Origin of the sequence: Nocardia acidivorans NBRC 108247, assembly GCF_001625085.1 — a bacterium.
Taxonomy (GTDB): Bacteria; Actinomycetota; Actinomycetes; order Mycobacteriales; family Mycobacteriaceae; genus Nocardia; species Nocardia acidivorans.
The window spans coordinates 1-57,671 of the sequence record NZ_BDAW01000042.1; the positions used below are offsets into that span (position 1 = coordinate 1).

Genomic DNA, 57,671 nt, shown 5'->3' on the forward strand with positions numbered 1-57,671 from the left:
GGACAGGAGCCGCGGCGGCCGGAGCGGGGGTAGCCGGTCGGCCGCTGTTGCCGGTTTCGCCGGAGGCTTCCGGCGTGTAATCGGCGAGGAACTCGTGCCAGCTCTCATCGACCGACGACGGGTCTTGCTTGTACTTCTGATACATCTCGTCGACAAGCCACTGGTTCTGTCCGAACTGGTCTGTTGAGCTGCTCACAGCAGGTGTTCGCCTCATTTCGTTCTTCGCGCTGCGACGTTTGTGACGTGCCCGGCACGGGTAATCGGCGGATGCGCGCCGACGCGCCCCCTCTGAGGATATGCCCACCCCGGTTCGCCCATGGGCATGGACTACCACCGGGCGGACACATTCCTCAGTGACGACTCGTCCTCCGCTGAGAATATTCCTTCGGTGGCCTGTGCCGCAGCCCAGAGATGGGAGTACGCGCCGTGTCTCGCGAGCAGTTCGTCATGCGCGCCGATTTCGATGATCCGGCCCTGATCGACCACGGCGATCAGATCGGCCTGCGCGGCGGTGGCGAGCCGGTGCGCGACAATCACCGCGGTCCGGCCGCGCGTCACCGATTCGCTCGCTACCAGCACCGATGCCTCGGCGGCCGGATCGAGTACGGCGGTCGCCTCATCGAGCAGGAGGAGATCCGGACCGACCAGTTCGGCGCGGGCGAGGGCGATCAGCTGTCGTTGCCCGGCCGAGAGTCCGCGTCCGCGCTCACCGACCGGCTGCCCCATTCGCAGCGGTAGCGCGTTGATGGTGTCGAGCGCGCCGACCGCCGCGGCGGCCGCCTCGATCTCCGCGGCATTCGCAAGAGGTTTGCCGAATGCGATGTTGCCGGCAATGTCCCCGGTGAATAGGTGCGCTTCCTGTGGAACGACTCCCAACCGTGATCGGTAGTCGGTGAGCCGGTAGTCGCGGATATCGATGCCATCCACGCTGATCGCGCCGTTTTCACCGGTAATCCGCTGCCGTTCATGGGAATCGGCTATCGAATCGGGTGATTCATCGCGTTCGAGATCGTGATTTCCGTCATAGGGCATGTCGTACAGCCGGGCCAGCAGTTTCACGATGGTCGATTTACCCGCGCCGGTCGCACCCACGAGGGCGAGACTGGTGCCCGCCGGAATGCGCAGGCTCACCCCGTCGAGGGCGAGGGTGTCGGTGCCCGGATAGCTGAAGCGCACATTATCGAAGACCACCTCACCGCGCAGCCGGCCGTCGATCACGGCCGGGTCGGCGGGGTCCGGGGCGATCGAGGACGGCGTCTTCAGCAGTTCCCGAATGCGGCGCAGGCCGACCCTGGCCTGCTGATAGCCGTCGAAGAGTTGTGAGAGTTGATAGATCGGGCCGAACAGCAACTCCAGGTACAGCACGAAGGCCACCAGGGTGCCCGCCGTTGCCGCGCCGTCGGCGACCGCCCGCGCGCCCATGAAAACGACCGCGGCCAGCGCCAGATCGGCCCAGGCGCCGACGAAGGCGAAGAACAGCGAGATGGCCCGCTGCGCCCGCATCCGGCTGATCCGATACCGGTGCGAGTAGACGGTGAAGCGTTCCGAGGCACTGCGCTCGTGCCGATTCGCCTGCACCACACGCAATCCCGCGACATTCTCGGCGAAATCCGCGTTCACCGTCGCCGAGTGCTCCCGCGATTCGGTGTACGCCGCATCGGAGGCGCGCCGGAACAGCCAGGTGGCCAGCAGCAGCGCGGGCACCGAGACGAAGACCACCAGCGCCAGGTGCGCGTCGATGAGCAGCAGCGCGATCGCGATGCCGAGCACCATGAGCAGGCTCACCAGCGCATCGGGCAGACCGGTTTGCAGGAAGGTCGACAGGGCGTCGATATCGGTGGTCATGCGGGTGAGGATGCGGCCGGAGAGCTCGCGCTCGTAGTAGTCCAGTCCGAGTCGCTGCAAATGCGCGTAACTGCGCACGCGCAGGCCGTAGAGCACCCGCTCACCCGCGCGCGAACCCCACAGCAGCGCGGTGGAGGCGGCCAACCAGCCGATCACCGCGAGCACCGCGCCCAGGAACACCGCGCGGGTCAGTGCGGCACCGTCGTGATCGGTCACCCCGGAGTCGATGGCATAGCGCACGATCGACGGAAAGCCCACGCTGACAAGGGCATCCAGTGCCAGTAGCAGCATTGCCGCCAGGACCAGCCACCGCACGGTCCGCATGGCCTTGACCAATCGGAAGTCGGTATCGGGGGCGCGCAACTCGGCCGGATCCAGGCCCGGCTGTTCCACCGCGGGCGGCAGTGTCGCCAGCGACCGCCGTACCTCCGCGGGGGTGTCCGGATCGGCTTCGGTGCCGGTCTCGGCCTCCAGTCCGACCCGTGCGGGGCGCGTGTCGCGGTCTGCGCCGACCGGTGGTGCCCCGTCGTCCGCGGAGCCGTCGCTCGGCCCGGGCAGCCGGATGATTCGATCGGCGTGGGTGAGGGTGGATTCGCGGTGCGCCAGGATGAGCGTGGTGCGAGACGAATCCGCGGGCAGGGCGGCGAAAATGGCCGCCTCGGTGAGCGCGTCCACGGCGGAGGTGGCGTCGTCCAGGATCAGGATGCGCGGATTCGCCAGCAGCGCGCGGGCCAGCGCGATGCGCTGGCGCTGACCGCCGGACAGCGTGAGGCCGCGTTCGCCGACCACGGTGTCATAGCCGTCGGGTAGCGCCCGAATGAACTCGTCGGCGGCGGCCTGCACTGCCGCCGCGTGGATTTCGGCTTCCGTGGCGTCGGGTCGCCCGAGCGCGATATTGGCGGAGATGGTGTCCGACAACAGGAATGCCTCGTCGAAGACCACGCCCACCGCGGCCCGCAGTTCGGTGGCACGCAGGTCGGCGATATCGGCGTGGGAGTCGTTGCCGTGCAGCGTGATCCGGCCCGCATTCGGCGTGTAGAAGCGGGGGAGCAGTAGCGACAGGGTGGATTTGCCGGAACCCGCCGGGCCGATGATCGCGACCGTCTCGCCCGGGGCCACGGTGAGTTCGAAGTTGTCCAGGATCGGCCGATTCGGGTCGAATCCGAAAGTGAGAGCGGAGATTTCGATGCCCAGCGGCCCGGCGGGCAGCGGCACCGGATGCGGCGGATCGGTCTGCTCCGGTGCGCTGTCGATGACCTGGTGCACGCGCTCGGCGGCGGCGCGGGTGAGCTGGGCCATCACCACCACCATGGAAATGGTCCGGGTGGCATTGGTCATGGTGGCCACGTACGCGGTGAACGCCAGGAAGGTGCCCAGGCCGATCGCGCCGTGCAGGGCCAGCACGCCGCCCGCGGCGATGACACCGACCAATCCGGCCTGTGGAATGGCCGACAGGGTCGGTCCGAATCGGGCGTCGATGCGGGCCGCGCGCATGCGTTCGGCGAAGAGCCGTTTACCGTGCCGCTCCAGCAGATCCACCATTCGGGCCTCCTGCCCGAACCCCTTCACCACGCGCACGCCGGTGACGGTCTCCTCCACGTGCTGGGCCAGATCCGCACCGCGCTGTTGCGCCGACCAGGTTGCGGCGTACAGCCTGGGCCGCACCCGATAGACGACCAGCGCCAGCACCGGGACCACCAGCAGCGCGGTCAGTGCCAGCAGCGGTGCGAGCCAGAGCATGATGGCGGCGGCGAACACGAATTGCAGCGCGGCGACCGAGGACCACGGGCCCATGGCCAGCAGGCCCTGCACCAGCGTCAGATCGCTGATGGAACGGGAGACCACCTGGCCGGTGCGCAGGGCGTCCTGGCCGGGGCCGTCCAGGCGCTGGAGTGCGTTGAGCAGGTCGACGCGCAATTCGTGCTGCACATCGAGTGCGAGCTTTCCGGCCGCCATACGACGACCGAACGAGGCGAGGAAGCGACCGGCGGCGAGCAGCACCAGCAATCCGGCCACGGCCGTGATGATTCCGGTGTTCCCGGCGGTCGCGCCGTCGAGGGCGCGTTTGGCCAGCAGCGGGCCGGTGACCTCCACCGCCGCACCGAGCAGGACGGCCAGGGCGATGGCGGCGAGCAGCCACGGGTGGGTGCGACATCGCACCCAGAGTCGGCGCAGCCAACCGGGACCGGTCCCGGTTGGCTCGGAGCTCGTTTTCTCCACCCCGGTCTCAACCACCTTCATCGCACTCACCTAGAGCCGTAACGACGGCACCACCCCCAGTTTGTTCCCCGCCACCGACAAAGTCCGGGTCGTGGGCGTGTTGGTGCGCGAAGCGGGACTTCGGCTTGTGCCCGGGGCGGGCGCGTGGTCCGCTGGAAGGACTTACGACAACTCGAATTGGAGTCGCACCCATGCCGATCCAGCGTCTCAATCACGCCGTGCTGTTCGTCTCCGATCTGGAGCGTTCGGTGGCCTTCTACGAAGAGGTGCTCGGCTTCCGGCGGCTGCCCGGCGGCTTTCCGGGCGCGGCCTTCCTCCAGGCCGCCGGATCGGCCAATGATCACGATCTCGGTCTGTTCCAGTCGCCGGATCCGTCCGTGGCGCATCGCACCGGGCGGGTGGGGCTCTACCACCTGGCCTGGGAGGTGGACACGCTCGCGGAGCTGGGGCGCGTCCGCGAGGTGCTCACCGCCGCTGGCGCATTGACCGGTGCGTCCGATCACGGCTCCACCAAAGCGCTGTACGCCGCCGATCCGGATGGCATCGAATTCGAGGTGTGCTGGCTGGTACCGGATTCCGCGGTGGAGCACGAGCTCACGAATATGGCCGCGCCGACCATGCCGCTGGACCTACCCGCGCTCATCGCCGAGTACGGCGGGGACACCCCGGGCGGGCCGCGCACCGATCACGAGGTGTGGCGTCGCCTGTTCACCGGGCGCTGAACGGATTTCGGCGCGGGGCGCTCAGAGGTCGCGGCGGGTGAAGAACCACCACGCCGCGCCGGCCGAGGCCGCGGTCCACAACAGCAGGACCAGGATGGCGGCCGGGGTGGGCGCGATGAAATCACCCTTGGCGTAGGTGCCGTTGGTGACGGTGCCGACGGTGGCCGAGAGCGGCAGGATACTCGCGAAACCACCGAATCCGATGGCGCGCGCGGTAATCCACACCAGCGGTTCGATGATCGCCACGCCCACCATGACCGCGATCGCCTGAATAGGCGTGCGCAGCAGGAAACCCAGTGCCGCACCGATGATCGACCAGCACACCGCGGCCAGCGCCACACCGCCGAAGACGGCGAGCATCTCACCGGTGAATCGCACCCGATCGCGCCCGATCAGCGCGTAGGCCGCACCGCCGAGCAGCTCCAGCACCAGCACGGTGGCCAGGGAAATCGCGGCCACCACACCGAGTTTCGCGCCGAACAGCACATTCCGGTCCGGGGTGAACAGCGCGGTGATCCGCATCGATCCCAGCCGGTACTCGTCCCCCGACGCGACGGCCCCGAGCACCGCCGCCAGCACGATGGCGGCGAGCAGCGCCAGCCCCGCCGCGATGGCCGACCAGCCCGAGAGGAACATGAACGTGCCCCGTGGCACGTCGTCGGCCTTGAACGTCAACCCCATGACGGCGAACGCCACCATCGCGTATCCGATGAGATTGGCGGCGATCACCCGCTGCGCCCGCACCGAGGTGAGCTTCCGAACCTCCGAATTGGCCGCCCGCAGTACAGAATCCGGCACAGCGGTCAGAATCATCGAAGTTCCTCTCGTAACAGCTGAGCCGCACGCTCGCCGGAAACCGGCCCGGCGCAGCATGATTCGACATGTCGCGGGCGTGCTGCGGCGGGGTGCGGGAACAGCTCGGGGCGGTGCGTAATCGGTCCGGCGACACGCGCGCTCGCCCCGGCTCGGTGTGAGTGCGAAGACGGCCCGGCGTGCGGGGCGGGTCGTGGGTGGCGCGCGATCAACGCGGCATTCCGTACGCGGTGGGAGTGGGGTAGGGGGAGGGGGCGTGGCCGGTGTGGATGAGGGCGGCCAGGACCTGATCGGGGTGGATGTGTTCGGGGGTGATCTCGGTGAGCTGGACGCGGGCCTGGGAGGCGGCCGACTCCAGTTGAGCGAGTGAGGCTTCGGCGACGGCGAGGCGGCCGTCCGGGCGCATGACCGCGTCGGTGAAGCCCTGTGCGGCCAGGGTGGTGGCCAGCGCGATCGGGCTGGAGGCCTTGACCAGCAGCCGGTCCGGATGACTGCGGCGCAGGCGGGCCGGGCTGCCCTGATAGGTGATCTTGCCGCGATCGAGCACGATCAGTTCATCGGCCACCGGCAGTGCGGCGCTCAGGGTCCGTGAGGTGAGCAGGACGGTGCCGCCGCGCCGGGCGTGCGCGTGCAGATACTCGGTGAGCCAGCCGATTTCGGCCTGTTCGAGCCCGTCGAACGGATCATCCAGGACCAGCAGCGGCGGATTGCCGAGCAGCGCGATGGCCAGGGCGAGCCGGGTCCGCGCCCCGGCGGACAGTTTCCCGGTGCGCTCGCCCGAGAACGGTTCCAGCCGCGTCAGGCCCAGCAGTTCGTCGATCCGATCCCCGGAAACGCCTGCGGCGGCGGCGAATACGCTCAATTGCCCGCGTACCGTGCGCGCCGGATGCAGGCCGCGCGGGGATTGCACCGCGCCCAGTACCTGCCGTCCGCGGCGCGCGCCGGAACCGGGTCCGCCGATGCTCGCGGTGCCCGAGGTGGGGGTGAGCTGGCCCAGCAGCAGGCGCACGATCGTGGTCTTGCCCGCACCGGAGGGTCCGACCAGGGCCGCGACCTTGCCCGCGGGCACGACGAAACTGACGTCGTCGACGACGGTGGTCGTTTCGATGCTCTTGCTCAATCCGCCGACGGCGAAGGCGAGCGGTCGCGCCTTGCTCACTGCTGCGTGGTCCTGGGCGCGGATTCCATGGCGGGCAGCGGATCGGCATCGATGACCAGCGGTTGCGGCCAGGTTTTCGGCGGCGCGCCGAAGGCCTTGCGCGAGTTGTCGACCACGCCGCGGCCCAGCGCCCGGTTGCCGAATCCGCCGATGGCCGCGCCGATGCCGGCCGGAATGATCTTGCCGACCATGAGTGCGCTGCGCTTGGCGAGGAACTGCATGACGAAGCGCTTGAGCAGGGTGTCGTTCATCCCGCTGATGCCCGGAATCTTGCCCGCGAGCAGGGTGCCCCAGTTCTTGGCGGAGCTGCCGACGCTCTTCTGCACGATCTCCATACCGCTCTCGCCCATGACCACGGCCAGCACCAGGGCGCGGCGGCGTTCATTGTCCTCGGGTGCGATACCGTGCACGGCCGCGACGGCCAGCGTGTACACGGCGCTGGCCTCCAGGAAGAACGCGGTCTCCGCGCTCATGGCCGCGAGGGAGGCCATGGTGCCGACGCCGGGAACGGCGGCGGTCGCGCCGACCGCGGTACCGCTGCCGGTGACCGCGGTCAGGTACAGCTTCTCGATGCGCGAAATGATCTGCGCCGGGGTCTCACCCGGATGGCTGTCGCGCAGTTTGCCCACATACTTCGCGACAGCGGGAGCCTGCACCTGCGCCCCATTGTCGAGCAGCGAGATGACCGCCTTCTCGAGCCCGGACTTGAACATCGGCATACCCCTTAAATCGCGCGGTCTTCCGACCGAAACTCTATTGCACCGATCCAACGATTTGCGAGACCAGCCGGTTCCGTCCGCCCGGCCCCGCGCCGAACTTCCCGGCAACGGATTCGATGAGCGGACTCACGTTCCGGTGATACCCCGAACATCGTCCGGCAACCGCGCGCCGGGTGGCGGCGGGCGCATATCGTGGGATTCGTGGCAGGTGTGTCCGAAGGCGCGAGCGGGGTTCCGGATCCGCGGTTGCGCCCATACGTCCTCGGTTACGAGGGCTATCTGCTGCGCGGGTTCGCGCCGGGGACGCATGTGGGGATGCCCGGATCGGTGTTGACGGTGATCATCACCATCGGCGAGCCGATCGAGGTGCCGGTCTCCTCGCATCCGGAGCAGGCCGGTGGGCGCTGGGAGATGCTGGCCAGCGGGCTGACGACGCGGCCGTGCGTGATCGAGCATCACGGGTATCAGCACGGGGTGCAGTTGGCGGTGACGCCGCTGGGATGCCGGGCCTTGTTCGGGGTGCCGACGGCGGCGCTGGGTTCGTGGATCGTCGATCTGCCGGAGGTGCTGGGCGCGCCCGCGCGGGAGTTGCGCGAGCGGCTGGCGGCCACGGCCGAATGGCCGCGGCGGTTCGAGATCCTCGATGAGATTCTGCTGCGCTGTGTGCGCCCGGTCGCCTGGGATGGTGAGCTGACCCGGGCCTGGGAGCTGCTGGCCGGACCGGATCCGGCGGTGCGGGTGGGGGCGGTGGCCGATGAGATCGGCTGGAGCCGTAGGCATCTCGGTAATCGGTTCAGCGCCGAATTCGGGGTGACGCCGAAGGATCTGGCGCGGATCGCGCGTTTCGAGCGTTCACACGCCATGCTGCGCACCCCCGCCCCGCCGGCGCTGGCGGAGGTCGCGGTGCTCTCGGGCTACTACGACCAGGCCCATATGGCCAGGGAGTGGCGCGAACTCGCCGGTCTGCCGCCCTCGGTGTGGCGTGAGCGCGAGGAGTTCCCATTCGTCCAAGACCAACAGTCCCTCGGGGCAGGAGGCTGAGGTCATGACCGATACGACAACATCAGCAGCCTCCACCGCGTCGCCGACCGGCACCGTCGTCGTGTGGCCGACCCTGGTCTACCGCGATGCCCCCGCCGCGATCGACTTCCTGGAGCGGGCCTTCGGTTTCGAGACCGTCGCCCGCCACACCGACGGCGATATCGTCGTGCACGCCGAATTGGCCTGGCCCGCCGGCGGCGCCGTCATGCTCGGCGCCGCCCGCGAGAATATGGCCCTGGACTGCCAGCCGCCCGGCGTCGGCTCCATCTATATCGTCGTCCCCGATCCCGATGCGGTGTTCGCCCGGGCGAAAGCCGCGGGCGCCACCATCACTCGGGAACTGCGCGATGAAGAAGGTTATGAGTCCAGGGGTTTCGTCTGCCGTGATCCCGAGGGCGTGTACTGGAGCTTCGGCACCTACGGCGGCGAGGTCCGCTGATCAGGCGGGCTGGTGCCCGGCGGGCACCCGCTCGGCGGGCAGTGGCGGCGCGGGCGGTGTGCCCTTGCCGAAGGGGTTGCCGCCCAAGGCTTCCCGGCCGTGCGGGGTCAGCCAGTTGCCCAGCTCCGGACCCTTGGGGACGATCCGCGTGGGATTTATATCGGTGTGCACGATGTAGTAGTGCTGTTTGATCTGGGTGAAGTCGGTGGTGTCACCGAATCCCGGGGTCTGGTACAGATCCCGGGCATAGCCCCACAGCGCCGGGAACTCGTCCAGCTTCTGGCGATTGCATTTGAAGTGCCCGTGATACACCGGATCGAAGCGCGCGAGCGTGGTGAAGAGCCGCACATCGGCTTCGGTGATGGTGTCGCCCACCAGGTATCGCTGATTGGTGAGTCGTTCCTCGAGCCAGTCCAGCGCCGTGAAGAGCCGGTCGTACGCCGCGTCGTAGGCCGCCTGGTCCCCGGCGAATCCGCACCGGTAGACGCCATTGTTGACCTCGGTGTAGACCCGCCGGTTGACCAGATCGATCTCCTCGCGCAGCTCCCGCGGATAGAGCAGCGGCGCTCCCTCCCGGTGGTACCGCGTCCATTCGGTGGAGAAGTCCAGCGTCATCCGCGCGTAGTCGTTGGTGACGACCTGCCCGGTCGAGACCTCGACGATCGCGGGCACCGTGATGCCGCGCGGATACTCCGGATACCGCGCCAGATACGCATCGCGCAGGAAGTGGATGCCCAGCACCGGATCCACTTCGCCGGGATCCAGATCGAAGGTCCAGCTGCGCTTGTCGTGGGTGGGACCGCAAAGCCCCAGGGACAGCACCGATTCCAGGCCGAGTAGCCGTCGCACGATGAGTGTGCGATTGGCCCACGGGCAGGCCCGCGCCGCGATCAGGCGGTACCGGCCGGGTTCGACGGGGTAGCCGTCGCGGCCGTCCGCGGTGATCCGCGTGGTGATGTAGTTGGTGTCCCGCTTGAATTCGCCGGGCTCCACGTATGCGCCCTGCTCCGATTCCGAGGTGGTCACCCGGCCAGTCTGTCAGATGGGTCCGATGCGCGGCGATGGCGGCGAGCCGGGTCTGTTCCGGCGAAGTGACTGCGCATACATTCAGTTCATGACCGACTCCAAGCCCACCCGTCTGGAACGCATTGTCACCGAGGGCGGGGCGCAGGCCGCGATCCTGACGATCGCGCATCCGCCGCTGAACCTCTTCGACAAGGCCCTCTTCGAGGCGATCGCCGCCGATATCGAGGAGCTGGCCGCCGACCCGCCGCGCGCGGTACTGCTGCGCGCCGAGGGCAAACTCGTCTCCGGCGGGGTGGACGTGCACGTCTTCGACGGGTTGTCCCCGGCCGAGGGCGCACAGCTGTGGCAGACGCTCTTCGCGCGCATCATCCATCCGCTGGAGGCGCTGCCCTGTCCGGTCATCTTCGCGGCGCATGCGCTGTGCCTGACCGCGGCCTTCGAGATCGCGCTGGCCTGCGACATCATTCTGGCCGCGCCCAAGGCGAAGTTCGGTCTGGTGGAGACGGTGGTCGGGCTGACCCCGTCCATGGGCGGTCCGCAGCGGCTGGCCGAGCGCGCCGGTTCGGGGCGCGCCCGCGAATTCGTCATGACCGCCGATCTCTACGACGCGCGGACCATGGCGGACTGGGGCGTGGTCAACGCGGTGCACGAGGACGTCGACACGGCGGCGCGCACCTTGCTGGCCAAACTCGCCGAGGGTCCGACCCGCGCGCACGCCGCCACCAAGGAGATCATCGGCGCCTGGCGTTCGGGCGGTGTGGCGCATGCCGATTCGGTGACGTCGCAGGTGTCGGGCCAGCTGTTCGCCACCGACGATCTGCGCGGGGCGGTCAAGAGTTTCCTCGAGGTCGGTCCGGGGAAGGCCAAGTACACCGGGCGCTAGTCGTTTCCGTGCCGTGACGTCTCGACTACGTTTGCCGACAATCCGCCCATGGATGTGATGTGCATCATATAGTCACTGGTGCCTGCAGGCTCGAGGCGCTCGGAGGGACGGATGTCGCAGTTACTGGTCGAATACCCGCACTCGCGAAATGCCTGGTGCGACAACCCTGTTGCGCGCGGCACCGATGGCGTCCTGCGCTATGGGAACCTGACGCCCGCGCTCACGGAGTTGCTCGATATTCAGGTGCACACGTTTGCCGCGCGGGAGGCGGTGGTCGAGATCGGCGGCCCCCGCCTCACCTATCGCGAGCTCTGGTACTCCGCCTCCCGGATCGCAGGAGGATTGCAGGAGCACGGAATCGGTTACGGGGACCGGGTCGCAGTGCGATTGCCGGTGGGCGCGCGCTGGGTGCAGGCGTTCCTGGGCGCGCTGCTCTCGGGCGCGGTGCCGGTGCTGGTGCATGACGGTTTGCCGGATGCGGTGGCGGAGCGGGTGATTCGCGATGCCGCCGCCGACTACATCCTCGACGGCGGCGGTCGTGCGGCGAATTACCGTGCGGCGCTGCCCGATGGCGCGGCCTTCATCGACGACGGCGCCTCCCTGGGTGAGCTGGCGCTGCTCTGCTACACCAGTCCGGGCCCCGAGGTCGGGCCCCGCGGGGTGGAGCTGACCAATGAGAACCTGCTCTCGGCAATCCGTTCCGTGGTCGGCGCGCTGGAGTTGCCCTCGGAGGGGCTGCGCAATCTGGTGCTGCTGCCGCTGGCGCACGCCAGCGGCTGTGTGGATCAGCTGCTGCCGACCTTCGCGGTGGGCGGCACGGTGGTGCTGGCCCCGGATCCGGCGGCCATCGCGAAAGCCCTTGTGGCCGAGCGAATAGATATGGTCTCCGCGACCCCCAGAATATTTGCGGGCCTACTGCCCGAACTCGCGGGCCAGCGGCTGGACCGCGTCAGACAGGTGTGCAGCGCGGGGCATCGCGCCGAACTCGCCGCCGCCGATCCCGCCACCTCGGATTCGGTGGCCGCCACCCTGCGCGAAGTCTTCCCAGCGGCCCGGCAGTGGTCGGTCTGGGGAGCCACCGAGACCAGCGGTATCGGCCTGGCCCGCGATGACGGTGCGGCCCCGCGCGATGTGCTCGGATTCCCTTTCGGTGGAACGGAACTCGCGCTCTTCGGTCCGCGCGCCGGGACCGGGCACGGCGAACTGCTGTGCCGCGGCCCGAATGTGGCCCCGCGCTATTGGAATGATCCGCAGACCACCGAATCGCGCTTCACCGGCCCGTGGTTCCACACCGGCAATCATGTGAGCATCGATCCGGACGGTCTGGTTCGCCGCGCCCCGGCGGAGTAGCGCCGCTGGCTCCGGCGGCGTCCGCTCGGCCGGTGTCGCCGCCACCCGATCGGGCACCCGCTATTCGATCATGCGGGCGCGCAGGGCCTCTCGCTGATCCGGGGTGATGCCGATTTCGGCGAGGTATCCGTCCAGGCCCCCGTACATCTCGTTCATGGTTCTGGTGCCCGATTCGAGGTACTCGGGCCGCACGCCGAGCAGATCGTCGGAGAGCTCCTCGTCGGTTTCGCCCGCCATGAAGGCGCGCAGGGTGGGGACGGCGTCATTGCTGAGCAGGTAGTCGGCGTAGACGTCTTCCTCGATCACATCGACCGCGCGCAGCAGGGTGGCCACTGCCCAGCCGGTGCGATCCTTGCCCGCGGCGCAGTGCACCAGGGCGCTGCCGGTGAGGGCGGAGTCGGCCAGGGCCTTGATGGCCGAGTGGGCCTCGGGCATGGCGGGGAAGAGGCGGTAGACCTCGAGCATGTGATTGGCCGCGGTGACGTGGCGGCGCGCCTCGTGCGGTGGGGTCTCGCCCATGCGCGGATCGAAGGGGGTGACGTGCAGGCGCACCTGTTCGGGCAGGGCGTCATGGCCGATCAGATCGATTTCGGCGAAGCCGCGCAGATCGTGCACATCGGTGATGCCGAGTTCGAGGAGTCGGGTGCGGCCCGCATCGTTCAACCGGCTGAGCTGGGCCGAACGGAGCAGTACTCCGTCGCGCACATGGGAACCGCCGGTGGTGCGGGCCCCGCCCACATCGCGGAAGTTGAAGGTGCCGGTGAGCAGGAGGGGATCGTGGCGCGCTGAAGTCACCCGATCAGGCTATCGGTGGGCGTCCGAACGCAGTATGACGAATGCGCTTGCGGGATGTGAATTTCGTGTCGTGACCGGCGCGTTGCGAATCCTCGGCCGGTTCGGACCTGTGCGTTCGAGCACAGTCGCTATCTTTAGGGGGACGGCCGTCCGTAAAATACCGCTCGGTCCTAATGTCCGCTTTACCGGGCGGTCTGGGAATTTCAGCCATTCCCATTCGATCGCGAGCGAGTAGCGATTAGGTAACGAAACAATCCTCCGGTACGAAATCGGCTATCAAAGCTGGTCATCGACCCAGAAAACGACGTATCGTGGATACCTGTTGAACGGGTACGCCGGGTCCTGCTCGGGGATCAGTGCTGATCTGCACACCCGTCGAGCGAGCCGCGCAAGCGAGATGCGCGAGTTCTTTTTCGCTAAAGGGAGTCGTCGTTGAGCGCTAGTGGAGAAATCGTCCAGGTCGGAGTGCGATCGGCCATGACCGAGGCCATCGAGAAGGCCGCCGCGTCGCTCGATATCACCGGTAGTCGTGCTCTTCGAGTGCTGTTGCACGCGGGTGTGAGCACGCTCTGGCCGATGCTGAAGTCGTCGCCGGATCGGCAATTGCGCGCCTATGAGTCCACGCTGGCGGTGCTGCGCCGGCGGTGGCGGGAGGGCGATCAGACCGTCTGCGTCCCGGATCCCGCGGGTGCGGCGATGTTCCGCGAGCTGGATACCGAGGTCACCGAATTCCTGAGTCTGTGCGCGGAGCGTTCGGGAACGCAGTGGCTGGAGCCGGTGGACGCCATTGCCGCGTACCTGCTCGCGGTGATCCAGGGCATGGTGTTGCGCTGGCTGGCCGATTGCGATGACGAGATATCGCTGGTCGTCCTGGATGACCTGGTGTCGTACCTGTCCACCAAGGCCGTCGACCTCTGATTCGGGCCACCGATCCCGGATTCGAGCTGCCGGGTTTCGGGTTGGCCGAATGCTGGACGCATGACCAGTTTCGTGGTCGAATGAAAAGGTGAGCGAACCGTCGCCTATCGCCGGGCTGCACGCGGCGACCGCCGAACTCGACCCGCCCCTGGCCGCCGTCGACCTGGCCGCCCTGCGCGCCAATGCCGCCGATCTGGTGCGCCGCGCGCGGGGGGTGCCGATCCGGGTGGCCAGTAAATCCGTGCGCTGCCGCGCCGTACTCGAAGAGGTGCTCGGCAGCGATCTCACCGCCTCCGGCGGATTCGCCGGAATCATGGGTTACTCACTCGCCGAAGCCATTTGGCTGGCCGGACTGGGCGCCCGCGATATCCTGCTCGGCTATCCGACCGTCGATCGGGGCGCGCTGGCGAAGCTGGCCACCGATCCGGTGCTGCTGGAGTCGATCACGCTCATGATCGACGATATCGATCAGCTGGATCTGATCCGCGCCGTCATCGGCGAAAAGGTCTCTCCCCGTGTGTGTATCGATGTGGACGCCTCGCTGCGCATCGGACCGCTGCACCTGGGTGTGCGCCGCTCGCCGATCCGCACGCCCGAGCAGGCCGCGCGGATCGCGGGGGTGGCGCGGCGGCGCGGGTTCACCGTCGTGGGCGTCATGACCTATGAGGCGCAGATCGCCGGGCTACCGGATTCGAATCCCGCTGTGCGCCTGGTGAAGCGGGCCTCGGCCTTCGAAATCGGCCGTCGTCGCAAGCAGGTCGTCGATGCGGTGCGCAGTGAGGTCGGTGTGCTGGAGATCGTGAACAGCGGCGGCACCGGCTCCATCGAGGTGAGCGTCTCCGATCCCGATGTCACCGAGGTGACGGCGGGCTCCGGCCTGTATCTCCCCACGCTGTTCGACGGCTACCGCAATCTGGCTCCGCGCCCGGCCATGTACTTCGCGATGCCCGTGCTGCGTCATCCGGCCGACGGCATCGCCACGGTCTATTCCGGCGGTTATATCGCCTCCGGCCCGGCCGGTGCCGCGCGCGTCCCGAAACCGGTGTGGCCCAAGGGATTGAGCCTCATCGGCACCGAGGGTGCGGGCGAAGTCCAGACTCCCCTGACCGGGGCGGACCACCTCGCCATCGGCGATCGCGTCTGGTTCCGGCACGCCAAGGCGGGTGAACTCCTGGAACGCTTCAACGAGGTCCAACTGGTCGCCGACGGCGTCCGCACTCGGGTCCCCAGCTACCGGGGCGAGGGCCAGAACTTCGGCTGAGCCTCCGGCGATCTCAGCAGCAGCCAGCCCCTTCCTCCCCAGCCCCGCCATCCCGGCGTTTCCCCGGCCCCGCCATCCCGGCGTCTTCCCCAGCCCTGTCATCCTGGCGCGCTTTTGGCCGGGATCCACACCCTCGGATCACACCCGATCGAGTTGCAGCACAGCCGCCAGATCGCCGAGCTCCGTGGTCGTAGCGGGCAGGTATTCGGTGAGCAGCGGTGAGCGCACGATGATCGCCGACCACATGGCGCGGGAGATGGCGCTGGTCAGCCAGTGCCGGGACAGCAGCGCCCCGATACCGTGCGGTGCGTCCTTGGGAGCCGAGGTGGCCATGGAGACCAGCACTACGGCGGCTTCGCGGCCCTGGAAGTGATCCGCCGTGCCGACCAGGACATCCTCGATCCTGGCGCGGGACAACAGGGTTCGAATGCGCGCCACCTGCGCGTGATACGGCGCGACCACCAGAATGTCGTGCGGGTGCAGGCGACGGGTGACCGCGCCGGTCTGCCACGGCAGGCCGAGCAGATTGCGCACCTGGCGTACGATCTCGCGCGCCTCCTCGGCGGATTCGGTGCTGTTGCCGTGGTGTTCGATGGTCACCGTGCGCACGCCGGGCTCGATGCCCTCGAGTTCCCTTGCGAGGGTGACTGTTTCATTCGACCGCAGCCGATTGTCATAGCGCAGCCGGGAAACCGGGCCGCACACCCGCGGATGCATGCGCCAGGTGCGATCCAGGAAGTATCCGAAGGTGGCGGGCAGGGTGCGGTGCGCGCCCACCAACCGGCCCAGCGCCGATTCGTCCACGGACTCGGGATGAATGCCGTGTCCGGTGGCGGGTGCGGGATCGCCGACCAGCAGCAGATTGCGCGCGCAGAGTGCGACGGCCGCGGCATCGGCGAGCGGGAATCGGCCGGCATCGGCGATCACCAGCAGATCCAGACTGTCCCGGGCGATGCGCTCGGGATCGGTGAAATCATTCGAAAGTCCGCCCACCACACCGCCGTTGACGGCATTGTCGAGGAAGCGGCCGTATTTGGCGGCGTCGATCGGCAGCCATTCCGGGGCCACCGACTGCGCCTCGGCCTTGGCGACGAGTTCGGGCAGCACACCCACCTGCACCACCGCGTCCAGTACGTGTTCGACCACCGCGTGCGAGCGGCCGACCACGCCGACGCGCCATTTGTACCGTGTCACAAGTCTTTCCACCACGCGGGCGGTGATGTCGGTCTTCCCGGTGCCGGGCGGGCCCTGCACCGCAACATAGGAATTCTCCAGCTCGAGAATGGCGGCGGTGACGGCGGCGGCGTGATCGCCGAAGACCTCCGGTAGCGGTGCGCCCCCGCGCAGCCGGGGCGGGCGGGCGCACAGCAGGTCGAAGACGGCATTGCCCGGCACTTCGGGCAGGGTCACGAGCAGTTGGTGCGCGATATCCTCGAGCGATTCCTCCAGATTGTCATTGCGCCGCGGCGGACAGGGCGCGATGGCATTGGGCAGCTCGTCATAGGGTTCACAGCCCTCGGGCAGCAGTTCGACGACGCGCACCACATCCTCGAAATTGGTGTCCAGGGCGCAGCCGAGCACCGTCGCGTGCGCGGCCGCGCGCCGTCCGGGCACGGCGGTCATCCCGCGGGCGGGGCGGTCGTAGAGGGTGAGGACCCGGGTGCCCGGCGGCGGGGCGTTCCCGGTGCCGAGTCTGCCGGTGAGGGTGAGATATCTGCGCATCGGGCGCTGACCGGTGCTGTGCCATTTGGTGTCCACCGTGCCCCAGTCGGCGACCAGGACGCCCGGCGTCTCGGCCCACTCCTCGACCGGATGGTCCAGTCGGTCGTCATGCGCCCAGCTCAGCGGTTTGCGTTCGCGCCGGAAGTAGCCGACCGCGGCCGCGGTGAAGGCCGCCGCCACCTGCGCGGGTCCGCGTTCGCTGCCATCGCGATAGCCGGTCTCGGCGAATTCGCGCAACGCGGCCTCGACCTCGTCCGGTCCGGTCTCCCAGTAGTCGTAGGACATGCGGCGGGCCGGTTGCACGCCGTGCTCGCGCGCCAGCCCCAGCAGCCAATCCCGCAGCTGCCGAACGGCTTCCGGCCCGCTTCCGGCCAGGCCGTCGGCCGCGGTCCGTTCGGCCGTCATACCCTCGGCGTTCGCGGCGGTCCTGTTCGGGGGCAGCTGGCGCAGATCGTAGGAGCGTTCGCCGACGATCATGGTGGCGCGAACGATCGGGTACAGGTCGACCAGGGCCGGAAGGAGGTCGGCCACAACGTCTTCGCCGTCCGGATAGCGTTCGCCGATCCTGCTCAGCAGGGGGCGCAGATTGCCGCGATAGTGGTGGATGCGTAGATCCGGATGCTCCCACTGGCGTTCGCTGAGGAAATCCAGCAGGGCGTCGGCGTCATCGTCCCAGACCGGAAGCTCCGGTGCGGCAGCGCTTTCCGAACCCGGCGGGGTGCCGCCGACGCGAATGGTGAAGGTGTGCACGCGATCCGCGGACCAGTTCGACCACACCTCGAGCCGATCCGGTGCGGCGACGCTGACGAAGAGGTCACCGCGACTGGGCCGGGGGAGGGCGGCCAGAGCCGCGGCGTCGATGAGGGTGTGCGTGGGCAGACCGGTGTGCTCGCGCTCCAGCTGGAGTTCGGCCTGGCGGCGCAGTGCGCTGAAGGTGGGTGCGGGAACACCCGTGACGGTGGCATCGGCGGCGGCGAGGCGGTCGACGGTGGTGATACCGGCATCGCGCAACTGCGCCCGGGTGGCGGATCGCATACCCGCGACCAGCAGCAGATCCCGGCGGGTCTCGAGTTCGGCGGTGCAGGCGGAGCAGTGCCCGCACGCCAGGAACCGCCGATCCCCCCACTGCACGGGCAGGAGTTCACCGAGCTTGTCTTCCAGAATCCGGTTCAGCCGATCGCGGCGGGCCCGGTGCACCACGGCGATATCGGCCAGCGAATGCGTACTCGCCACCCCGTCCACCCATAGCCTGGCCCGCGCGGCGGGCCGGAACCCGAACCGCCGCAGCGCATCCGCGGTGGCGGCGAGGGTCAGGAGAGCCGGAATCCGGGTGTGCCGCGTCGCGACCGCCGCGGGCAGATAGTCGTGTGTCTCGGGATCGCTGTCGCGCACCAGGAAATCGCATCGGGTCGCGAACTCGCCGTCGAAGACGACGGCTCCCGCGACCGCGTCGGCATGTCCCCGCAGCGCCGCCAAGGTCTGTTCGTGCGCCCGCCGCAGTCCGGCGAGGGCGGCCTCAGGATCGGCGTGCTCGGCCGGAACGGGTACGCGTACCACGCCGGCGCCGTACCGGTCGCGCAGATCCGCCAGGCATTGTTCGACCGCGGGATTCCAGGCATGCGCCAGCTCACCGGGCGCCGGGTATCCGATCGATGTCACCAGCCCCAGTTCGGCGTCGAGCGCGCGCAGGAGCGCGAACTCACAACGCGCCGCCGACACCAGGTCACCGGTGCTGCACACGACACGATCACCGAACAGAATCAATCGCGGCCCTCCTGTGTCTCTCCGCCGACACCCGCGACCCGGACACGCGCCCTTGCGTGCCGAGTCGCGAACAGCGTAGTGACTCCACCTCGCACCGGGTGTCGCCAGGTAGCCCTCGCGCGCCGTCGCGGCGGCGCTGCCGCCCCGCTCATCCGCCCGGTATTTCCGGGCCGCGTTGCGGCACAACACGACTCGTGTATCCACCCATTCACCCCGGGCCTTCTTCCCCCGGTAGCCGCCCGGAAACCGGCCCCCCGACCCCGGCGTGTCGGCGCTCCGCGCCGTCCGTGTTCCCCGCCCCCACGCCGCCGCGGAGACCCGAATTCACCGATTCGCCCGACTTGATGCGCACTGTGCGACCGACCGGAATCCCGGCGGCGCCGGGGTGCGAGAATCGGCGGATGCCGTACTTCGAAGGCGGCCGCGGGCGGCTGCACTATCGCCGCCAGCCGGTCGCCGATCCGGTGGCCCGGGTTGCCCTGCTGCCGGGGACCGGACAGCACAGCGGCCATTACCACCGGTTCGGCCGGGCCCTGGAAACCGCCGGGATCGAGCTGTGGACCCTCGACACCGCCGGGCACGGACTCAGCGAGGGCGATCCGGATCGACCCGGAACCCTGCCCGAATTGGCCGGTGACGCACGGGCATTCCTGGATCTGATCGCAGCCGAATCCGGACCGTTGTTCCTCATGGGTCACTCGCTCGGCGCGGCGACCGCCGTGGCCGCCGTGGCACCCGCGACCGGTGTGTCCGCGGCTCGGGCCGCGGACGTCCGGGGTACCGATGCCGCAGACGTCCGGGGTACCGATGCCGCGGACGTCCGGGGTACCGATTCGGAGCCGCGCGCGACTTCCGGTGCCGCCCCGGCACTTTCCGGATTGATTCTCTGCGGAACTCCGCGCGGTGTGCCGGTCGGCGCGCCGCCCGCATCCGCCCGGGGAAGCGAGAACACTCCGGCCGCACGCCTCGGCCCACGCGGCATGGGAGGGCGTGCGCCCACGAGACCCGATGTGCCGGAAGGGCTTCCGATACTCATCGTGCACGGCATGGATGATCGGCGCGCCCCGGTGGAGCCGGTGCGCGAGTGGGTTCGGGGCCTGATCGCCGAATTCCGGGAGTACCCGGACGCGGGGCACGATCTGCTGCACGAACCGGTGCGGGGTACCGTCACCGCGGATATCGCCGAGTGGATCGATGCGATCGTGATTCGCTGAGCGGAGTGCGCGGCGGTGGCCGCCGATCTCGAACTATTCGGCGGCCCCGAGATTTACGGTGCTAGCGTGCCACTCTACGAATTCGAAGGTAAGCGCCCGACGGTTGATCCGTCGGCATTCATCGCGCCCACGGCGACGCTGATCGGCGATGTCCGGGTCGAGGCCGGGGCGTCGGTCTGGTATGGCGCGGTGCTGCGGGCGGATCTGGCGCCCATCATCATTCGCGAGCGAGCGAATGTGCAGGACAACGCGGTGATCCACGTGCCGGAGAATGTGCCGGTGGAAATCGGCCCGGGGTCGACCATCGCGCACGCGGTGGTATTCCACGGGGCCACACTCGGGGCGGAATCGATTGTGGGCAACGGCAGTACGGTGCTGGATATGGCCAAGATCGGCAGCGGGACCATGATCGCGGCGCATTCGCTGGTACCGCCCGGGGCGGAGATTCCGGACGGGGTGCTGGCCGCCGGATCGCCCGCGCGGGTGCGGAAATCCATCGAGGGCACGCCCGCCGAACTCTGGGTGAAGGTGAATCCGTCCTACTACTCCGCACTGGCCCAGCGGCACCGCGAGGGCATCACCGAGGTGCACTGAATCGGTGGCCGAATCGCCTCGCCGTCAGCGGGATTCGGTGAGCAGCGCGACCACCTCGTCATCGTCGAGTTGATGGAAATCGCGGTAGACCCCGCCCACGCCGCCGAGGTGGTGCGGTACCAGCGGGCATACCACCTCGTCGGCCAGGCTCCGAATCCGTTGCAGCGCTTCGGGAGACGAGACGGGGATGGCCACCACCACGCGGCGCGGTTCGTGCAGCCGGGCGATCTCACAGGCGGCGGCGGCCGTCGCGCCGGTGGCCATCCCGTCGTCGGCGATGACGACGGTCCGATCCTTCAGCGCGATCGGGGCGGCCACGCGCAGCACCCCTCGCCGCCGCTCGAGTTCGGTGCGCTCGAGCCTCTCGACCTCGGCGAACTGCTCGGGCGATACCCCCGTGCTCCGTACGACATCGGCATTGAGCACCCGCACCCCGTCCTCGCCGATCGCTCCCATGGCCAGTTCGGGCTGCCAGGGCACACCGAGTTTGCGCACCAGCAGCACGTCCACCTCCCCGCCGATCACCGCGCGAATCGCCACCGCCACCGGAACCCCGCCGCGTGGCAGCCCCAGGATCAATGGATCGGTCGCGCGCAAATGCTCGAGCACCCCACCCAGCGCCCGGCCCGCGGCCTCCCGATTCGGGTAGATCATTGCTGCTCAGTCTAGTTGCCGAGCCGGTGGGCCGGGGTCCCCCGGCTCCTATTCGCCGCGAATGGTGAAGCGGCGCAGGGCGAGGCTGGGATTGGTGGCGCGCACCTCGGCCAGGTGCTCGAGATCGATGCGGGCGGTGGCGATACCGGGCTGGTCGCCGAGTTCGGCCAGCACCGCGCCGGTGGGCGCGATGATCATGGACGCACCCGAACCCCGAGGTGCCGCTTGGTCCGCCGCCGCCACATAGATGGTGTTCTCGATGGCCCGGGCGCGCAGCAGCGTCGTCCACTGATCGACCTTGCCGGGGCCGGGAATCCACTGCGCGGGCAGGATCAGCGCATGCGCGCCTGCCGCCGCGAGGCGTCGAATGCCCTCGGGGAAGCGCAGGTCGAAGCAGGTCTGCATACCGAAAACAATGCCGTCGACGGTGAAGGTCGGCGTCTGGTCCAGCGGGCCGGGCAGGATCACCTCGGATTCGCGGGATTTGAACGCGTCGTACAGGTGCACCTTGCGGTAGATCGTCGCGAACTCCGCATCGGGCGTGGCCGCGACGAGCGTGTTGTAGATGAGCCCTTCCGGCTGGTCGCCGCCGGGCGTCTCGAGTACGCCCGCGACCAGGTACACCCCGAATTCGGCTGCGATTCCGCGCAATCCGTTCACGAACGCCCCGGTGAGCGGTTCGGCGGCGGCGACCGCGTCCGCATCCAGTCGCGGTACCGAGTACATGGAGTACTCCGGTGCGATCACCAACCGCGCTCCGAGTTCGGCGGCGGCCCGTACTTCGGCACGCAACGCGGTGAGATTGGCCACGGTGTCGGTGCCGGGCGCGAACTGCACCACGGCGATGTCGACCGCGCCCGCGTCCGCCGCGCCGGTGATCGGTTGCGGTTGGGGCTCGGGTTCGTGAACGGTCACCGTAGTCGCCCCCGAACTGCCCGATTCCGGCGTTGTGACCGTGCCGGTTACGTAGTTGCGGACCGGGACGGCTTCGGCGTGACCGACTCCGGAGGCCGAGGTGACGGGCGTTGCGGCGGCGGCCGAGGGCGGGTTGTCCGGTTGCACACGGTCCAGCCTATTCACCCTATGGTCGGACCGACTAGGGTAAGGCAGTAAACTCCTGGTCAATGAGTACCTCACCGGCCGACAGCGTTCCCACTGACGACGAGAGGGACGCGAACGGCCCGTCCTTCGCTGACCTCGGTATCGATGACCGCGTTTTGCGGGCCATCGCCGATGTCGGCTACGAGTCGCCGTCGCCCATCCAGGCAGCGACGATTCCGCCGCTGCTGGCCGGTGCGGACGTGGTGGGTCTGGCGCAGACCGGTACCGGTAAGACCGCCGCGTTCGCGATCCCCATCCTGATGGGGCTCGAGATAACCGGTAAAGCGCCCAAGGCGCTGGTGCTGGCCCCGACGCGTGAGCTGGCGATCCAGGTGGCGGAGGCGTTCGGCCGGTACGCCACGCACATCCCGGGTCTGAACGTGCTGCCGATCTACGGCGGCCAGAACTACGCCGTGCAGCTGTCCGGCCTGCGCCGCGGCGCACACGTGGTGGTCGGTACGCCGGGTCGTGTGATCGACCATCTCGAGCGCGGCACCCTCGATCTGACCCAGCTGCAGTATCTGGTCCTGGACGAGGCCGACGAGATGCTGAAAATGGGCTTCCAGGACGATGTCGAGCGCATTCTGCGGGACACGCCCGAGACGAAGCAGGTCGCGCTGTTCTCGGCGACCATGCCGCCGGTGATCCGCAAGATCGCCAAGCAGTACCTGCACGATCCGGTCGAGATCACGGTCAAGACCAAGACCTCCACCAACACCAATATCGGTCAGCGCTATGTGATGGTGTCCTACCAGCGCAAGCTGGACGCGCTGACCCGCATCCTCGAGGTCGAGACCTTCGAGGCCATGATCATCTTCGTGCGCACCAAGCAGGCCACCGAGGAGCTTGCCGAAAAGCTGCGCTCGCGTGGATATTCCGCGGCGGCGATCAACGGCGATATCGCGCAGGCCCAGCGTGAGCGGACCATCGGCCAGCTCAAGAACGGTCAGCTGGACATTCTGGTGGCGACCGACGTGGCCGCGCGCGGTCTGGACGTGGACCGCATCTCGCACGTGGTGAACTACGACATTCCGCACGACACCGAGTCGTACGTGCACCGCATCGGCCGCACCGGTCGCGCGGGCCGTTCGGGTGAGGCGCTGCTGTTCGTCGCTCCCCGCGAGCGCCGCCTGCTCGATGCCATCGAGCGCGCCACCCGCCAGCCGCTCACCGAGATGCAGCTGCCCTCGGTCGAGGATGTGAACGCGCAGCGGGTCTCGAAGTTCGGCGACACCATCACCGAGAATCTGTCCTCGGCGAATCTGCCGCTGTTCCGCAAGCTCATCGAGGATTACGAGCGCGAGCACAATATCCCGCTGGTGGATATCGCGGCCGCGCTGGCGATCGGCTCGTACGACGGCAACAACTTCTTCATGGAGCCCGATCCGGAGCCGGCCCCGCGTCGTGAGCGCGGTGATCGTGAGGGGCGCACCTCCTTCGAGGGCGATCGCCGTGAGCGTCGTCCGCGTGAGGGCGGTCCGGCCATGCACCGCAATACCGGTGCCGAGCTGGCGACCTACCGGATCGCGGTGGGCAAGCGGCACAAGGTCGCCCCCGGCGCGATCGTCGGCGCCATCGCCAATGAGGGCGGTCTGCGCCGCAGCGATTTCGGGCATATCTCGATCCGCCCGGATCACAGCCTGGTGGAGCTGCCCGCCGATCTCTCGCAGGAGACGCTGAACGCGTTGAGCCGCACCAGGATCAGCGGTCAGCTGATTCAGCTGCAGCTCGATTCCGGTGCGCCGGGTCAGCGTCCGATGAGCCGCGCACCCCGTCGCGGTCCGAGCGATCGTGAATTCAAGCGGGCCGACACCCGCCGCAAGCCCCGCACGTAATCGCCACGCGCCCAGTTGTTTTCGCCTCGCCTCTGTGGGCGCGGTGAAAGAGCCAGGGCGCGAGCGTTTTTCGGCACAAACATAAGCGCCCCGGCCGGTAGGCCGGGGCGCATGTCATTGCGCGGAGAGTGCGCCTAGTTGGCGTCGCTGGAGCCGGAGCTCGAGCCGCTACCGGCCGGGCCGGTGTCCGCGGGGGCCTGGGCGGGCGCGGTCGGTGCTTGGCCCGGGGTGGTCGGGGCCGGTTCCACCGGGAGATCGGCGACGGTGAAGAGGCCGACGGTGGGCAGCACCAGGCAGCGCGCGCCCGGGTAGTCGATGCTGCCCCAGAGCGAGGCGACGACCGTGCCCGGTCCGGTGTCGACGGTCTTGGCCAGTGCGGGCAGGTTGTATTCGGTCAATTCATCGAGCGGGGTGATACCGCTGCGGCCATTGCCGACATTCAGCCAGGCCACGCTCAGACCCGAGGCCAGCGGCATGCCGACGGTGGCGGGCGCGGCCTGGAAGCGCAGCGTTCCGGGCGGCCCGGCCAGACCGGTGTCCGGTCCGGGCTGGCCGGAGACGGCCGAGGCGGCGGTCATGGTGAACGGCAGATTGAAGCCGCAGCCGATGGTCGGCGCCTGATAGCCGAAGGGGGTGAAGCCGATGTTCTTCAGTCCGGCGGCGGCAACCAGCTGGGCACTCTTGGCGGTGCTGGTGACCGCGGCGAGGGCGTCCTGATCGGTGCCCGCGGCCTCGGTGAGGTGGGTGATGGCGGTATCGACCGGATTGTCGGTCTTCGGGTCGGCGGTGGCGGTGCTGGTCGCACCGAGGACGGCCGTGGCGGCGATGGCGGCGACCGCTGCGGCGCGCCGGGGGAGGGTCCTGCCGTTCACTCGTGCTGCTCCTGCGAACTCTCGGATACCGGGATTGGCGGCAGGCGACTGCTTTTCGCCGTGGTACGCGGCTCGAAGTGCGCCTGATCTTCTCGGCAACGTACCAGCTCCGTCCGGGAAGCGCCGGGGCGAGGCGGCGCGCGAGTGTGATCCACTCGACAACCCCTCGGTTACCGGGGGGTAAGTTCGACCTTGATACGACAGCGACGCTGGGAGATGCGATGAAACTTGCCCTGTCACCCGACGAGGTGAAATTCCGGGACGAACTGCGCGAGTTCTACCGGACCGAGATCCCGGCGGAGATCCGCGACCGCGTCAAATACGGCCACGAACTCTCCCGCGACGACATCGTCACCACGCACCGGATTCTCAATCAGCACGGTTACGCCACCCCCAAGTGGCCCGCGCAGTGGGGCGGCCGCGACTGGTCGCCCATGCAGCTGCACATCTGGGAAGACGAGATGCAGCTGGCCTCGGTACCCGAGCCGCTCACCTTCAATGCCCAGATGATCGGCCCGGTGATCGCGCAGTTCGGCTCCGAGGAGATGAAGCAGCGCTTCCTCCCGCCGACCGCGAACCTCGACATCTGGTGGTGCCAGGGCTTCTCCGAGCCGGACGCCGGTTCGGATCTGGCCTCACTGCGCACCACCGCGGTGCGCGACGGCGATTCCTACATCGTGAACGGCCAGAAGATCTGGACCACCCTGGCGCAGTACGCCGACTGGATCTTCTGCCTGGTGCGCACCGACCCGACGGTGAAGAAGCAGGCGGGCATTTCGATGCTGCTCTTCGACGTGAAGACCCCGGGTGTGACCATTCGCCCGATCAAACTGATCGACGGGCATCACGAGGTCAACGAGGTGTTCTTCGAGAACGTGCGGGTTCCCGCCGATCAGCTGGTCGGCGAGGAGAATATGGGCTGGACCTACGCCAAGTTCCTGCTCGGCAACGAGCGCACCGGCATCACCGGCGTCGGCCGCACCAAGGTCAAGCTCGGCGTGGCGAAAGAGTATGCGGCACAGATCAAGTCGGGCAGCGGGACGTTGCTGGAGGATCCGGTGTTCGCCGCCCGCATCGCCGAACTGGAGAACGAGCTGCTGGCCCTGGAGCTCACCCTGGCGCGCGTGGTCTCCCAGCCCACCGAGGGCAAGCCGAATCCGGCCTCCTCGGTGCTGAAGCTGCGCGGTTCCGAATTGCAGCAGGCCGCAACGGAATTGCTGCTCGATATCGCCGGACCCGATGCCCTGCCGGTCGAGACCGCGGGTATCGCGTCGCCGGACTGGGCCCAGCGCACCGGTCCGAGCTACCTGAACTACCGCAAGACAACCATCTACGGAGGTTCCAGCGAGGTGCAGCGCACCATCATCGCCTCCACCATCCTCGGATTGTGAGCTGCCGCCATGGATTTCGAACTCACCGATGAACAGGTCATGCTGCGCGACACGGTCCGCGATCTGCTCGGCCGCGCCTACGATCCGGAGACCCGGCTGAAGGTCACCGACACCGAACTCGGCTGGAACCGGGAAGTCTGGCGTCAGCTCGCCGAATTGGGTGTGCTGGGACTGCCTTTCAGCGAAGCGGACGGCGGCGTCGGCGCGGGACCGGTCGAGGTCATGGTCGTCATGGAGGAGGTCGGGCGCAGGCTCGCGCCCGAACCGATCCTCGATGCGGTCCTGGCGCCCGGCGGCTTGATCGCGGCCGCCGGTACCGAGGCGCAGCGGCAGCGGGTGCTGCCCGCGCTGATCGGCGGCGACAAACTGCTGGCCTTCGCGCATGCCGAGCCCGGAACCCGCTGGCCCGCGGTCGAACTCGGCGTCACCGCCGTTCCGTCAGGTGACGGTTACCTGCTGACCGGTGTGAAAAACCCGGTCCCGCACGGTGATTGCGCCGATGAACTGGTGGTGAGCGCCCAGCTGCCCGGTGGCGGCCTCGGCCTGTTCCTGGTGGCGGGCGATGCGCAGGGCGTGACCCGCACACCCTTCCGCACCTTCGACGGGCGTCGCGGCGCGCAGCTCGAATTCGCCTCGGCCGCAGCCGAACTGCTCGGTGACAATGCCGATGCGCAGACCGCGCTGGCCACCGTCACCGCGCAGGCCCAGGCTGTGCTGTGTGCCGAATCGCTCGGTGCGATGGAGGAGGCGTTGCGCCTGACCACCGAATATCTCAAGACCCGCAAGCAGTTCGGCGTCACGCTCTCGAAGTTCCAGACGCTGAGCCAGCGTGCGGCGAATATGTATGTCTCGCTGGAGTTGGCGCGCAGTATGAGCCTGTACGCCACCGCCGCGGTGGCCGACGATGTCACCGATCCGGTGGTGGCGTCCCGCGCGCGCCTGCAGGTCGGCCGGTCCGCCCGGCATATCGGCCAGGAGGCCATCCAGATGCACGGCGGTATCGGCATCACCACCGAATACCCGGTGAGCCATTTCGTCGCCCGGCTCACGGCCATCGCCCGCACCCTGGGCGGCGATCTGGAGCACCTGCGCGTGCTCACCGATCGGGTGGCCGACTACACCCTGGTCGAGTTCTAGGCTGTAGCAAAGCAATTCGCGCCCCGCTCCACATGTGGAGCGGGGCGCGGGGCGTCTGGGGATCGAGTATCCGCAGGGCTTGCTAGCCGCTCACGGGTTGGTCGTCGCCGGGGGTGGTGGGGACGGCGATCGCGGGTTCCGTGGTCGCCGGGGGCGTGGTCGGGCGCGCGGGTTCGGTTGTGAGCGTGGGGGGATCGGTGGTGGGGCGGGGCCGGGTGGTGGTCGGCGGGGTGGTGGTCGAGGGGCGCAGGGGGGTGGTGCGCGAGGCGGTGGTGGGCGCCTCGGGGTCCGGGTCCTGGTCCTTCGAGGTGGTGGTGAGGGTGGGGATCGGAGTGTGCCGCGGGCCCTGGTCCACCGCTACCCGCCAGGTGGGGGAGGGCGGGATGACGACGCCGGGGGTGGTGGTGCCCGATTGGGCGGAAACCACCGGGGCCGCTTGCAGATCCGCGTTCAGCGGCGGCGGCGCGACGTAGGTGTCCTGACCGCCGAGCCCGCAGGCGCCGATGAGTACCAGGCCGAGCGACACCGCGCCGACGGCGGCCGCGGCACCGGCGACGGGTGCGGGTAGCCGCCGCCACGAGATGTCGCCGCGGTGATCCGCGCCGGCCTTGTTGCCGTCCATGGGGAGCACTCCTGATTCGTCTCGAGTGGGCTCACCCTAACGGAGGAGGTGTCGCGGTGCCAGGCGGGTCCGCAAGACACATTATTATCTCAAACAGCAATGATTCAGATATCGAATCAATAAACTCAGCGTGTTGTGCATACGTGTCGCATGGACATTTCGTTGCCGAGCCGTAATGTGTGTCCAAAGTTACACGTGAGACGCCCGAAATTAGCCGAGAGACGCGCCGCTTGTTCGCCGAACTCGGTGGGCGTCATCGAGGAGTGGATGATGGGTGCATTCTCGACATCCCCGCAGCGCGCCATCGCGCGGTCGGGGGAGCTTGCGGTAGCGAAGTCGCCGCGGTCGTCGGCAATTCTGGCCCGTATCGTCGCCTGGCTGATCTTCCTTGGCGGAGTCGTCGGCGCGATCCTCGGGATAGCGGGCCTACGGGTCGAGGTAACCGTCGCGGGGCTGATCCTCGCGTGTACCGCCGGTTTGATTCTGCTCAAACTGCGCGCCGACGCCGCGGCGCCCGAGAGCCACTGAGAATTCGCGAATTCACCACTCCGAATGGCTGCCGATCGAATTCGGCAATCATTCGGTTACCAGTGACTATTTGCGAATAACCCATTCAAAAGCTGCGGCTTCGGAGCGACTTCCCTCGACGGTCCGGGAGCGATTCGGTTCGCCCAGTTCGGCCAGCAATCGCTCCGATATCGGCACCAGGCTCGCCAGCGATTCCGGTGTGAACCATTCCGGTCGAGTGGCGAAGAGCAAATCCTCACTGGAGGTGTTTCCGGACGCCCCGGGTGCGAAGGGGCAGCCGCCCAAACCGCCGAGCGAGCCGTCAAGGACGCTTGCGCCCGCGGCCAGCGCCGCCAGTGAATTGGCCACGCCCATACCCCAGGTGTCATGGCCATGGAAGACGATCCGGTGCTCCGGGCAACCCCAGTGCCCCTGCGCGGCGGTGTCCGAGTGCCGCTGCGCGGCGGTGTCCGAGTGCCGCTGCGCGGCGGTGTCCGAGTGCCGCTGCGCGGCGGTGTCCGAGTGCCGCTGCGCGGCAACCGCACCCACCAGCGCCGCGACCTGTCCGGGATGCGCCTGCCCGAGCGTATCGGCGAGCACGATATCGCAGGCTCCCGCCGCCCGCGGATCACGCGCGATGGCCAGCACCCGCGCCGGATCCACCGGCCCCTCGAACGGGCAGGTGAAAGTCGTTGCCAGACAAAGCTGAATCCGCCCGTCCACCGCCCGCGCGAACTCCACGGCCGCGGGCATGGCGGCCAGACTCTCCTCCGTGGTGCGCCCGATATTGGCCTTGTTGTGCGAATCGGAGACCGAGAAGCAGTACTGGAAGTTCCGCACGCCGGCGGCCGCGGCCTTCTCCACATGCCGCGGCGTGGCCACCCACACCCAGCAGCGCGCCAGCTCTTCGGGCGTGAGCGCGGCGACCAGTTCGAGCGTATTGGCCATGGGCGGCACCAGATCCGGTCGCGCCATGGAGCCGATCTCCAGCTCCGGCACGCCCAGTGCGAGCAGTTCGCGCACGATCTCCACCTTGCGTTCGGTGGGCAGCACCTTGCCGGTCAACTGCAAACCGTCACGCAGGGTGACATCCCGCAGGATCGCCGTCATCACAACCCCTTCCGAATGGTCACGAGCGTCATGGTGGTCATCGGCCCTCCAGCGCGTCGATCTCGGTGTCCGACAGGCCGAGTAGCCCCGCGAGCACTTCGCGGGTGTGCTCGCCCAGATCGGGGCCGACATTGCGGATGGGCAGGGACCGTTCGCCGATCACCGGGACGATGCCGGTGAAGCCGACCTGTTTGGGTTCGGATGCGCCCACGTCCACCGGGAAGTGCTGAATCATATTGCGCGCGTTGTACTGTTCATCGGCGACGATATCGGCGGCGGTGTAAATGGGTCCGCAGGGGATGGCGGCGGCCTCCAATAGCCGCAGGGCCGCATCTCGGGTGTGCCGCCGGGTCCATTCGGCAATGGACGCGTCCAGCCGATCGCGATTGCGCCAGCGGCCCGCATTGTCTTGCAGCTCGGGATCGGCCGCGAGATCGGGCCGATCGATGACCTGCATATAGCGCTGGAAGATGGCATCGCCATTACCGCCGATAATGATGCTGAAGCCATCGGCGCACGGATACGCGTTGCTGGGCGCGATGCCCTCCATTCGCCCGCCGACGCGTTCGCGATTGATGCCGTAGGCCAGGTAATCGGGCACCAGCGACTCCATCACCGACAGGATGGATTCATTCAATGCCACATCGATAATGCGCTGCGGCAACGGAACTCGATCATCGGCGCGCTCGCGCTGGAACAGCGCCATGACGGTGCCGAAGGCGGCGTAGATGCCCGCGATCGAATCGCCGATGGAGACGCCGACGCGCACCGGCGGCCGATCCGGATCGCCGACGAGTTCCCGCAATCCGCCCACGGCCTCGGCGACGGCCGCGAATCCCGGCCGCTGCGAGAGCGGTCCGGTCTGCCCGTACGCGGAGATGCGGGTGATCACCAGATTCGGATTGGCGGCATCGAGCGCCTCCGGCCCGAGCCCCCACTTCTCCAGCATGCCGGGGCGGAAGTTCTCCAGCAGCACATCGCAGTGCGCGATCAGATCCAGCACGATCGCGCGCCCGGCCTCGGTGCGCAGATCGAGGGTGATCGATTTCTTGTTCCGGTTCACGGTCCGGTACAGCATCGAGGTGTCGCCACCGTAGAGCCGCCAATTCCGCAGTTCGTCACCGGTTTTCGGGCGCTCCACCTTGATGACCTCGGCCCCGAAGTCGCCGAGTATGCGCCCCGCCGTCGGCGCGGCCACATAGTTGCCCAACTCCAGAACCCGCACCCCGTCGAGCGGCCGAATCTCCATGCGGGCAATTCTGCCCTGCGCCGCTCCCCGGAACGCGAGAAGGCCGATGCGACGTCGAGAGAACGAGGGCTCGTCGCATCGGCCGGGCTTCCCGCACATGTCGCACGCAAGAACAGCATGTGCGAGAAGGGCTCAGGCAGCGCGCGGGGCGACCTGCTCGATAATCGAGTAGTGCTCGGCATTGCCGGTGATGATGGTGCTGGGATCGCCGTGCACGCCGACCGGGACATCGCCCGCGAGGGTGATGCGGGTGAGGCGACGAGGCTGGGCGTCGTAATCGTCGACGGCGTAGTGCTGGGTGGCGCGGTTGTCCCAGATGGCGACATCGCCGAGCTGCCAGTTCCAGCGAGTGGTGTTCTCCAGCTTGGTGACCCGGTTCTGCAGCAGCTGGAACAGGGCGGCGGATTCGGCGGCGCTGAGGCCGACGAAATTCTTCACGAAGTGCCCGAGCAGCAGGGCGCGTTCACCGGTGACGGGGTGTACGCGCACCACCGGGTGCTCGGTCTCGTAGTAGGTGGATTCGAATTCGGCGCGGTACGCCTTGCCCTGATCATTGGGCGCGTGCGAATCACCGCGGTCGGCGGCGTAGTCGTAGGCATTGGTGTGCCGGGCGCGCAGATTCTCCACCAGCGCCTTGAGCGAACCGGGCAGCGAGTTGTACGCCGCGACGGTGGAGGCCCAGGTGGTCGAGCCGCCGTAGGCGGGCAGGTGCACCGCGCGCAGGATGGACGCCTTCGGAATGCGGTCCACGAAGGTGACATCGGTGTGCCAGCTGTTGGCGCGGCCGTACTCCGAATCGATGGGCAGCGACTTCACGCCCTTGGAGGTGACCGTCGGGTGCGGGGTGGTGGGCGCGCCCAGCAGCTGGGCGAACTCGTACTGGCCGTCCTCGGTGAGATGCTCCTGGCCGCGGAAGAAGATGACCTTGTGCTCGTGCAGGGCGTCCTGGATCACCTTGACGGTCTCCGAGTCCAGCTCGCCGCTCAGTCGGACGCCGTCGACACGGGCACCGATCTTGCTGCCGAGCTTCACCACGGTGGCGGTGGAGGTGGCGTAATCGACGGACATGCAGGGCCTTTCGCTCGAACGATTGCGTGGTTCGAGCACACCACCGGGCGCGAGTGTGAGACAGGTTTACGCGCAGGCGGAGTGAAAGCCGTTACCCCGACTAACCGCAGAGGTATGCCGGGTGGGGATCCCGGCCGAAAGCACGCCGGGATGACGGGGTGGTGCGCCGGGATGGCGCGCGTCAGCCGACCTGTTCGCGGAGGAAGGCCAGGTCCTCGGCGACGCCTTCGGCGGGGGTTTCCAGCACGATCGGGGCGTCGCCCACCGCCTTGCAGACCTCCACCAGGAGTTCGGTATCGATGGTGCCGTCGGCGAGATTGGCGTGCCGGTCCGCACCCGAGTCGAAGGCGTCCCGCGAGGAGTTCAGGTGCACCAGGTCGATCCGGCCGGTGATGGCCTTGATGCGATCGACGATGCCGAGCAGCTCCTCACCGCCCGCCCAGGCGTGGCAGGTGTCCAGGCAGAAGCCCGCGCCGAAATCGCCGACGGCCTCCCACAGCCGGGCGATATCGTCGAAATGCCGTGCCATGGCGTGATTTCCGCCCGCGGTGTTCTCGATGAGAATCGGCACCGCGAACCCGCCCTTGTCCTGCTGGCGTTCGAAGAGCTTGCGCCAGTTCAGGATTCCCTCGATGATCTCGTCGTCCTTGCGGACATGCCCGCCGTGCACGACCAGGCCGAACGCGCCCAGTTCGGCCGCGGCCGCGGCCTGTGCCGCCACCGCGCCGCGCGAGGGCATGCGCAGCCGGTTGTTCAGACTGGCGACATTGATCTGATACGACGAGTGCACCACCACATCGATGGGGCTGGCTTTGATCTCCGCCGTGAGCGGGTGCGGCTTGGGCTTGTCCCAGCTCTGCGGATCGACCACGAACATCTGGATGACATCGGCCCCCAGCTTCTCCCCGAAGCCGATGGGGTCGCCGTCCTGCCGAACGTGTGCTCCTATGCGCATGCCCGCCAGCCTATCGCCGCCCGCCGACAGGAGATCGTGCTCACTCCTGTTGCGCCGGCGGAATTCGCGGAGATAGTTCGGTAGGACTCGATTGCGCTATGGTTTCGGTGTTTTCCGGATCGGCCCGAGCACGATCGCCGATCGTTTGCGGTACGTCGAGCGCTGGTGGGTCCCGGCGCAGGCGTAGGAAGTGGGAGCTCGACATGCTGTCCAGCGGTGATGTGTTTGCGGAATACGTTATCGAGCGGCAGTTGGGGCGCGGGGGCATGGGCTCGGTGTATCTGGCCAAGCATCCCCGACTGCCCCGGCTGACGGCGCTCAAGCTGTTGAACCGGGAGATGGTGTTCGACAAGGAGGTTCGCGCGCGCTTCGAGCGCGAGGCGGACCTGGTCGCGCAGCTGGATCACCACAATATCGTCACCGTCTACGACCGCGGGCTCGAGGACGGGCAGCTGTGGATCTCCATGCAGTACATCGACGGTGTCGATGCCTCCAGCGTGAATCCGCAGACGCTGCCGCCCGAGCGGGCCGTGCAGATCGTCGCCGAGACCGCCGACGCGCTGGATTACGCGCACCGCAACGAGGTGCTGCACCGCGATGTCAAACCCGCCAATATCCTGCTGGCGCGCTCCACCGGCGGTAAGGGGGAGCGGGTCTACCTCACCGACTTCGGCATCGCCCGGCTGCGTGATGACAGCGGTCAGAATCTGACCCAGACCGGAACCTTCACCGCCACACTGGCGTACGCCTCGCCGGAACAGCTGACCGGTTCCGCACTGGACGGTCGCTCCGATCAGTATTCGCTGGCCTGCACACTCTTCTGGCTGCTCACCGGTTCCGGTCCGTTCTCGGCGACCAACCCGGCCGCGGTGATTCAGGGACATCTGCAGCAGCCGCCCCCGCCGGTGAGCAGTGCCCGCCCCGGCCTGCCCCAGGCGCTGGACATGGTGCTGAACAAGGCCATGGCCAAGCGCCCGGAGGATCGCTTCAACAGCTGCGCCGATTTCGCCGCCGCGGCCCGGCAGGCGCTCACCTCGCCGAGTTCGCCCGCCATGCCGCTGGTGAATCCGCGCACCACACCGCCCATGCAGACCTATACGCAGGGGCAGAATCCGACCATGGGACAGCTGGGCATGCCCACCACGGGTGGGCCGCAGCCCACCGCGAACGCCCCGTACACCGGCGGCAGGCATACCGCCGCGCCCGCGCCGGTGATTCCGAATCCCTATGCCGCGCAGGGTAATACGGCCACCTCCGCACCGCAGCCACTGTACGGGCAGCAGCCGCCGAATCGGCCGACGAACCAGTACACCGGCCCGCCGCAGTACAACGTGAGCCAGCCGCAGTACAACGCCGGTGGACCGCAATACAACTACGGCGGCCCGCCCGGTCAGCCGCCGGTCATGGGCGGGCAGATGGGCGGGCAGCGGCCGCCGCAGCCGCCGAAGAAATCCAATACCGGACTGATCATCGGCATCGTCGCCGGTGTGGTGGTGCTGGTCATCGTCGCCGTCATCGGACTGGCCGCGCTGGGCAGCACGAGCGATGGCAACAAGACCACCACCACCACCGCCGCGGGCGGCAGCACCACCAGATCCGCGCCCGCGTCGGCGACCACCTCGGTCGCATCCGGTTCGGACAAACCGGTCGATTCCTCCGCGATCAGCAAGGAGTTCTCCCGCCTGGTTCCCGCCACCAAGGACGGCGACACCGGCTACAACGGCGCCACCTGCTGGCTCGCCGACCCCAAGAGCCCGCCGGACAAGTCCGACGGCGAACCCGACTTCGGCGATTGGGCGGTGCAGTGGCGCTGCTTCGGCGGCGGCAACAACGGCGACCCGTTCTACCGCATCTACGCGTACTCCTCGGCCGCCAAGGCGCAGTCGGTGGTCAACGGCCTGCACCCGGACAAGAAGACCTCCGACAGCAGCGGCGGTAAGGCGTACACGAACTACCAGTTCACCGGTAGCGCCCGCCCGCGCATGGTCACCGCCTTCACCGGCGACGCCAATCGCGGCCAGTACCTGATGTATACCGACGGCGTCGTCGGCAGCATCGACGAAGTGCTCACCTGGTGGCGCTCGGCGCCGTTGAACTAAGCTCGGTGCCGCCTGCCTCGGCCCCACTGCAAGGTTCGCGGCCCGTCTCGATTCTGGACTGAGTGGAGCGGGGGAGCGAAGCGGAGGAGCGGAGGGAGGGAAGAATCGGGACTCCCTGGGGCCGCGAACAGCCGTAGCGCAGCGGAGGCAATGAGGTACTGAAGGGAAATTCGTGCTGCGCAGCGGAGAGACGTTCGCGGGATACCTGATCGAACGTGAGCTCGGCCGCGGCGGGATGGGGTCGGTGTACCTGGCCCGGCATCCCAGGCTGCCGCGACTCGTCGCTATCAAGCTGCTCAGCGCGGAACTGTTCGGGGACAGTGAGGTTCGCGCGCGCTTCGAGCGCGAGGGTGATGTGGTCGCGCGGCTCGATCATCCGAATATCGTGCCGCTCTTCGATCGCGGCTTCGATGACGACCGGATGTGGATCGCCATGCGGTACATCGACGGTATCGACGCCTCCCTACTGGAGTCGGCGAATCTGCCGCCGCGGCAGGCGGTTCGGATTATCGGCGAGACCGCGAAGGCCCTGGATTTCGCGCATCGCAAGGGCGTGCTGCACCGGGATGTGAAGCCCGCCAACATCCTCATCGAACGCCTCGACGGGGAGGAGCGAATCTTCCTGGCGGACTTCGGTATCGCACGACTGCGCGATGAGAACACCAAACTCACCCAGACCGGCTCCTTCACGGCGACGCTGGCCTACGCCGCTCCCGAGCAACTCTCCGGTCACCCCCTGGACCACCGCTGCGACCAGTACTCCCTGGCCTGCACGCTGTTCCGGCTGCTCACCGGCACCGTCCCCTTCGACGCCCAGCATCCGATCGCCATCATGCGCGGCCACCTGGACCAGCCCCCGCCCCCGGTCAGCTCGCTGCGCCCCGGCCTGCCACCCGGCCTGGACGCGGTGATGGCCAAGGCCATGGCCAAACACCCCACCGGCCGCTTCGACTCCTGCACCGCCTTCGCCCTCGCCGCCCAGCAGGTCCTGGACGGGGTGCCGACCCAGACCTCCGGCGCGCGCAATCCGATGGTCGGGCAGCCGGGGCGCGGCCCGGTGCCCGGACGGTCGCCCGCCGCGCGCAGCCCACTCGCGGACCGCGTATCGCACACGCCCCCAACGCGATTCGCGACGCAGGCCAATCCGACCGGATCGGCGAGACAACCGCTCGCGCCGTCGGCGATGCCGGGCCACCCCGAGCCCGGACAGCTTTATTCGGCCCCGGGCGGTCTCCATTCGGCCCCGGGCAGTACCGCCTTCGCGACGCCGCCGCAGTCGGTGGGGGTCACCGCGGCGCGGCCCGCGGCCAAGGCGATGTCCCCCGCGGCGACCAAGGCGGGCAAGGATGTGCGGGGAAAGAAGGTCTTCCCGCCACCGCCCAAGCGGCCGAAGAAGAAATCGCGGGCGCGCGGTTGCCTGCTCTGGCTGGCGGGGCTGATCCTGGTCCCGCTGCTGCTGGCCGGCGTCATCCTGGTGGCCATCGACCAGGCGAGTTCCGGTACGTCGAATTCGCCCGCGGTGACCCCGCCGCCCGCCCCGGCGCATACGACGACCGAGGAGTACTACGACACCACCACCGAAGCCGCGCCCGAGCCCTCGGGCGGCACCGCCAGCGCGACGCCGGAGTACACCACCACCGCGCCCGCGCCGGTGCTCCCGTTCGGCTGGCACTGAACCGAACCAGACGAACGGTGAGGTCAGGGTAGGTGGGGGTCTGAGGAATCCCCGTGGGTGCCCGGCTCCGGGGGATCCCGGATGGCGTGCGTGCGCCGCGCCCGACACACTGGACAGCATGACTTCGAATGTCTCGGATCCTGTCGGGCTCGCCACGGGCGCGGACGCCGTCGCCGCACGGGCCACCAACCTGGTGAAGATCTACGGTTCGGGCGATACGCAGGTCCGCGCACTCGACGGGGTGTCGGCGGATTTCGCCAAGGGGGAGTTCACCGCGATCATGGGGCCTTCGGGGTCCGGCAAGTCGACTCTCATGCACTGCCTGGCCGGGCTGGACGCCGCGACGGCGGGCACCGTCCACATCGGCGATACCGATCTCACCCAACTCTCCGACAAGGGCATGACCCAGCTGCGCCGCGACCGCATCGGCTTCGTCTTCCAGGCGTTCAATCTGGTGCCGACGCTGACCGCGCTGGAGAATGTCACGCTGCCGCTGGATATCGCGGGTCGTAAGGTCGACCAGGAGTGGCTCTCGACCGTCCTCAAGCGGCTCGGCCTCACCGATCGCCTGACACACCGGCCCAGTGAGCTCTCGGGTGGTCAGCAGCAGCGGGTGGCGTGTGCCCGCGCGCTGGCGGGAAAGCCGGACATCATCTTCGGTGACGAGCCGACCGGCAATCTGGATTCGCGGTCCTCGGGCGAGGTGTTGTCGATTCTGCGTGCCGCCGTGGACGAATTCGGGCAGACCGTCGTCATCGTGACGCATGATCCGCGCGCGGCCTCGTACGCTGATCGCGTAGTCTTCCTCGCCGACGGCCGGATCGTCGACGAACTGCGTTCGCCCACCGCCGATTCCGTGCTCGACAAGATGAAGTCGCTGGAGACCGTCTGATGTCCGGAAGTCCCATGCGCAAGGTCGCCTTGCGCAATCTCGCCGCGCACAAGGTGCGGTTGTTCCTCACCCTGCTGTCGGTGGTGCTCGGAACCGCCTTCATCGCAGGGTCTTTCGTCTTCACCGATACCCTCCAGAGCTCGTTCGACGATATCTTCGCCAATCAGGCCAAGGGCGTCGATGTCCGGGTGAGCCCGAAGGAACGCCAGTCCCTGGGCATTCCGAACGAGACGGTCGACAAGATCACCGCCATGGACGGCGTGCGTGCGGTCGCGCCGGGCATCAACGGCCCGGTGGTGCTGCTCAAGGACGGTAAGGCCGTACAGACCGGTGGCGCACCGACTTTCGGCACCTCCTATCTGCCCCCGGACAAGGCCGTCGCCGAACCGGACAGGTTCATCGACGGTGTGCCGCCGAGCCGGTCCGGACAGATCGCCATCAACAAGGGCGGCGCCGATCGCGCCGACCTGCATGTCGGCGACACCACCAAGGTGCTCATCCCGTCCAAGGGCAATATCGATGTCACCGTCTCGGGCATCTACGACCTGTCCGGCAATACCGGCGGCTTCATCAATCTGTACTTCGACGACGCACAGGCCCGGCAGCTGTTCACCGACGGCGCGCACGTCGCCTTCGTGGACATCGCCGCCAAACCCGGTGTGAAAGCCGATGATCTGCGCGATCAGATCGCCAAGGCGTACCCGGACTACAAGGTCCAGGACGGCGATCAGGTCCGCGAGGATATGAAGAAGCAGATCGGTGACGCGCTCAAGTTCATCAACTACTTCCTGCTCGCCTTCGGCGCTATCGCGCTGATCGTCGGCACCTTCATCATCTACAACACCTTCTCCATGCTCGTCGCCCAGCGACTTCGGGAGTTGGCGCTGCTGCGCGCGGTCGGCGCGTCCCGCCGGCAGGTGGGCCGGTCGGTGGTGGGCGAGGCGCTCATTATCGGAATCATCGGCAGCGCACTGGGTCTCGCGGCCGGTGTGGGGCTGGCCTTCGGATTGTCGGCGCTGCTCAATGCCTTCGATCTCGGATTGCCGACCGGTTCGATGTCGCTGCGGCCGCGCACCGTCCTGGTGGCGATCGGCGTGGGCGTCATAGTCACCGTGGTCAGCGCGTACGCACCGGCGCGGCGTGCGGCCACCATTCCGCCGATCGAGGCCATGCGCTCCGAACTCGGCTCGACCAATGAATCCACCCGTATCCGAACGGTTTTCGGCGCGGTGCTGGCCGTGGTCGGTATCGCGCTGGTGGTGCTCGGCGCACGGCATACCGGCGGCAATGCCGCGCTCACCGTCGGAATCGGCGCGCTGGCACTTATTTTCGCGGTCCTGCTGGCCTCCCCGGCGCTCTCGCGCCCGGTGGTGAAGGGTCTCGGATTCCTGGTGCGCCCGTTCGGGCCGGTAGGCGCGATGGCGCGCAATAACGCGTTGCGCAATCCGCGGCGCACCGCCGCAACGGCTTTCGCGCTGACCCTGGGTCTCATGCTGGTGACCGCCATCGGCATGCTCGGCTCCTCGGCCAAGGCCAGTATCAGCGACGTGGTGGACAAGGGCGTCAAGGCCGACTTCATCCTGCAGGGGCCGGCCAACAGTCTGGTCGGCGTGCCGCTGGCCGCCGGACCCGCGGTACAGCAGGTTCCGGGCGTGGCGGATGTGGTGCAGTTCCACGGCGTCACCTTCAAGGCCGGTGACGATCAGATGCTCGGCACCGTGCCCGAGGGTCCGCTGGACAAGGTGCTCAGCTACGACCTGGTCCAGGGCAGTGGCAATCTCGGTGAGAACGGCATCATGCTCTCGGAAACCGAAGCCGCCGACCGCAATTGGCATGTGGGCCAGAAGGTCGACATCACCAGCCTGGACAAGAAGAACTACCGGGTCGAGGTGGTGGGCATCTACAAGGACACCCAGTTGCTCGGCCCGCTGGTGGCGCCGCTGGCGCTGTACAACCAGGTGATGCCGGTCAGTTTCCGCACCAACTTCATCGTGCTCATCACCGCGCGGCCGGGTGCGGATCCGCAGGCCCTGCGGGCCGGGCTGGAGAAATCGGTGGAGCCCTGGGCCGTGGTTCAGGTGCAGGACCGCGAGGACTTCAAGGGCGCGCAGGGCAAGCAGATCAACACCATGCTGGCAATCCTGTACGGCTTGCTGGCGCTGGCGGTGGTGATCGCGATCCTGGGCATTGTGAACACCCTCGCACTGTCGGTGGTGGAGCGCCGCCGCGAGATCGGCATGCTGCGCGCGGTCGGTATGCAACGCCCGCAGGTGCGGCGCACCATCTATCTGGAATCCATGCTCATCGCGGTCTTCGGCGCGGTGGTCGGTGTGGCGCTGGGGCTGGTGCTCGGCGTCGGATTCCTGCGCACGCTCAAGGATCTCGGGCTGGCCACCATTACCGTGCCGTGGGGTCAGATCGTGCTCATGGTGCTGAGCTCGGGTGTGGTCGGCGTACTCGCGGCGCTGTGGCCCGCGGTGCGCGCGGCGCGTACGCCGCCGCTGGCGGCCATCGCGGACGTCTAGACCGGGGGACGAGGAATCCGGCCGGTCCCCGAGGGGTGACCGGCCGGATTTCGTTGTCGCCGAGGCTTTTCAGCGGTTGTACAGCACGACGGTGACCACCACGATGATCAGCACGAGCGCCACCGTGGTGCCCGCGATAATCCAGCCGATCTGGTTCGAACTGCGTTCGGGCGCGGTGTACACCGGCTGCTGCTTGGATTGCGGTGCGTAATTCTGTTGCGGCGCAGGCTGTTTCGGGAAGGCCGCACCGGAGTTCGGATGCTGATAGGCGGGCTTGGGTGCCACCACCGGATTCTGATACAACGGCGCCGGGCTCTGATACCCGTGCCCCGAATTCGGATACTGCTGATTCGGTCCGGCCACCGGACTCTGATACGGCGGAATGGGATTCGATCCGGACATGGGTCGCTGCGGCGGCACCGGCGCCGGAATCACCGGCTGCGGTCGCACCGGAGTAGGCGGCCGGGGCGGGGCGACAATCGGCTGCGGTCGCACCGGGGTCGGCGGGCGGGGCGGCACCGGCCGGGTGGCGAGGGCGCGATCGACGGCCGCGGAGAATTCCACACAGGATCGGAAGCGATCCTGCGGCCGCTTGGACAGGGCGCGGGTGAGCACGGCGTCGATGGTGCGCGGCAGTTCCGGGCGCAGCGGGCTGGCGGGCGGGGGCGGCTGCTGCAGATGTCCGCGAATCACCGCCGCCGGACTGGTGCCCTCGAATGGCACCACGCCGGTGAGCAATTGGAAGAGCGTGCAGGCCAGCGCGTACTGATCCGCGCGCTCGTCGACGGTGGTGCCGGTCAACTGTTCGGGGGAGGCGTAGGCCAGCGTCGCGGTGACCGTACCGGTCTGGGTGAGGTGACCGGTGTCGTCCCGCAGGCGGGCGATACCGAAGTCGGTGAGGTAGACCCGCTCGCCCGCCGCGCCGCCGGAGGACCGCGCGAGCAGAATATTCGCAGGCTTCACATCGCGGTGCAGGACGCCGCGACCGTGCGCGTAGTCGAGCGCCTTGGCGGTTTCGGCAATGATCTGCGCGGCCCGCAGCGGCGGCAGGGAAGCCGCCTTGACGGCGGAGGCGTTCACCCCGTCGATGTACTGCATGGATATCCACAGCTGTTCACCCTCGGCGCCGCGGTCGTAGACCGTGACGATATTCGGATGGTCCAGCTGGGCAACCAGATCCGCCTCCCGGATGAACCGGGCGCGAATCTCGTCATCGGTGAACATTTCCTGATTGAGCAGCTTCAACGCGGTTTTTCGCGGCAGCCGGGGATGCCGGGCCAGGTACACCGACCCCATACCGCCACGGCCGAGTTCGCGTTCTATGACGAAACCGGCGAACACATCACCAGAGCGCAAAGTCGAGCCCCCGTTTCCACGAGACAGATCAAGCTGGCAGCCTACCGTGTGGGGCGTAGCCGCCTCAGACGCTATATTCCACGGCTTTATATCTCAGCCGGCCTGCCCGGCGTTCACATGCGCCCATTTCTGGACATCGCCGCGATCCAGTGCGACGGCCAGCAGATCCGGGAAACGGTCCGGGGTGCAGGCGAAAGCGGGTACGCCGAGGGCGGTGAGTGCGGCGGCGTTATCGCGGTCGTAGGCGGGTGCGCCCTCGTCCGAGAGCGCCAGCAGCACCACCACCTGGACGCCCGACTCCTTCATGCTGCGAATTCTGCGAAGCATCGCCGCGCGCACACCGCCCTCGTAGAGATCGGAGATGAGGACGAAGAGGGAGTCGGCGGGGCGGGTGATGAGCGACTGGGAGTAGGCGATGGCGCGATTGATATCGGTGCCGCCGCCCAGTTGGGTGCCGAACAGGACATCGACCGGATCCGAGAGCTTCTCGGTCAGATCGACCACCGCGGTGTCGAAGACCACCAGCGAGGTCTTCAGCGAGCGCATGGAGGCCAGCACGGCCCCGAACACCGACGCGTACACCACGCTCGAGGCCATGGATCCGGATTGGTCGATGGCCAGGACCACATCCCGGCGTACGGCCTGGGCCTTACGCCCGTATCCCACAAGCTTTTCCGGCACCACGGTGCGCTGCTCCGGCAGATAGTTGGCCAGATTCTTGCGAATGGTGCGGTCCCAGTCGATATCGCGCAGTTTGGGCCGCGAGACCCGCGCCGCGCGATTGAGCGCACCGCCGACCGCGGCGATGGTCTGCGCCGCCAGCCTGCGCTCGATCTCGCGCACCACCTTCTCCACGACCATGCGCGCGGTCGCCTTGGTGGTCTCGGGCATCACCCTATTCAGGCTCAGCAGGGTGCCGACCAGATGCACGTCCGGCTCCACCGCCTCCAAAAGCTCGGGCTCCAAAAGTAATTCGGTGAGGTTCAGCCGGTCCACCGCATCGCGCTGCATCACCTCGACCACGGTCGAGGGAAAGTATCGCCGAATATCCCCGAGCCACCGTGCCACCTGCGGCGCGGACCCGCCCAGCCCGCCGGACCGCCGTCCACTCGCCCCACTGCGAGCATCAGTGTCGTACAGCGCCCCCATGGCCCGATCCATGGCCACATCCTCGGCCGCCCCGAGCGCGCCCAGCCCGGCCTCGGCCGCACCCCCGAGCACCAGCCGCCACCGCCGCGCTTGCGCTTCGTCCACCCCGCTCATCGCATTCCTCCCAAGTTCCATATGCCACTGGCACTCCCGTCATCCCTGCGCGCAACGCCCCCGTCATCCCGGCGCGTGATACTCCTGTCATTCCGCTGTGCGGCCCCGTCGTCGTGCCGCGTGACACTCCTGTCATCCCCCCGCGCGTCGCCGACATCCCTGCGAGTGGTACCCCCGTCATCCCGGCGCGCATTTGGCCGGGAACCACACCATCGACGGCCGATCATCCTGCGATCCCGAGGATTTCGGCCGCCGCCCGCAGCGCGAGCTGCCCCCGGACGCTGTCGTACTCGCCCTGCGTCGTCGCGACCGTGGTCGGCGCGCCATTGCGGACCGACTGTGCGATGGCCTGGCGTTCCCCGGATTCGAAGGCGCCGAAGGTGCGGCGCAGCAGCGGCAGGGTGGCCACGAACTGGTCCTCGTCCAGGCCGCAGAGCCAGGCGTCGATGAGGCCCAACAGGTTTCGATCGTGGACCAGGAGCAGGCCGCGACCGCCCAGGAAACCGTCGATCCACGCCGCCTTCTCGGCCGCGGTGTGACCGACCGACAGGGCCGCCGATAGTCGGCGGGCGGATTCGGCGGCATCGATGATCTCGGCATCGCAGAGCAGTCGCACGGCCCGGCCGACCAGGGTGCCGTTGATATCGGTGCGATCGGCGAGGGTCTGCAGCGCGGCCAGCCAGGTGGCGGTCGCCCAGGCGTTCTCGCGCGCCGAAAGCGCCAGGTGCACAGCGTCTATCAGCGAGCGCAGCTCGGCGGCCCCGTCGCCGTCCAGGCCGGTGACCGCGCTGGGCAGGCCGGCGCAGGCGCGCACCAGCAGACCGTCGGCCACCCGGGTCAGCGCATCGGAATCGGTACCGCGCACATCGCCGTAGCGCAGCGTGCGCAGCAGACCCGGGAGCGCCGCCATCAGATGGGTGACGTCATGGTCCAGGGCCGCAACCGATTCCAGCCGGGCGATGAGGCCGTCGGTCGCGCCGCCCAGATCGGCCAGCAGCGCCGCTTCCAGGGCAGCGGACACCTGCCCCACCGTGACATCCGGATTCGCAGCGGTATCAAGCACTTTCGCCTCGGCGGCGGTGCGCAGGGTGGTGCCCCAGCGCGCGGCCTCGATAATCGCGATGGACAGCTCCGGCCGCCAGCGCAGCGTCCAGGTCTCCCGGAAGGTGCCGGTATTGCGCACCTGACCGTCGGTGAGCTGACCCCAGCCGATGCCGAGCAGCCGGAGCCGGTGCAGCAGATGGGATTTGGCCATATCGCGGTCGGTGCGAAGATCCAGGTCGACGGTGCGCTCCAGGGCCTGCTGTTTCAACCGCAGCGTCCTGATCTGCGCGCGTAGATCGGCCTCCAGCGGCACGGTCGGGGTGCCGTCCGGGACCGCGCCCAGCGCCTCACCGACCACCATTTCCGAGCTGACCAGGCGCAGCATGGTCTCATCGCCGTCGCAGAGCACCGCGCGGGTCGCCTCGGTGACCTCGGACAACCCGGCCAGGGGCCGCCCGCGCAGGGTCGCGAGAGTTTCGGCGAGCCGGACCGATTCGATGATGTGCGCACTCGACACCGGCAGATCATGGGTGCGGAGCATGCCCGCGACCCTGGTCAGCCAGCGCACGATGGGCTGCTCGGTCTGGGTGAACAGATGGTGATACCAGCCCGGCGAGGTGATGCCCGCGCCGTATCCGGAGGCGGACGACAGGCGCGAATGCGTCCAGGGCACCCAGGTCAGCATGGCCTTGCCCCTGGGCAGCCCCTTCAGGATCCTGGCGTCGGCGGTGGCCGGGCCGAGCTTGCCGGACAGCGCCGGACCGTGCCAGGCCCCGCAGACGACGGCCAGGCGTTGTGCCCCGTCCTTCAACGACTTTCGCATCACCTGCCGCATATACGCCTCGCGGCGCAGCGTGTGCTCATCGATGACCGCGGTTTCGCGCAGCGCCGCCATGGCCTCGTTCACCGCCTCGAAAATCTCCGCGTCCGAGGAGGATTCGACAATGGCGTCCCACCAGCGTTCGGCATCGTCGTACCCGCCCGCCTCGGCCAGCTCGGCGAGCGGATCCGAGCGATCACCCGGCTCGTCGGTCAGGGCCAGCGTCATGGCGGCGGGCAGATCGAAGAACCCGACGGGCACGGTGTTCTCCGCGCCGTAGCGCATCGCCTGCCACTCCGGGGAGAAAACCGCGAAGGGCCACAGCGCGGCCTTGGCCGGTTCGTCCGGGTGGTAGCCGAGCAGGGCCACCGGCGGCTCCATACCCTCGGCGGCGAGAAAGCCGAGCAGCGGATCGGCGTCGGCCGGACCCTCGATGAGAATGGCGTCTGGTGAGAATTTCTCGAGTGCCAGGCGCAGCGAACGCGCCGAACCCGGACCGTGATGGCGGATACCGAAGACGCGGGTCTCGGCCGTCACGGCGGTGGAGATGGTGCTCATCTAGCTCACCTCGCGGCAGGCCCGGTAGAAGTCCGCCCAGTCGGCGCGCTGGCGCACCACGGCCTCCAGGTATTCGGTCCACACCACCGAATCGGCGACCGGATCCTTGATGACCGCGCCCAGCACCGCGCCCGCGATATCGGCGGGGCGCAGAATGCCGTCGCCGAAATGCGCGGCCAGTGCGAGGCCATTGGTGATCACCGAGATCGCCTCGGCGGTGGAGAGCGTGCCGGACGGCGACTTCAATTTGGTGCGGCCGTCGGCGGTCATCCCCGAGCGCAGTTCGCGGAAGACCCGTACCACCCGGCGCACCTCCTCGGCCGCGGCGGGCACCGCGGGCAATTCCAGTGCGGCGCCGAGCTGTTCGACGCGGCGGCTGACGATCGCCACCTCCTCGTCCTCCCCGGCGGGCAGCGGCAGCACCACGGTATTGAAGCGGCGGCGCAGTGCGGAGGAGAGCTCGTTCACGCCGCGATCGCGATCATTGGCGGTGGCGATCACATTGAAACCCTTGGCGGCCTGCACCTCCGTGCCCAATTCCGGTACGGGCAGCGTCTTCTCCGACAGGACGGTGATGAGCGCGTCCTGTACATCCGAGGGGATGCGGGTGAGTTCCTCCAGGCGGGCAATGGAACCCGCGCGCATGGCGGTCATGATCGGCGAGGGCACCAGCGCGGCATCGCTCGGACCCTCGGCCAGCAGGCGCGCGTAATTCCAGCCGTAGCGGATGGCCTCCTCCGCGGTGCCGGAGGTGCCCTGCACCAGCAGGGTCGACCGACCGGAGACCGCGGCCGCGAGATGTTCGGAGACCCAGGTTTTCGCGGTACCGGGCACACCGATGAGCAGTAGCGCCCGATCGGTGGCCAGGGTGGCGACCGCCACCTCCATGAGGCGGCGCGGGCCCACGTACTTGGGGCTGATCACGGTGCCGTCGGACAGCGTCCCGCCGAGCAGGTAGGTGACCACCGCCCACGGCGACAGCTTCCAGGACGGCGGGCGCGGGCGGTCGTCGGCGGCCGCGAGCGCGGCCAGTTCCTCGGCGAAGGCTTGTTCGGCATGCGGGCGCAGCAGGGCGTCCTGCTCCTGAATCGTGGTCACTTCAGCTCCTCGAGCATTGCTCTGCGTTGGATGAGGTCGTGGGCGAGTTGGTCGAAAGCCTGCTCCCAGTAGGGATCTCCGCATTTGCGGGCGATACCGGTCACCAGGTCGGCGGCGGTCACCGGGAAATGCGCGGCGGCCGCGCGGAACAGGGTGCGGTAGGAGCCGGGCACCAGGCTGGGCGCGCCCGGCCGGTCGGCGCTCAATTGCGCACGCTCGAGCAGCAGGCGCAGCACATGGTCGGCCATCGGGCCGGGCCAGGGCCGCGCGATGGCGCGCAGCAGCGATTCGATCTCGGCGAGCCAGCTGCTGTCCAGGCGGCGCAGATGCCGGATCTGATCGTCCAGGGGTTGCAGGGCGAAGAGTTCGCGCAGCTTCTCACTGTCGGACTCACCGGCCTCCTGTGCGGCGTAGGCGGCGAACAGGGCCTGCGCCCAGGACGAATCCCGTTGTGCCAGTGCGGCGTCGGTCCAGCCCGCGAACATGGGGCCGCGCATGGTCTCGGTCATGGCGGTGCGCACGGCCTGTTCGGGCGGGCCCAGCACCCGCTCCCAATGCCGCAGCGGGGTGGCCGCGACCACCCGGTGCAGCCATTCGGCGGAGAGATCGGGTGCGCCGTCGGCGCGATAGGCGGTGTAGCCGAAGGAATCTCCGACGCCGTCGCGGCGGGCGGCGTCATCGAGCACGCCCGGACCGGTGGTGGTCAACTCGGGACGGCGCAATCGCTGCCCGAAGGTGAGCCAGGCCGCGGCGCGCTCGGTCATGCGCTGCGCGAAATGCGAATCCGGCAGTCTGCCCAGCAGATCCGCCGCCGTTCGCCGCACCTCGGAGCGGCGATCGTCCAGCGCGGTCTCCAGCAGTGCTTCGTCCATGAGTGAGAGACCGTCCGCGAAGCATGCCAGCAGCTCCGCCTTGCCCGGCCCGGATTCGGTGCCCCACGAGCCGGCCAGGGCATCGCGCGCGGCCACCGGATCGCGACGCCGCAACTGCGCCAACCACACCCGGCGCTCGGCCGCTCGCCCGTGCGACCACACCGACTCATCCGCCGCGTCCGCCCGCACCAGCGTGCGCCACCCCGGATGCTGTGCCGCCAGCCAGCGCCCCCGCGCCCCCGCCAACCGCAACAGCGGTTCCCGATGCTGCGACAGGGCCTTGGCCCGCTCCAACAGCAGACTGCACAGCGCGTCCGGCGCACGGAGATCCCGCGCATCGGCGGTCGCCAACCACTCGTGCAGGAACGGCGAATTATCGGTCAGCAGCTCAGCCAATCGCGCCGCCGCGGCCGAAGACAACCGCAACCGCTCATCCGCCTCCGCCGCCGCCGGCAACTCCACCGATCCCGGCATCGCCCCGCCCCTCGCGAAACAGTCCTGTAGCGCCGCGGATTCGAGCAATTCTGCGGCCGAATCACCGACCCGGCGGTTCGCGGATGTGGCGGTCGAATCGCCTTCGATCGAATCGGCGGGTGTGGTCGACTCAGCGACCACGGGTGTAGCGCCCGGCCCGGCTTCGAGCGGACCCATCGGCGCGGTCGGATCGGCCGGCGCATTGGAATGACGAGGTGTGGGCATCGAGGTCGGACCGGGATGGAGTGGATTCGCGGAGGCGGCCGGGTCGGCGGGTGCGGGTGCTGCCGCGGGGCGGTGAGAAAGCGCGAGGACCGGTGCGGACAGTGCCTCCCTGTTCACCGTGCGGCGGGCCGTGCCGACCAGCGCCGCGGAGACCAGTTCGGCACTCCCGGTATCCGATTCCGTTGCGCCGCCGGGGATACCGTATGAGGTCCCCTCCGCCACACCGATATCCACCACCGTTCCATCGCACAGTGCCGCGACCGGCACCAGTCCCTCGGCGGTCCATTCCCCGACCACGCCCAGCGGATGGCCGCCGGAGAGCCCGAGCAGCCGCCAGGGTTCACCGTCGCCGACCGCGATCGGCAACGAAGTGCCATTGGATTCCGCTACCCACCAACCACTTTCGTTGTGAATCGGCGTCACGTCGGCCAGGAACACCGGCCAGGACCGAACGAAAGGATCGGCACCGACCGCCCGTGCATGATCTTCGAGCGCGACGGCGATTCCCCACGGCCGTTCACCCGCATGCGGGGCGGTCACCTTGTCCGCCGCGGGCTCCGCGCCCGTACGGCCTTCGATCTCTGTGTCCGCGTGGTCTTCGGCGCGGGGGGCGGTGCCCGCCGCATGCCTGGCGGCCTCGGCGTTCGCGTCCCGTTGATCACCGAACTCGGCAGCGGCGCCGTGCGTTCGAGTGCGAGTATCCGGCACCGTGGTGAACGGGTCCGGAAGGGTATGGCGGGTGCCCCAGACGGCGCGGAGTCGGTTCGCGCCGGGGTAGTAGTGGATGTCGGCCTCGATCTGGAAGCCGGGGGCGGGGGTGTCCTGCGGGAAGCTGGGGCTGCCGAAATGGTGGTCCACGATCAGGGCCCAGTGACCGGAGGTTCTGCCGCGCAACCAGATTCGGCGGGTGTAGAGGTTGTCCTCGACGGTGGTTCGCGCGCCCAGGACCATCCAGGTGTCGCGGACGGCCGGTTCGGTGCGAATCGATTCCGCGGGAGTCGGATAGCCGATATGGGTGCGCACACTGGCTTGCAGGGCGGGGGAGAGCGCGTCGAGGCGATGGTGCGCGGTAGCCAGCAGATGCAGCCGGGCGTATTCGCGCAGCAGCAGTCGCGGCCAGTCGGAACGGGTTGCGGCGCGCGGCAATTGGCGCAGGGTGGCCGCGATGCCGGGGGCCTGCGCGTCGACCATGCGGGCGGCCACCGTCTCGAAGGCGGTGGGGGAACGGTCCGCCGCCGCCAGACCGGTGCGAATCTGGTCGGTCAGCCACATATCCAGATCGGCGAGCCCGGCGGTGACGCGGGCGCGGCGCTGATCGGCGGTGGCGGAATTGGTCTTGCGCGCCGGATTCGATTCCGGGTCGGCCTTTTTGGCTTCGCGGGCGGCGCGACCGTGCAGCCATTCGGCCGCGAAATCGGCAATGGCATCGGTAGCTGGAATATCGCCCTCGGACCAGACCAGCAGTAGTGAAAGCGCGTGTTTGCACGGGAATTTACGGCTCGGGCAGGAGCATTTGTACGCGGGCCCGGCGGTGTCGACGATCGTCTGATACGGGCGACTGCCGCTGCCCTGACACAGGCCCCAGAGCGCGGTGTCGTGCTGCCCGCTGCCGCTCCACTTGCCGCGCAGCTTGCGGGCGGCGGTGAGTGATGCGGCATCCGGAGCCAGCGCCGCGATCTGATCGGCGGTCCAGGCGGTGGTCATCGTGCCCCCTTCCTTCGTTCACCGCATGTCTATCGCAGGGCACCGACAAGTGCGCGCCCACGGGCATTGCCAATATTTTGCTGGTTTCCCGGGTGAAGTGGTTTCGCGGTGATCAATGAAAAACGCTGTGGGGAAAGTGAATTCAACAAAGGTGGAACCATGTGCGCGATGCGGGGGAAGGCGCCGGTAGGGTGTCCGATATGTCCCGCGTAGCGATCGAATACTGCACCCAGTGCCGCTGGCTACTGCGCGCGAGCTGGATGGCTCAGGAGTTGCTGACCACCTTCGTCACCGACCTCTCGGAGGTGGCGCTGGTACCGGGCGAAGGTGGGGTCTTCCGCATCACCGTCGATGGCGAGCAGCTCTGGGATCGCAAGGCGGACGGCGGTTTTCCCGATATCGCCGTCCTCAAGCAGAAGGTGCGCGACCGGGTCGCGCCGGGACGCTCGCTCGGTCACACCGATAAGAAGGACGCTGACTGAGGGTCAGCAGCAGCCGCCACCGCCACAGCAACCGCCGCCGGACGGCATCGAGGGCATCTGCGGGGCGGCGGCCGGTACGGCCCCGCCGCGGCTGACCGTCCCGAAGGTGGTCAGGAGTTTGACGGTGTCCGTATGGCCCCGCGGGCAGTCGGCGGGATCGGACGCCTCCGCCATCGGACGGGACATTTCGAAGGTATCGCCGCAGCTGCGGCATCGGTACGCATAACTCGGCACCCGCCCAGCGTAGGCCAGGCCCCGCGCTCCGGCGCGGGTACTCGCCACCGAACGGCCGGTGACCCGGTATCGGCGGACGCCCGGCTCCGCTGTGCCGTGCGCCCCGGTCGGCGGCGCGCGGGTCGCGATCGACCTGCCGTTTCCGATGCACTCGGTACTCTCGATTTACGGAGTACGAGGAGGTGGGCTGTGAGCACTCGAGTCTTCGAGACACTGCCGGACGAGGATGTCGACCCGGTGGTACGGACCGAATACGGTCGGGTCCGGGGCCGGCGGGAGGGATCCACCGCCGTCTGGCGCGGAATTCCGTATGCCGCCGACGCGGGTGGACCCAATCGTTTCCGGCCGCCGCAGCCCCCGCATCGATGGGACGGCGTGCGCGATTGCGTCACCTTCGGGGAGATCGCTCCGCAGGCCGCCGGATTCGTCCCGGTCGACTCCGGACTGCGGATGGGTGAGGACTGCCTGTGGCTCAATGTGTGGGCCCCCGCCACCGTCACCGACGAACCGCTCCCGGTCATGGTGTGGCTGCACGGCGGCGCGTACTGCCTGGGTACCGCCGCGCAGGCCATCTACGATGGCCGCAAACTCGCCGAGACCGGCGGGCTCATCGTGGTCACGGTCAACTACCGGCTCGGTGCGCTCGGCTTCCTGGACCTGTCGTCCCTCGGCGCGGACTTCGTGCCGAACCTGGGCCTGCACGATCAGATCTTCGCCCTGGAGTGGGTGCGCGACAACATCGCGGCCTTCGGCGGCGATCCGGGCAATGTCACCATCTTCGGGGAATCCTCCGGCGCGGGCTGTGTGACCGCACTGCTCACCTCACCGCGCTCGGCCGGGCTGTTCCATCGCGCGATCGCTGAATCACCGCCCGCCACCACGGTTTTCGGGCCGGAGCGCACGGCCGGTGTGGCGCGGCGCTATCTGGAGATCCTGGAGCTCACCGAATCCCGCGCGGGGGAACTGCTCGAATTGCCCATCGAGCGCATCGCTTCCGCCGCGGGCATCCTCTTCGACGAGGTGCCCACCAAGGAGCCGGGCCGCCTGGCCGCGGTCCCGGTGGTGGACGGCGATCTGCTGCCCGCCTATCCGACCGAACGATTCCGCGAGGGCCGCTCGCATCGGGTGCCGTTGATCATCGGCACCAATAAGGACGAGGCGTCCATGTTCCGGCTGTTCCGCTCGCCGATCATGCCGGTCACCCCGGAGGCGGTCAATGCCATGCTGTCGGGCGTGGCGGCCGAGCACCCCGGACTGTCGGCCGAGCGGATCGCCGAAATCGCTTCCGCCTATATGGTTTCCACCCCGCGCGGGGCGCTGGGCCTGTCCACCGACGCCGCCTTCCGGATGCCCGCGCACTGGGTGGCCGAGGCGCATTCGCTGCACTCGCCGACCTGGATGTACCGCTTCGACCATGCCACGCCGATGCTCAAGGCGGCGCGGGTCGGTGCGGGGCATGCCTGTGAATTGCCCTATGTCTTCGGCAATTTCGGCTCCTTCGACCACGATCCGACCTTCTGGCTCGGCGGACGCAAAGTGGCGCAGGAGGTTTCGGGTCGTATGATGCGCCGCTGGACCGCATTCGCCGCACACGGCGTTCCGGCGGCCATCGACGGCTCCAAACACTGGCCGCCCTACACCGTCGCCGAACGCAGGACATTGGTGATCGATGCCGCCGACCGGATCGTGGAAGACCCTGACGGCGACCGTAATTCGGTCTGGGGCGACCAGGTGGTCGGCTTCTACTGAGGGGCGGCGGTGCTACACCGTCGCGGTGGCGCGGCGGCCCAGGTTCACCGGCATGCTGGAGTAGCCGTGCAGGGTGTACAGCGGCCGCCGCACCGGTGCGCCCGCCAGCGACAGCTCCGGGAAGCGGTCGAAGAGCGCGCGCAGCGCGTATCCGGCCTCCATCCGGGCCAGGCTCGCGCCCAGACAGGTGTGGATACCGCTGGAGAAGGTCAGGTGATCCCTGGCGTTCGCGCGCGTGACATCGAATCGCTCCGGATGCTCGAATACCCTCGGATCCCGATTCGCGCCCGCCAGCGAGAGCACCACCACGCTGCCCTTGTGCAGTGACACCCCGCCGATCTCGGTATCGCACAGCGCCATTCGCGCGGTGTTCTGCACGGGCGCGTCGAAGCGCAGCACCTCCTCGACCGCCTGCGGCCACAGTTCCGGATCGTCGCGCAGCTTCGCCGACTGCTCGGGATGGCCGAGCAACTGCACCACGCCATTGCCGATGAGATTGACCGTGGTCTCGAAACCCGCGCCCATGAGCAGGCTGGCCGTCGCCTTCAATTCGCGATCATCCAGATCGCCCGCGGTGACCAGGCTGCTGAGAATATCGTCGCCGGGTTCGCGGCGCAGTCGCGCGATGTGATCGTCGAGGTACCCGTCCATGGCGATCATGGCGGCCGCGGCCGCCCGCCAGGTGCGCCAGGCGATGCCGAAGTCCAGCAGTGGGCTGGCCGCATCACCCCAGGCCAGGAATTCCGCGCGCGATTCCTGGGGGAAACCCAGCATTTCGGCGATGATGGCGATGGGCACCTGCGCCGCGTAATCCTCGACCAGATCGGCGGATCCGTCCGCGGGCAGCGCCTCGAGCAGTTCCGCGGTCACCGATTCGATCCGTTCGCGCAGCCGTCCGACGGCACGCGGGGTGAACGCCGCCGAGACCGATTTGCGCAATCGGGTGTGTTCGGGTGGATCGACCACCAGCATGGACGGCGGCTCCACCGGATTCGGCGGCAGCGGCGCGGCGTGAATCAGCCTGGTCAGCGGGGCGGGCAGTTGTACATTGTGCGCGCCGAAGATACCGAATCGATTGTCCCGCAGGATGGCCCGGCTCAGCTCGTAATCGGCGGTGGCCCAGCCCACCGGACCGTGGGACAGGCGTCCGCGTCCGCGCAGCGCTTCGATATACGGATACGGGTCCCGCAATCCCTCGGTACTGCCGACCAGCCGGGCGAAGGGATCACCCCGCCGGGCCTGTATACGCAATGCGTACCTGGGCGTGCCCTGCTCCAGCAGCCACCGTAACCAGTATCGCGGGCTCATCATCGCTGACTCCCATCATCGGATGTCTCCACCGTACGGAAAACCGGTGTGCCGAAAAACATCCCGAAGAGGGAAAAGCCGCTCCTACCCCGGTAGGACGAACCGGCGCGGGCGATCAGGCCCCGCGCTGCGCGGTGACCCGTTCGGAACTGATGCGCCGCTCCCGGGCGGCCGGGTCGGGGTTCGCGACCTGCACCAATGACGCTCCGGCGGCGAGCACCGCGACCAGACCGTCGATCAATTCGGCCGGTGTCTCCCACGAGGTCGTGGAGAGCACCCGATCCTCGGCGGTGAAGCCCTGGCGCGCAGCGGATTTGCGGGCCTCCTCGAAGACCTCCGAGACCGAGGTGCCGTCCAGTGCGCAGCCGATACCGCTCGGCCGGAACTGGTCGCCGTGCACCCGCACCGCGCTCGCGTAATCGGTGACGCCGACCGGCAGATCCCGCACCGGCATACCCATCGGATCCAGCGACAGCGCGGCGACCTCGGGAATATCACCGGCCTCGTCGATGCGATCGGCGGTCACCAGCGCCAGTTCGGCATCGGGATCGGCGTGCAGGACCACCTCGACCCCGGCCCACCAGCAGCCCAGCAGCACCGCGGCGGTCTGCCAGTGCGCGGGCAGCAGCACCGCGACCCGGGATCCGGCCGAGAGCCCGAATTCGTCGCGAATCATATTGGCGGTCTTGGCCGCCCAATTGGCCAGGGTGAGCGCGGACAGCTCGATCCGCGCCCCGGTGGCGTCGTCGTAATAGGTGATGCGCGGGCCCGCCGGATCGCGGGCGAGGATGGGGTCGAGCACCGCTTCGGTGAGGGTCTCGTTCAGTTCACGCATTTCGGTCCGTTCTTACCGGCATCGATGGGTGGAGCGGGCGGCACCGGGGTCATGGTGTTCGAACTGCTGGTGGTGAAGTCGGAAGTGCTACCCGTCGCCGAACCGGGACCAGCGTAGTCACCGGCCAGCACCACCCGAATCGAGCCCTCCGGCATCCCGCTCTGCGAGAACACCGGCAGCCCGCCCAGGGCCGCGGCCACGGCTCGTGCCTTGTCGTCACCGCTGTTCGCCGCCAGTACCCGACTGCTCTGGATCGGTCCGCCGATCCAATTGTCCACCGAGCCGGTGCGGAATCCCTTGCCGGTCAGCGCCTGTGCCGCCTGGCCGGCCAGACCGCCGGTGCCGCTGGCGTTGTAGACGTCCACGGTGACCGTGGAGGGGTCGACGCCGCCGGTCTCCTCGTGCGCGTCGTCATCGCCGATGGTTTTGGAGACGTACTTGCGCACGGCGATCGGATCGACCTTGACCACCGATTCGCCCTCATCGGTCCAGCCGTTGAGATCCTTGACCGGAATGGTCTCGAACTTCACCTTGCCGCCGGACAGATCCTGCAATTGGTGCATGAACGACAGCACATCCCAGCCGTCGTCGAGGACGACCGTGCGGCCGACCGCATCGCTGAGTTCTTTGAGGCGGCCCGGATTGGTGAGCGTCTTGGCACTGAGCACCTGATGCACCAGTTGCGCCATGTACACCTGCTGGCGCACGATCCGATCCAGGTCGCCCCTGGGTAGTTCATGGCGCTGGCGTACGAAGCTCAAAGCCTCGGGCCCGTTGAGTCTTTGGGATCCGGCGGGGAAGTCCGCACCCGACATCGGTTCGTACACCGGATTGTTCAGGCATACCTCGACACCGCCGACGGCATCGGTGAGCAGGACGAAACCGAGCAGACCCACCTCGGCGTAATGGTCCACGGTGATACCGGTCAGATTGGCGACCGATTTGATCAGCGCCTGCCGCCCGGCCTGGGTGGAGCGCTTATCGGCATCGCTCGCGCCGACGCCCTTGTCGAGCAGTTTCTGCTGTTCGGTCAATTTGGTCGCGCCGTACGCCGAGTTGATCTTGCCCATCCCCAGACCGGGGATATCCACATAGGAGTCACGCGGAATGGAGAGGGCGGTCGCCGATTCGCCGTTGTTCGGCACCCGGATGAGCACGATGGTGTCGGTATTGAGGCCCACCTCGTCACCTGCGTGCAGCATGGCCCGCTCATCGCCGGACAGCGGATTGCCGTGCGCGTCGGTGCGGGAGTCGATGCCCACCATGAGAATGTCCACCGCGCCGTCCCGGCCCCCACCCAGGCCGAGATTGCCGATCCGCTCGATACTGGAGACGAGCTGATCCACGCTGTGCCAGCCGAGCCCGGTGCATACCAGGACCAATACCGCGGCCACCGCGGACAGCGCACGCAGCGGATTCGCGCGGTGCCGACCGCCCCACGAACTCGACCTCGGCGGGCGGCGCGACGGTAGCGGCGCGGATGCCCTCGTGGGTTGCGACAACCTCGACTTCCTCTCAGTGTTCGGCCGACCACACCCGAACTCCGGGTGACGTCGATGGAATTCCCCCACTAGGCAGGCTAGACGCGCGTCCGGACATGTCCGTGTAGCCGACGCTCCGTGAGTCGTGCGGCCTCGCGCGCGCGTACGCGCGCGCGAGGAGGTATACGCGCAGGTGGAGTCGGGTGCGTGCGGTCCCGCGCGGGGCGTGCCAGACTGTCCGCCGTGACATTTCCCGCCGTGACACCAATCACCGCGCGGCTCGTGGTGACCGGCGCGCACGGGCAACTCGGGCGCGCTCTGCTGGCGCTCGCGCCCGGTTCGCGTGGTTACGGACGCGCCGAACTCGATATCACCGACGCCGATGCCGTACGCGCCGTGGTGAATCCGGGTGATGTGCTGGTTAATTGCGCGGCGTACACCGCGGTGGATCGGGCCGAGTCCGAGGAGGCGGCGGCGTTCGCGGTCAATGCCACCGGACCCGCGGTGCTGGCGCGGGTGTGCGCCGAAGCCGGTGCGCGCCTGGTGACCGTCTCCACCGACTATGTCTTCCCGGGCACCGCCGCGCAGCCCTATGAGCCGACCGATCCGACCGGTCCGTCCACCGTCTACGGCCGTTCGAAACTGGCCGGGGAGCAGGCGGTTCTGGAGCTCGACCCGAATGCCCGGATCGTTCGAACCGCCTGGGTCTACACCGGACAGGGCACCGACTTCGTCGCCACCATGCGCCGCCTCGAAGGTGAGCGCGAGACCGTGAACGTGGTCGCCGACCAGCTCGGATCACCAACATACGCAGTGGATTTGGCCGCGGGGCTGCTGGAGCTGGCCGGCCGTCCCGGCGCGCCCGGTTCGCCCGCGATGCCGCGAATTCTGCACGCCACCAATGCCGGACAGGCCAGTTGGTTCGAACTCGCGCGGGCCGTTTTCGCGGGTATCGGGGCCGATCCGAACCGCGTACTCCCGTGCGGCACCGCCGATTTCCCGAGACCCGCTCCGCGCCCGGCATATTCGGTCCTTTCGGGCAAATCCTGGGCCGCGGCCGGGCTCACCCCGCTCCGAGATTGGCGAGCGGCACTGAACGACGCGCTCTCCGCCATCTCCGACTAGGCTGGGCGTCCGTGAGCCCCTCGGATTCTGCTGAACGGCCGACGCTGGCCGTCGTCACGGTGACCTACTCGCCCGGTGAGCACCTGCAGCACTTCATCAGTACGCTAGCCACCGCTACCAGCGAGAAGCCGCAGGTCATTCTGGCCGACAACGGCTCCACCGACGGTGTACCGGAGTTGATCGCCGATGCCAACGCGCATGTGCGACTGCTACGCACCGGCGGCAATATCGGGTACGGCGGCGCCATCAATCGCGCGGTCGCCGAGATCGATCCGGAGATCGAGTTCATCGCCATCGTGAACCCGGATATTCGCTGGCACACCGACTCCATCGACGAACTGCTCGCCGCAGCCCGCCGCTGGCCGCGCGCCGGGGCCCTGGGTCCCAAGGTGCTCGAACCGGACGGCAGCCTCTACCCCTCCGCGCGCTCGGTCCCCGGCCTGCTCGACGGCGCCGGCCACGCCATCCTCGGCACCATCTGGGCGGGCAACCCCTGGACCCGCCGCTACCGCCAGGAGAACGAGCAGATCTCCGAGCGCACCGTCGGCTGGCTCTCGGGCTCCTGTCTGCTGGTTCGCCGCGCCGCCTTCGACTCCATCGACGGTTTCGACTCGCGCTACTTCATGTACATGGAGGATGTCGACTTCGGTGATCGAATGGGCCGGGCGGGCTGGCACAATGTGTTCGTGCCGTCCGCGGAGGTCACGCACGCCAAGGGACATGCCGCCGGACGCCACCCGGAGACGATGCTCCCGGCGCATCACGCCAGCGCCTACCGTTTCCAGGCAGATCGGCATCCGCACTGGTGGCAGGCTCCGCTCCGGATCGCGCTGAAGGCTGGACTTGCGATCCGCTGCAGGCTTGCG

General features: G+C 68.3%; 46 protein-coding genes (1 of these 46 running past the window's edge). 21 read left to right on the forward strand and 25 right to left on the reverse strand.

What is annotated here, in order from left to right; genetic code table 11:
• The coding region (locus NA10_RS35850; RefSeq protein WP_373862403.1) for a 2-oxoglutarate dehydrogenase E1 subunit family protein at nucleotides 1–196 on the reverse strand (196 nt) is incomplete at its 3' end.
• Between the two features lie 131 nt (nucleotides 197–327).
• Nucleotides 328–4,086: an ABC transporter ATP-binding protein gene (locus NA10_RS22555; protein WP_067571177.1), complete on the reverse strand. Its 3,759-nt coding sequence runs from the start codon at nucleotides 4,084–4,086 to the stop codon at nucleotides 328–330.
• 170 nt (nucleotides 4,087–4,256) lie between these two features.
• On the opposite strand from NA10_RS22555, the gene NA10_RS22560 reads away from it, so the two are divergent.
• Nucleotides 4,257–4,787, forward strand: a complete 531-nt coding sequence (locus NA10_RS22560) for a VOC family protein (RefSeq protein ID WP_067571179.1) — start codon at nucleotides 4,257–4,259, stop codon at nucleotides 4,785–4,787.
• A 21-nt stretch (nucleotides 4,788–4,808) separates the two neighbouring features.
• Here the strand turns inward: NA10_RS22560 and NA10_RS22565 are convergent, their stop codons facing one another.
• The 3 genes from NA10_RS22565 to NA10_RS22575 form a co-directional block, all read right to left on the reverse strand.
• Entirely contained in the window at nucleotides 4,809–5,600 is a 792-nt protein-coding gene (locus NA10_RS22565) for a hypothetical protein (RefSeq protein WP_067571181.1), read from the reverse strand.
• Between the two features lie 208 nt (nucleotides 5,601–5,808).
• Complete coding sequence (locus NA10_RS22570; RefSeq protein WP_067571183.1) at nucleotides 5,809–6,759, reverse strand: ABC transporter ATP-binding protein; 951 nt, start codon at nucleotides 6,757–6,759, stop codon at nucleotides 5,809–5,811.
• Nucleotides 6,756–7,472, reverse strand: coding sequence for a hypothetical protein (locus tag NA10_RS22575; protein WP_067571279.1), 717 nt, complete (start codon nucleotides 7,470–7,472; stop codon nucleotides 6,756–6,758). The genes NA10_RS22570 and NA10_RS22575 overlap by 4 nt, the downstream gene beginning before the upstream one ends.
• 207 nt (nucleotides 7,473–7,679) lie before the next feature.
• Between NA10_RS22575 and NA10_RS22580 the strand changes: the two genes are divergently transcribed.
• Nucleotides 7,680–8,519 (forward strand): helix-turn-helix domain-containing protein, encoded by an 840-nt coding sequence (locus NA10_RS22580; protein ID WP_067571284.1) that lies wholly within the window; start codon nucleotides 7,680–7,682, stop codon nucleotides 8,517–8,519.
• Nucleotides 8,520–8,523: 4 nt separating this feature from the next.
• Nucleotides 8,524–8,958, forward strand: a complete 435-nt coding sequence (locus tag NA10_RS22585) for a VOC family protein (protein WP_067571185.1) — start codon at nucleotides 8,524–8,526, stop codon at nucleotides 8,956–8,958.
• Here the strand turns inward: NA10_RS22585 and NA10_RS22590 are convergent, their stop codons facing one another.
• On the reverse strand, nucleotides 8,959–9,984 hold the full coding sequence (locus NA10_RS22590) for a glutathione S-transferase family protein (protein WP_067571187.1): 1,026 nt from the start codon (nucleotides 9,982–9,984) through the stop codon (nucleotides 8,959–8,961).
• Nucleotides 9,985–10,072: 88 nt separating this feature from the next.
• Here NA10_RS22590 and NA10_RS22595 point away from each other — a divergent pair, with 88 nt between their 5' ends.
• Complete coding sequence (locus NA10_RS22595; RefSeq protein WP_067571286.1) at nucleotides 10,073–10,867, forward strand: enoyl-CoA hydratase/isomerase family protein; 795 nt, start codon at nucleotides 10,073–10,075, stop codon at nucleotides 10,865–10,867.
• A gap of 111 nt (nucleotides 10,868–10,978) precedes the next feature.
• Nucleotides 10,979–12,217 (forward strand): class I adenylate-forming enzyme family protein, encoded by a 1,239-nt coding sequence (locus NA10_RS22600; protein WP_067571189.1) that lies wholly within the window; start codon nucleotides 10,979–10,981, stop codon nucleotides 12,215–12,217.
• 60 nt (nucleotides 12,218–12,277) lie between these two features.
• On the opposite strand, the gene NA10_RS22605 is transcribed toward NA10_RS22600, so the two are convergent.
• Nucleotides 12,278–13,012, reverse strand: a complete 735-nt coding sequence (locus NA10_RS22605; protein WP_067571191.1) for a tyrosine-protein phosphatase — start codon at nucleotides 13,010–13,012, stop codon at nucleotides 12,278–12,280.
• 432 nt (nucleotides 13,013–13,444) lie between these two features.
• On the opposite strand from NA10_RS22605, the gene NA10_RS22610 reads away from it, so the two are divergent.
• Nucleotides 13,445–13,930 (forward strand): TetR family transcriptional regulator, encoded by a 486-nt coding sequence (locus NA10_RS22610; protein ID WP_245677655.1) that lies wholly within the window; start codon nucleotides 13,445–13,447, stop codon nucleotides 13,928–13,930.
• Between the two features lie 88 nt (nucleotides 13,931–14,018).
• Nucleotides 14,019–15,191, forward strand: coding sequence for an amino acid deaminase/aldolase (locus NA10_RS22615; protein WP_067571196.1), 1,173 nt, complete (start codon nucleotides 14,019–14,021; stop codon nucleotides 15,189–15,191).
• A gap of 138 nt (nucleotides 15,192–15,329) precedes the next feature.
• Here NA10_RS22615 and NA10_RS22620 read toward each other — a convergent pair whose 3' ends face one another.
• Nucleotides 15,330–18,677 carry an AAA domain-containing protein gene (locus NA10_RS22620; protein ID WP_067571198.1) on the reverse strand — a complete coding sequence of 1,116 codons (3,348 nt, stop codon included), beginning with the start codon at nucleotides 18,675–18,677 and terminating at the stop codon, nucleotides 15,330–15,332.
• 401 nt (nucleotides 18,678–19,078) lie between these two features.
• On the opposite strand from NA10_RS22620, the gene NA10_RS22625 reads away from it, so the two are divergent.
• Together NA10_RS22625 and NA10_RS22630 are read left to right on the forward strand one after the other, a co-directional pair.
• Complete coding sequence (locus NA10_RS22625) at nucleotides 19,079–19,891, forward strand: alpha/beta hydrolase (protein WP_067571288.1); 813 nt, start codon at nucleotides 19,079–19,081, stop codon at nucleotides 19,889–19,891.
• Between the two features lie 66 nt (nucleotides 19,892–19,957).
• Nucleotides 19,958–20,485, forward strand: a complete 528-nt coding sequence (locus NA10_RS22630) for a gamma carbonic anhydrase family protein (RefSeq protein WP_067571291.1) — start codon at nucleotides 19,958–19,960, stop codon at nucleotides 20,483–20,485.
• Nucleotides 20,486–20,509: 24 nt separating this feature from the next.
• Here NA10_RS22630 and NA10_RS22635 read toward each other — a convergent pair whose 3' ends face one another.
• Together NA10_RS22635 and NA10_RS22640 are read right to left on the reverse strand one after the other, a co-directional pair.
• Nucleotides 20,510–21,139 carry a phosphoribosyltransferase gene (locus NA10_RS22635; RefSeq protein ID WP_067571200.1) on the reverse strand — a complete coding sequence of 210 codons (630 nt, stop codon included), beginning with the start codon at nucleotides 21,137–21,139 and terminating at the stop codon, nucleotides 20,510–20,512.
• A gap of 48 nt (nucleotides 21,140–21,187) precedes the next feature.
• The gene (locus NA10_RS22640; RefSeq protein WP_067571292.1) at nucleotides 21,188–22,018 is read right to left on the reverse strand and encodes a carbon-nitrogen hydrolase family protein; all 831 of its coding nucleotides are present in this window, start codon (nucleotides 22,016–22,018) and stop codon (nucleotides 21,188–21,190) included.
• A 245-nt stretch (nucleotides 22,019–22,263) separates the two neighbouring features.
• Here NA10_RS22640 and NA10_RS22645 point away from each other — a divergent pair, with 245 nt between their 5' ends.
• Nucleotides 22,264–24,075 carry a DEAD/DEAH box helicase gene (locus tag NA10_RS22645; RefSeq protein WP_067571202.1) on the forward strand — a complete coding sequence of 604 codons (1,812 nt, stop codon included), beginning with the start codon at nucleotides 22,264–22,266 and terminating at the stop codon, nucleotides 24,073–24,075.
• Between the two features lie 134 nt (nucleotides 24,076–24,209).
• Here the strand turns inward: NA10_RS22645 and NA10_RS39215 are convergent, their stop codons facing one another.
• Complete coding sequence (locus NA10_RS39215) at nucleotides 24,210–24,947, reverse strand: hypothetical protein (RefSeq protein ID WP_067571204.1); 738 nt, start codon at nucleotides 24,945–24,947, stop codon at nucleotides 24,210–24,212.
• A gap of 221 nt (nucleotides 24,948–25,168) precedes the next feature.
• Between NA10_RS39215 and NA10_RS22655 the strand changes: the two genes are divergently transcribed.
• Entirely contained in the window at nucleotides 25,169–26,338 is a 1,170-nt protein-coding gene (locus NA10_RS22655; RefSeq protein ID WP_067571206.1) for an acyl-CoA dehydrogenase family protein, read from the forward strand.
• 9 nt (nucleotides 26,339–26,347) lie between these two features.
• Complete coding sequence (locus NA10_RS22660; protein ID WP_067571208.1) at nucleotides 26,348–27,475, forward strand: acyl-CoA dehydrogenase family protein; 1,128 nt, start codon at nucleotides 26,348–26,350, stop codon at nucleotides 27,473–27,475.
• A gap of 82 nt (nucleotides 27,476–27,557) precedes the next feature.
• Here NA10_RS22660 and NA10_RS37000 read toward each other — a convergent pair whose 3' ends face one another.
• Nucleotides 27,558–28,097, reverse strand: a complete 540-nt coding sequence (locus NA10_RS37000) for a hypothetical protein (protein WP_067571210.1) — start codon at nucleotides 28,095–28,097, stop codon at nucleotides 27,558–27,560.
• A 246-nt stretch (nucleotides 28,098–28,343) separates the two neighbouring features.
• On the opposite strand from NA10_RS37000, the gene NA10_RS22670 reads away from it, so the two are divergent.
• The gene (locus tag NA10_RS22670; RefSeq protein WP_157556686.1) at nucleotides 28,344–28,625 is read left to right on the forward strand and encodes a hypothetical protein; all 282 of its coding nucleotides are present in this window, start codon (nucleotides 28,344–28,346) and stop codon (nucleotides 28,623–28,625) included.
• Nucleotides 28,626–28,691: 66 nt separating this feature from the next.
• Here the strand turns inward: NA10_RS22670 and NA10_RS35860 are convergent, their stop codons facing one another.
• The 4 genes from NA10_RS35860 to NA10_RS22695 all read right to left on the reverse strand — a co-directional run bounded on the left by NA10_RS35860 (nucleotide 28,692) and on the right by NA10_RS22695 (nucleotide 32,986).
• The gene (locus tag NA10_RS35860) at nucleotides 28,692–29,714 is read right to left on the reverse strand and encodes a hydroxymethylglutaryl-CoA lyase-like TIM-barrel protein (RefSeq protein WP_084515138.1); all 1,023 of its coding nucleotides are present in this window, start codon (nucleotides 29,712–29,714) and stop codon (nucleotides 28,692–28,694) included.
• 37 nt (nucleotides 29,715–29,751) lie between these two features.
• On the reverse strand, nucleotides 29,752–30,963 hold the full coding sequence (locus NA10_RS22685) for a CaiB/BaiF CoA transferase family protein (protein ID WP_067571212.1): 1,212 nt from the start codon (nucleotides 30,961–30,963) through the stop codon (nucleotides 29,752–29,754).
• Nucleotides 30,964–31,095: 132 nt separating this feature from the next.
• Nucleotides 31,096–32,031 carry a TauD/TfdA dioxygenase family protein gene (locus NA10_RS22690; RefSeq protein ID WP_067571214.1) on the reverse strand — a complete coding sequence of 312 codons (936 nt, stop codon included), beginning with the start codon at nucleotides 32,029–32,031 and terminating at the stop codon, nucleotides 31,096–31,098.
• A 181-nt stretch (nucleotides 32,032–32,212) separates the two neighbouring features.
• Nucleotides 32,213–32,986 (reverse strand): deoxyribonuclease IV, encoded by a 774-nt coding sequence (locus tag NA10_RS22695; RefSeq protein ID WP_067571216.1) that lies wholly within the window; start codon nucleotides 32,984–32,986, stop codon nucleotides 32,213–32,215.
• Nucleotides 32,987–33,189: 203 nt separating this feature from the next.
• On the opposite strand from NA10_RS22695, the gene NA10_RS22700 reads away from it, so the two are divergent.
• The 4 genes from NA10_RS22700 to NA10_RS22715 all read left to right on the forward strand — a co-directional run bounded on the left by NA10_RS22700 (nucleotide 33,190) and on the right by NA10_RS22715 (nucleotide 40,177).
• Nucleotides 33,190–35,085: a serine/threonine-protein kinase gene (locus NA10_RS22700; protein ID WP_067571218.1), complete on the forward strand. Its 1,896-nt coding sequence runs from the start codon at nucleotides 33,190–33,192 to the stop codon at nucleotides 35,083–35,085.
• 172 nt (nucleotides 35,086–35,257) lie between these two features.
• Entirely contained in the window at nucleotides 35,258–36,760 is a 1,503-nt protein-coding gene (locus NA10_RS22705; RefSeq protein WP_067571220.1) for a serine/threonine-protein kinase, read from the forward strand.
• Nucleotides 36,761–36,878: 118 nt separating this feature from the next.
• Complete coding sequence (locus NA10_RS22710) at nucleotides 36,879–37,652, forward strand: ABC transporter ATP-binding protein (protein WP_067571222.1); 774 nt, start codon at nucleotides 36,879–36,881, stop codon at nucleotides 37,650–37,652.
• Nucleotides 37,652–40,177 carry an ABC transporter permease gene (locus NA10_RS22715; protein ID WP_245677656.1) on the forward strand — a complete coding sequence of 842 codons (2,526 nt, stop codon included), beginning with the start codon at nucleotides 37,652–37,654 and terminating at the stop codon, nucleotides 40,175–40,177. Before NA10_RS22710 ends, NA10_RS22715 begins: the two co-directional genes overlap by 1 nt.
• A gap of 69 nt (nucleotides 40,178–40,246) precedes the next feature.
• Here NA10_RS22715 and NA10_RS22720 read toward each other — a convergent pair whose 3' ends face one another.
• The 5 genes from NA10_RS22720 to NA10_RS38810 form a co-directional block, all read right to left on the reverse strand.
• Nucleotides 40,247–41,533 (reverse strand): serine/threonine-protein kinase, encoded by a 1,287-nt coding sequence (locus NA10_RS22720; protein WP_245677657.1) that lies wholly within the window; start codon nucleotides 41,531–41,533, stop codon nucleotides 40,247–40,249.
• 93 nt (nucleotides 41,534–41,626) lie between these two features.
• Nucleotides 41,627–42,796, reverse strand: coding sequence for a VWA domain-containing protein (locus NA10_RS22725; RefSeq protein ID WP_067571226.1), 1,170 nt, complete (start codon nucleotides 42,794–42,796; stop codon nucleotides 41,627–41,629).
• 223 nt (nucleotides 42,797–43,019) lie between these two features.
• Nucleotides 43,020–45,218 carry a DUF5682 family protein gene (locus NA10_RS22730; protein WP_067571228.1) on the reverse strand — a complete coding sequence of 733 codons (2,199 nt, stop codon included), beginning with the start codon at nucleotides 45,216–45,218 and terminating at the stop codon, nucleotides 43,020–43,022.
• A complete protein-coding gene (locus NA10_RS22735; protein ID WP_067571230.1) occupies nucleotides 45,219–46,316 on the reverse strand; it encodes an ATP-binding protein in 1,098 nt (365 codons plus the stop codon).
• Nucleotides 46,313–49,591, reverse strand: coding sequence for an SWIM zinc finger family protein (locus NA10_RS38810; protein WP_067571232.1), 3,279 nt, complete (start codon nucleotides 49,589–49,591; stop codon nucleotides 46,313–46,315). The genes NA10_RS22735 and NA10_RS38810 overlap by 4 nt, the downstream gene beginning before the upstream one ends.
• A gap of 200 nt (nucleotides 49,592–49,791) precedes the next feature.
• On the opposite strand from NA10_RS38810, the gene NA10_RS22745 reads away from it, so the two are divergent.
• On the forward strand, nucleotides 49,792–50,073 hold the full coding sequence (locus tag NA10_RS22745) for an Rdx family protein (RefSeq protein WP_067571234.1): 282 nt from the start codon (nucleotides 49,792–49,794) through the stop codon (nucleotides 50,071–50,073).
• Nucleotides 50,074–50,076: 3 nt separating this feature from the next.
• Here NA10_RS22745 and NA10_RS22750 read toward each other — a convergent pair whose 3' ends face one another.
• Nucleotides 50,077–50,355 (reverse strand): FmdB family zinc ribbon protein, encoded by a 279-nt coding sequence (locus NA10_RS22750; protein ID WP_307188410.1) that lies wholly within the window; start codon nucleotides 50,353–50,355, stop codon nucleotides 50,077–50,079.
• 141 nt (nucleotides 50,356–50,496) lie between these two features.
• Between NA10_RS22750 and NA10_RS22755 the strand changes: the two genes are divergently transcribed.
• Entirely contained in the window at nucleotides 50,497–52,056 is a 1,560-nt protein-coding gene (locus NA10_RS22755; RefSeq protein ID WP_084515139.1) for a carboxylesterase/lipase family protein, read from the forward strand.
• A 12-nt stretch (nucleotides 52,057–52,068) separates the two neighbouring features.
• On the opposite strand, the gene NA10_RS22760 is transcribed toward NA10_RS22755, so the two are convergent.
• The 3 genes from NA10_RS22760 to NA10_RS22770 form a co-directional block, all read right to left on the reverse strand.
• On the reverse strand, nucleotides 52,069–53,364 hold the full coding sequence (locus NA10_RS22760) for a cytochrome P450 (protein ID WP_067571302.1): 1,296 nt from the start codon (nucleotides 53,362–53,364) through the stop codon (nucleotides 52,069–52,071).
• A 115-nt stretch (nucleotides 53,365–53,479) separates the two neighbouring features.
• Entirely contained in the window at nucleotides 53,480–54,199 is a 720-nt protein-coding gene (locus NA10_RS22765; RefSeq protein WP_067571236.1) for a TIGR03089 family protein, read from the reverse strand.
• The gene (locus NA10_RS22770; protein ID WP_084515140.1) at nucleotides 54,187–55,701 is read right to left on the reverse strand and encodes an LCP family protein; all 1,515 of its coding nucleotides are present in this window, start codon (nucleotides 55,699–55,701) and stop codon (nucleotides 54,187–54,189) included. The genes NA10_RS22765 and NA10_RS22770 overlap by 13 nt, the downstream gene beginning before the upstream one ends.
• Nucleotides 55,702–55,914: 213 nt before the next feature.
• Between NA10_RS22770 and rfbD the strand changes: the two genes are divergently transcribed.
• Together rfbD and NA10_RS22780 are read left to right on the forward strand one after the other, a co-directional pair.
• On the forward strand, nucleotides 55,915–56,805 hold the full coding sequence (gene rfbD / locus NA10_RS22775; RefSeq protein ID WP_084515142.1) for a dTDP-4-dehydrorhamnose reductase: 891 nt from the start codon (nucleotides 55,915–55,917) through the stop codon (nucleotides 56,803–56,805).
• 11 nt (nucleotides 56,806–56,816) lie between these two features.
• Nucleotides 56,817–57,671, forward strand: the 5' portion of a protein-coding gene (locus tag NA10_RS22780) for a glycosyltransferase family 2 protein (RefSeq protein ID WP_067571240.1). 63 nt of this gene lie beyond the right edge of the window; the window shows 855 of its 918 coding nt (coding positions 1–855); the start codon lies at nucleotides 56,817–56,819; its stop codon lies beyond the right edge, outside the window.

What these genes read in the sequence shown, in the direction of transcription:
- NA10_RS22565 (WP_067571181.1), bottom strand. Translation starts at nt 5,600, where the DNA reads ATGATTCTGACCGCTGTGCCGGATTCTGTACTGCGGGCGGCCAATTCG.
- NA10_RS22585 (WP_067571185.1), top strand. Translation starts at nt 8,524, where the DNA reads ATGACCGATACGACAACATCAGCAGCCTCCACCGCGTCGCCGACCGGC.
- NA10_RS22575 (WP_067571279.1), bottom strand. Translation starts at nt 7,472, where the DNA reads ATGTTCAAGTCCGGGCTCGAGAAGGCGGTCATCTCGCTGCTCGACAAT.
- NA10_RS22660 (WP_067571208.1), top strand. Translation starts at nt 26,348, where the DNA reads ATGGATTTCGAACTCACCGATGAACAGGTCATGCTGCGCGACACGGTC.
- NA10_RS22695 (WP_067571216.1), bottom strand. Translation starts at nt 32,986, where the DNA reads ATGCGCATAGGAGCACACGTTCGGCAGGACGGCGACCCCATCGGCTTC.
- NA10_RS22700 (WP_067571218.1), top strand. Translation starts at nt 33,190, where the DNA reads ATGCTGTCCAGCGGTGATGTGTTTGCGGAATACGTTATCGAGCGGCAG.
- NA10_RS22715 (WP_245677656.1), top strand. Translation starts at nt 37,652, where the DNA reads ATGTCCGGAAGTCCCATGCGCAAGGTCGCCTTGCGCAATCTCGCCGCG.
- NA10_RS37000 (WP_067571210.1), bottom strand. Translation starts at nt 28,097, where the DNA reads ATGGACGGCAACAAGGCCGGCGCGGATCACCGCGGCGACATCTCGTGG.
- NA10_RS22685 (WP_067571212.1), bottom strand. Translation starts at nt 30,963, where the DNA reads ATGGAGATTCGGCCGCTCGACGGGGTGCGGGTTCTGGAGTTGGGCAAC.
- NA10_RS22690 (WP_067571214.1), bottom strand. Translation starts at nt 32,031, where the DNA reads ATGTCCGTCGATTACGCCACCTCCACCGCCACCGTGGTGAAGCTCGGC.
- NA10_RS22635 (WP_067571200.1), bottom strand. Translation starts at nt 21,139, where the DNA reads ATGATCTACCCGAATCGGGAGGCCGCGGGCCGGGCGCTGGGTGGGGTG.
- NA10_RS38810 (WP_067571232.1), bottom strand. Translation starts at nt 49,591, where the DNA reads ATGACCACCGCCTGGACCGCCGATCAGATCGCGGCGCTGGCTCCGGAT.
- NA10_RS22730 (WP_067571228.1), bottom strand. Translation starts at nt 45,218, where the DNA reads ATGAGCACCATCTCCACCGCCGTGACGGCCGAGACCCGCGTCTTCGGT.
- NA10_RS22760 (WP_067571302.1), bottom strand. Translation starts at nt 53,364, where the DNA reads ATGAGCCCGCGATACTGGTTACGGTGGCTGCTGGAGCAGGGCACGCCC.
- NA10_RS22765 (WP_067571236.1), bottom strand. Translation starts at nt 54,199, where the DNA reads ATGCGTGAACTGAACGAGACCCTCACCGAAGCGGTGCTCGACCCCATC.
- NA10_RS22710 (WP_067571222.1), top strand. Translation starts at nt 36,879, where the DNA reads ATGACTTCGAATGTCTCGGATCCTGTCGGGCTCGCCACGGGCGCGGAC.
- NA10_RS22625 (WP_067571288.1), top strand. Translation starts at nt 19,079, where the DNA reads ATGCCGTACTTCGAAGGCGGCCGCGGGCGGCTGCACTATCGCCGCCAG.
- NA10_RS22645 (WP_067571202.1), top strand. Translation starts at nt 22,264, where the DNA reads ATGAGTACCTCACCGGCCGACAGCGTTCCCACTGACGACGAGAGGGAC.
- NA10_RS22745 (WP_067571234.1), top strand. Translation starts at nt 49,792, where the DNA reads ATGTCCCGCGTAGCGATCGAATACTGCACCCAGTGCCGCTGGCTACTG.
- NA10_RS22725 (WP_067571226.1), bottom strand. Translation starts at nt 42,796, where the DNA reads ATGAGCGGGGTGGACGAAGCGCAAGCGCGGCGGTGGCGGCTGGTGCTC.
- NA10_RS22600 (WP_067571189.1), top strand. Translation starts at nt 10,979, where the DNA reads ATGTCGCAGTTACTGGTCGAATACCCGCACTCGCGAAATGCCTGGTGC.
- NA10_RS22555 (WP_067571177.1), bottom strand. Translation starts at nt 4,086, where the DNA reads ATGAAGGTGGTTGAGACCGGGGTGGAGAAAACGAGCTCCGAGCCAACC.
- NA10_RS35860 (WP_084515138.1), bottom strand. Translation starts at nt 29,714, where the DNA reads ATGACGGCGATCCTGCGGGATGTCACCCTGCGTGACGGTTTGCAGTTG.
- NA10_RS22595 (WP_067571286.1), top strand. Translation starts at nt 10,073, where the DNA reads ATGACCGACTCCAAGCCCACCCGTCTGGAACGCATTGTCACCGAGGGC.
- NA10_RS22560 (WP_067571179.1), top strand. Translation starts at nt 4,257, where the DNA reads ATGCCGATCCAGCGTCTCAATCACGCCGTGCTGTTCGTCTCCGATCTG.
- NA10_RS22655 (WP_067571206.1), top strand. Translation starts at nt 25,169, where the DNA reads ATGAAACTTGCCCTGTCACCCGACGAGGTGAAATTCCGGGACGAACTG.